Genomic DNA, 57,671 nt, shown 5'->3' with positions numbered 1-57,671 from the left:
CGTTGCTGCCCAGCCCGTTCACTCCGACCGGCGAACGCCCCGAGGGGCCGGCCTGGTACGCCACCCCGACCGTGGCGTACGCCGTCGAACTCGGGTACGACGTCGCCCCGGTCGAAGCGTGGGTGCGCCACGAGAGCGGCCGGTTCCTGGACGGCTGGTACAAGCGGCTGCGCGACGCCTACGTCGCCACCATGGCGGACCTCGGTGTCGCCGAGAAGCTGCCGCCGGCCGAGTTCCTGAGGGCGATGGAGGGCTGCCGGCAGCGTGACCCCGAGATGGCCGTCGTCCTGGACGCCGTGAAGATGACCGTCAAGGGCGGCATCGGCAAGCTGCGGGAGAAGGCGCGCGGCGGCGGCTGGAAGCCGGGGCAGCCCTGGCCGGCCCTGGCCCGGCCCACCTGGCGCCCCGACATCCGCGCCACGGTCATCTCCCGGGCCCGGATCAACATGCATCGCAAGATGCTCAACCTGGCGGCGGCCACCGGGCAGTACCCGGTCGCGGTCCTGTCCGACTGCGCCGTGTACGCCGCCGACGGACCCGGCCCGCTGGACGTCCTGCCCTACGACGCCGACGGCAAGACCGTGCCCGGATCCTTCCGGCTCGGCGTCTCGCCCGGGATGGTCAAGCACGAGGGCACCCAGAGCGTGCTGTGGGGCGCGGAGGTGCTCGAACGGCTCGGCGCCGACGGCCATGTCGCCAACCTGGCCCGCTACATCAAGACCGGTGAGGTCACCGCGAAGGACACCGGGGAATAGGGGGGCACGGCACGATGGTGGCGATCGGGGAAGAACTCGGCAAGGCGGTGCAGGGCGCGTTCACGCGTCCCGTCCCCAAGTCCGCCGGGGCGCAGATGCGCTATCTGGTCCGGGCGCACCAGCGCAGTACCCGGCGGGTGGCCGAGCTGCTCGGCATCAGTCAGCGCACCGTCGAGCGGTATGTGAAGAACCAGATCAGAACGCCCCGCCCGGAACTCGCCGGCCGGCTCGAACGCGAGGTCCGCGCGCGCTGGCAGCCGCAGGTCAGGGCCAGGGCCAAGCAGGCCGCGGTCACCACCCAGGGCATCATGATCGATGTCCGGGCGCGGTTCGGCTACACCGCCGCCCCGGGCAGTACCGACGACGCCCGGCTGCGGCACCTCACCCTCGCGCTGCCGCCCGACCAGGCCGCCCGTCTCTTCCAGGCCCAGGAGGGCGGCGCCACCGAGGAGCAGCTCCGCCGGGTCGCGGCCGGGGCCCTGGGCGAGGTCTACTTCCGCGACAGCGGCCGCCGCGCCCACGGACTCGAAGTGGAACTGACCGATCTGGAACACCTCGAGTTCGAGCTGTAGCCGGAGCGGGCGGCAGGGCGCGGGTGGCGCCGGGTCACCGTGCGGCGCCGGCGCCCGCGGCAGGCAGGTCTGCCCTGGCCACCGGAGGGTGACGGCGGATGTCCGCGCCGGGTGTGCCGGTGCGGGACGGCGTCGTCAGGAGGCGGGCCGTTCCGCCGGCCGGGGCGGGGCGGGGGCGCGCTGGGCGCGCAGGGTCCGCAGGGCGAGGGACAGGATGGTGCCGGGGTCCCTGGGGTCGAAGTCGTCGGCGAGGTCCGGCGGGGCGGGGACGCGGGCGGCGCCGGGTGCCTGCCCGCCGCGGCCGCGCAGGGCCCGCAGGAAGTCGTCGGCGTGTTCGCTCCGGGCCGTAGGCGCCGGACTGTCCGGGGTGGCGGTGCTCCACACGGTCATGCGCACTCCCTGCTCGGCCTTCCGGGCTTCTCGGGTCGTCACACGTTTCCTCGGGGCCCCCGGCCCCGGGCGTCGCCGGGCGGCGGTCCGGGGCTGCGCCGGTGACCGCCCGCGCGGGGGACGGCGCGGCGCTCACCGGTCCGGGGGCAGGTCACCGCACGGTGACCGGGTCCGCCGCGCCGTCGCGCCGCGGCGCGAGGACTCCGCCCGCGGGGCGGTCGGCGGCCAGGAACTGCGCCACGCGTTCGGGGGCGTCCAGGGCGGGGTCGGGGGCGAGGTCGAGCACACCGGCCCAGGAGCCGGGCAGCTCCCGGCCCACCGACCGGCCGAGGTCCCACAGCCGCGCCGTGACACAGTCGGCGCCGCCCGGGCGCTCGCTCCCGCCGAGGGTGACGCACCACAGCCGGGGCCGGGCGGTGCGCGGGCGGCCGGCGACGATCCGTGCCGTCTCCCGCAGCAGCCGGGTCGCGGGCCCGGCGCCCTCGTGCGTGGGCGGCAGGGCGAGCACGGTGAGTTCGGCACCGGCCGGGCGGGCGAGCCCGGTGAGGTCGTCGGGCTCCTCGATCGCGGTCCAGGGCAGGCCCGCCGCGGCGAGCGGTCCTTCGAGGCGCCAGGCGCGGTCCACGTCCCCGACGACCACGGCCCAGCCGTCATTTCTGATACGCACGGGGCATGCTCCTTTCGGACCGGACCAAAGTGAGCGCGGACCCCAACGGACCCGGTAGGAAATTCAATCAGTACGACCGCACCCGGATCAATGAACCAAAGTACATAAGTGGATCGCACTCCTGCGGGGGCACCCGGCCGGAGAGGTGACTGACCGTCAGATTCACCTGCCGAGGGACGCGTTAGAAGGGAGCACTCTACGGAGCCGCCATCACCAGTATAGTTCGACTTCGATCCACCTGTTACAATTGTATTGCACAATGAGAGGCAATGAGGTGATAATATGGCTCGCTACTTCACTCAGCCCGACGTCGATGAGATCCAGATCCTGAATGTCATGAAGGCGCTCTCGGACGAGATTCGAATGCGGCTCATTTCGGTCCTCGCAGACGGTGAATATCACGCCTGTCGCCCCGAGGAGTTCGACATCGGCGTCCAGAAGTCCACCCTGTCCCACCACTTCAAGGTCCTGCGCGAGGCCGGCCTCACCATGACCCGGCTCGAGGGACGCAACCACCAGGTGCGGCTGCGCCGCGAGGACCTCGACCAGCGTTTCCCCGGGCTGCTCGATTCCGTGCTCGCCGCCTTTCCGGACCGACCGGCCGGCGTCGCGGACTGACCGGCACCACTTCGCCCGTACCGTCGCACGCACGAGTTCGAGGGAGATCCGATGAAGCTGGGATTCCAGACGAATTACTGGTCGTCGGGCCCGCCGCAGACAGCCGAGGCGCTGATCGCCGAAGCCGAGCGGCTGGGGTTCGACTCCGTCTGGACCGCCGAGGCGTACGGCTCGGACGCCCTGACCCCGCTCGCCTGGTGGGGCAGGCAGACCTCGCGGGTACGGCTCGGCACGAACATCGTCCAGATGTCGGCCCGTACCCCGACCGCCACGGCGATGGCCGCGCTCACGCTCGACCACCTCTCCGGCGGCCGGTTCGTGCTCGGGCTCGGCGCCTCGGGCCCGCAGGTGGTGGAGGGCTGGTACGGGCAGCCGTACCCGAAGCCGCTGGCCCGGACCCGTGAGTACTTCGACATCGTGCGCCAGGTGATCGCGCGCCGCGCCCCGGTCGCCTTCGAAGGCGAGCACTACCGGCTGCCGTACCCGGCCGGCACCGGACTCGGCAAGCCGCTCAAGTCCACCGTGCACCCGCTGCGCCCCGAGGTGCCGCTGTACCTGGCCGCGGAGGGGCCCAAGAACATCGCGCTCGCCGCCGAGATCGCCGACGGCTGGCTGCCGTTCCTGTTCTCCCCGCGCGCCGACGCCTTCCACCGCGAGCAGTTGGAGGCCGGCTTCGCCCGCCGCTCCCCCGAGCGCAGCGCCCGCGCCGGCTTCGAGATCGCCGCGGGCGCCCCGCTCGTCCTCGACGACGACGTACAGCGGGCCAGGGACACGGTGCGGCCCTGGATCGCGCTGTACGTGGGCGGCATGGGGGCCAAGGGCGCCAACTTCCACAACGACGTCGTGGCCCGGCTCGGCTACGAGGCGGAGTGCGCCAGGATCCAGGAACTGTACCTGTCCGGGCAGAAGAAGGACGCCATCGCCGCCGTACCGGACGCGATGGTGGAGGACGTGTCGCTGGTCGGTCCCAAGGAGAAGCTGCGCGACGAACTGGCGCGCTGGGACGAGTCGTTGGTCACCACGCTGCTGATCCGCAACGACGACCCGAAGACGCTCGCCACCGTGGCCGAACTGAAGCCCTGAGCCGGCGGGCCGCCGCGGGACCGCCCTCCCGCGGCGGCCCGCCCTGACACACGACGGCACATGACGGCGGATGACGGCGCCGGCGGCCGGTTCCCGTGGACCGGCCGCCGGCGCCGTCCTGTCCCCCGCGGACGCCGCCGGCCGGCGTCAGGACAGATCGGCGATGACCGTCTTGGTCTCCAGGTAGTTCTCCAGCACCGCGTGGCCCATCTCGCGGCCCCAGCCGGACTGCTTGTAGCCGCCGAAGGGCAGCGCCGCGTCGAGCGTGTTCCACGTGTTGACGAAGACCGTGCCCGCCCGCATCGCGTTGGCCGTGCGGAACGCGGTGCCCACGTCCCGCGAGAAGACCCCGGCGGCCAGGCCGTAGACGTTGTCGCGCTCGACGGCGACGATGTCGGCCAGCTCGTCGAAGGGCAGCACGGTCAGGACCGGCCCGAAGATCTCCTCGGACACGACCTTCATGGACGGGGTGACGCCGCTGAAGATGGTCGGCGCGAGGAAGTGCCCGGTGTCGCCGATCCGCCGGCCGCCGGTGCGCAGCACCGCACCCTCGGCGGTGCCGGACTCCACGTACCCCATCACACGGTCGAACTGCTCCCGCGAGACCAGCGGGCCCATCTGCGTCGCCGGGTCGGTGCCCACGCCGACCTTGATCTTCTCGGCCTCGGCCACCAGTCCCTGGACGACGTCCTCCAGGACCGGCCGCTGCACATAGAGCCGGGAGCCGGCCATGCAGGACTCGCCCTGGTTGAAGAAGATCGCACCGGCCGCGCCGGCCACGGCCCGCTCCAGGTCGGCGTCGGCGTAGATGATGTCGGGTGACTTCCCGCCGAGTTCGAGGGTGAGCTTCTTCAGGTTGCCCGCGCTGGCGCGCACGATCTCCTTGCCGACCTCGGTGGAGCCCGTGAAGGCGACCTTGTCGACGTCGGGGTGGGCGGTGAGGGCGGCGCCTGCGTCACCGAAGCCGGTCACGATGTTGACGACACCGTCCGGGATGCCCGCCTCCTGGATCAGCTCGCCCAGGCGCAGCGCGCCCAGCGGGGTCTGCTCGGCCGGCTTGAGGACCACGGTGCACCCGGTGGCGAGGACCGGCGCCAGCTTCCAGGCCGCCATCATCACCGGGAAGTTCCACGGGATGATCTGGCCGACCACGCCGACCGGTTCGCGCTGCGTGTACGACAGGAAGCTGCCCGGCGCCGCCGACGAGAACGGGATGGTGTTGCCCTCGATCTTGGTGGCCCAGCCGGACATGTAGTGGAACAGGTCGGCCGTCATCGGGATGTCCGCGAACGACGCGTAGGTCAGCGGCTTGCCGTTGTCGACCGACTCGATGAGCGCCAGCTCCTCGGCGTGTTCCAGGACGAGGTCGCCGATGCGGTGGATGAGACGGCCGCGCTGCGACGGCGACATGGTGCGCCAGGGCGAGCCCGGCTCGAAGGCGGCGCGGGCCGCGCGCACGGCCCGGTCCACGTCCGCGGCGCCGGCCCGGGGCACCCGGGCGATCACCCGCTCGGTCGCCGGGTCCACCGAGTCGAAGGTGGCGCCGTCCAGGGCGTCGACCCACGCGCCGCCGATGAGCATGCGGCGCGGCTCAGGGCTGATGGCCGGGGCGAGCCGGTCCACGGCCGACTGCTCGACTGCCGTCATTTCCGTCCCTCATTCCGTTTGGTATTGCTGACCGATTTTTCGTTGCGGAAATTACGGATGACACAGATTTCACTCATACCTTGTGCATTTCAGGTGACGGCGCGTACGCTGCCCGCAGAATTCCCACCCCGAAAAGCCGGAGGAGATTCCATGACCAACGCAGTTCCCGCGCCCACCGCCCTGGTCACGGGTGCGGGCCGCGGCATCGGGCGGGCCACCGCCGTGCTGCTCGCCACGCGCGGATACCGGGTCGTCTGCCTGGACGTCGATGCCAGTGCGAAGGAGACGGCGGACCGGACCGGGGGTACGGCCGCCGTGTGCGACGTGCGGGATTCCGCCGCCGTACGGGCGGTGGCCGACGGACTCGACCGGCTCGACCTGCTGGTGAACAATGCCGGGGTCTGGACGTTCAGTACGCTTTCCGAGATCGATGTCGAGCATTACCGCAGGGTGCTCGACACGAATGTGCTGGGAAATCTGATCTGCACCCAGGCGTTCGCTCCCGTCATCGCCCGGAGCGGTGGCGGCGCCATCGTGAATGTCACCTCTTTTCTCGCGCGGACGGCCCGTGCGAACTCCGGCATCTATCCGGCCGCCAAGGCCGCGATCGTCGCCCTCACCGAACAGGCCGCCGCCGAGTACGCGGACGCGGGAATCCGGGTGAACGCGGTCGGTCCCGGTCTGATCTACACCGACGGCGCGGCGAACCTGTACGGGCCCGACGCCGCCGAGCGGGCGCGGCGCGGCGGGCACCTGCCGCTCGGCCGGCTCGGCGAGGCCGAGGACATCGCCGGCGTGATCGCCTTCCTCGGCTCGGACGAGGCCCGCTACGTCACCGGGCAGACCCTGTACGCCGACGGCGGGATATCGGTGGGCACGATGCGTTTCCTGCACCGCGCCTGGACCCCCTGACCGCGGGCCGGGCCGGCCGGGCGGGACGGTTCGCCGTCCGCCCGTCCGGCTCAACCGCTCAGGCGGGGCAGGTCGCTGAAGAACACGCCGTGGAAGTCGTTCGGGATGTGGTGGGGCACGCGGGCCCGTCCCAGCTCCTCGAAGGAGGCGGCGTCCAGGACGAGCAGGAACGACGTGCCGGTCTTGGCGTCCAAAACTCCGGAGAGCACGACGCCGTCGTCCTCCGCGGTGGCGCCGGGCCGGCCCACGAACACGGCCTCGCTGGGGAAGCTGCCCTTCTCGTACCAGGCCTTGTGGGTGCCTGCCACGACGTCCAGCTTCAGCAGCCGGTTCATCGCCCGCAGGCTGCGCGGGGAGTGGCCCAGGCCGTAGGCGTAGCGGTACGCCTTGCCGTTGTGCGCGCGGTAGTTGATGCGCGGCATCTCCACGCCGGCGTCGGTCAGGTCCACCACGTGTGCCGTCTCCGACGTGCCGCCCAGCGGCAGGGTGAACCGGCGGGCCGCGTAGCCGTAGGCCTGGAGGTCGAACTGGTCCGGCGAGGGCGCCAGGCCCAGCACGCTCTCGTACGGGGTCTCGGTGACGGCGATGTCGATGAGCAGGTCGCTGCCCGTCTCGATCGCGTTGATGTGGTGGAAGGCGAAGAACGCCGGGCCCTCGAAGGTCCGCGTCACCCGGCCCTCGCGCTTGTCGACGACGAGGAAGCGGGTGCCGCGTTCGGGCTGCCAGCTGAAGCACTCCAGGAACGGATTGCCGGGTTCCAGGAACCGCTCGCGGTCGATGACGACCGGGATCTCCACCAGCACCACGTAGTTCTCGGTGGCGGCGAAGCTGTGCATGTAGCGCGGGTCCTCGCCGGTCTCGATGGTGGCCAGGCGGGTCTGGCGCTGGGTGTCCTCGGGTGTGTAGTAGACGTTGTAGACGGTCTTCTCGCGCATCGCCGTCGTGTAGTTGAGCAGGGCCCGGCGCTCGAAGTCGTAGTGCGGGTGCGGTGTGGACAGCTCGCCGGCGATCTGGTCCTCGAAGGTCAGCTCGCCGATCGTGTCGAGGGTGCGCGGGTCGAACTCCGTGTACAGGGGCTGCTCGTTGAACGCGAAGAAGCGGTTGGCGAGCCGGGTCAGGTTCACGTTGGTGTTGTCGGAGATGTTCGGCGAGTAGGCGGCGAAGTGCCGGCCGAACAGCTCCTGGCAGGGGTCGATGCCGAACTGCTTGCCGTAGAGCTGGCCCTTGTTGACCGCCAGGTCGTAGGCCGTGGTGCGCAGGTACTTGTTGGCGTAGGAGACCTGGCCCTCGCCGAAGGAGTAGGCGTGCAGCATGCCGATGCCGTTGAACCAGTGCGTCAGCCGGTAGTCGCCCACCTCGAACTTGGCGGGGCCGTTGCGGATCAGGGTGCCGCTGAGCCACTCGGGCAGCGCGCCCTCGACCGGGAGCCGGTCGATGCGCACCTCCTTGTCCAGGGTGGTGTAGCCGGGGAAGTCGGGCAGCGGCTGTGGTGTGTCGGGGAACGGCGGCAGCGGCTGGGGGGTCTGGGGCATGATCGGGGTTCCTCTCGCGGGGGGCTAGCGCGTGAACGTCATGGGCATGGAGTGCGGGCCGCGGAACGTGGGCGTCTCCGTGCGGTGGATCCCGGAGCGGTCCACCTCCGGGTCGTGCACCCGCCGCACGAACTGCTCCACGGCCACCTCGTTGATCAGCTGGCCGAGCTGGCCGCCGAGGCAGTAGTGGGCGCCGTGGCCGAGCGCGAGGTTCTGGCTGCGGGGCCGGTCCACGTCGAGCCGGTCGGGATCGGGGAAGACCTCCGGGTCGCGGTGCGCGGCGCCCATCCACACGTAGATCTCCTCACCCGCCCGGACGGTCTGCCCGCCGAGCTCCACATCGCGCACGGGGCGGCGCTTGGTGAGCTGGACGGAACTGTCGTACCGCATGAGTTCGGGGGTGGCGTACGGCACGAGGGAGGGGTCGGCGGCGAGCCGGGCCAGCACGTCCGGGTGGTCGAGCAGGGCGAGGACGCTGTTGCCGATCTGGTGCGCGGTGGTCGTCTGGCCGGCCGTCAGCATGAAGATGAGGTTGCCGAGCAGTTCCTCCTCGCTGTCGAACTCCCCTTGCGCCCACGCGTCGGCGAGGGTCTGCATCAGGTCGTCGGTGCGCTCGCCCTCGCGGCGGCGCAACTGCTCGCGGAAGTAGTCCATGTACTTGGCGATGCTCGCCAGGTGGTAGTCGGGGTGCTCCTTGCTCAGCGGCCCCTCGTCGACGAGCAGGCCCCAGCTGAGGATCCGCTTCCAGAAGCGCTCGCGGTCCTCGACGGGTACGCCGAGGACCGAGCAGACCACGGCGGAGGGCAGCGCCATCGCGTAGTCCTGCATGAAGTCCATCTCGCCGCCCGGCAGCGCCGCGTCCAGCAGGGCGCTCGCGCCGCGCTCGATCTCGCCGCGCATGGCCTCCACGGCGCGCGGCAGGAACGGCTTCATCATCAGTTTGCGCAGCCGCTTGTGGTCCGGGGCGTCGGTGACGAACACCTGGGAGTACAGGGCGCGCAGCGGGGACGCCTGTTCGGGGGCGTGGGTGGCGGGGTCCCACTGGGGTCTGCGGGCCGAGAAGACCGAGTCGCGCAGCGCGGTGAGCGCGGGCTCGTAGCCGGTGACCATCCATGCGCCCTCGTCGCCCATCGTCGGGTCCCACAGGACGGGGCCGGCCTCCCGGACGCGCCGGTAGAGCGGGTAGGGGTCCTCGATGTAGCGGGGCGTGTAGACGCCCATCATGGACAGTTCGTTGCCGCGGTCGGTGGAATCGGTGAGCTGAACGGTCATCGTGCGTCTCCTGGGTAGCGGAGTGCGTGTACGCGCAGGACGGGCGCGCCCGACGCCTGTTCGGACACGAGCCAGTCGCCGCGCCGGGGGTCTCCTTCGACCACCAGGCGGGCGCCCGACAGCCGGGCCGTGCCGGGCGGGCGCAGCAGGGAGAGGCGCTGGATGTGCAGCTCGGCCGGGCCGTCGGGGTCGGTGGCCCGCGTGCGGTGCAGCACGTTCTCCAGCGCCGTCAGCGGCAGGCTCTGTTCGGGCCAGCGCGGCAGCATCCAGAGGTCGTTGGCCGCTGCCTCGGTGAGGTGGGCGAGGACCCGGCCGGGGCCGGCGTCCTGCCAGGGGACGACGGGCAGTACCCGGCCGCGCCAGCGCAGCCGGTGCGCGGCGCCCCCGGCCGGGCGCGGCACACCGGCCGGCTGTGCGGGCGCGGTGGTGGGCGGCGCGTGGGCCGGCCGGTGTACGACGCGCAGGCGGGCCGCCTCGCGGGGCGGTGCGGCACCGGTGCGGTAGACGATGTCGACGTGCCAGTCGCCGTCGGTGTACCGGGCGTGCGCGGTGCGCTCCAGGGGGGCCGTGCCGGCGTCGAGGCGGAGCGCCTCGGGGTGTATCCGGATGTCCTCGATGCGGTCGGGGACGAGGGGGGCGAGGTCTTCGGGCGGCAGCCAGACCGCCGACCACAGGGCGTTCTCCAGGAGCAGCGAGACGGGCAGCGCGGGGACGCCGTCGACCTCGAAGTCGGTGAGGGCGGGGGCGTAGGCGGTGGTGAGGGTGACCCCGGCGGTCAGGCCGCGGTGCGGTGCGTGGGTGCTCACCTCACCGAGGTGGAAGATGGCCGGGGCGAGGCCGCGGTAGCCGGGCAGGTCCTCGCTGGCGGGGTAGCCGACCGCCTGGAGCGGGCCGAGCGCCTTGCCGAACGGGCCGACGTAGGTGACCTCCCCCCGTGTGCCCGCGGTCAGCTCGGCCAGCCACAGGCGCAGCCCCTCGTCGACGTCGAGGGCGCTCATGTAGCGCAGCGTCGCCTCGAAGTTGGCGACCATGCCGACCCGGTCCCAGGTCGGCCAGCACAGGGTCATCACCGGGAACGGCGCCACCTGGTCGGCCCACAGGGCGAGCCGGGCGAGTCCTTCGTTGGCGGCGCCGTAGTCGAGCTGTCCGACCATGCCGCCGAGCCGGCCGGTGAGGGAGCCGACCGCGCAGAAGAACTTCAGCGGCAGCGCGCGTACCCGCTGGAACAGGTGCAGGAAGCCGTCGGTCTTGGTGGCGACGGTGCGCAGGAACTCCTCGTCGGTCTTCTTGGGGAACCGCGCGGGAGTGTCGACGCCGGCGTTGTGGATGACGGCGGTCGGCGGGCCGTCGAGCCGGGCGAGCAGCCGGCCGACCGCGTCGGGGTCGGTGAAGTCGCAGGTGGCGTAGGTGATCGGCAGTCCGTCGCGGTGCGCCGCGGCGAGGTGGGCGAGCAGATCGCGTTCGCGGCGTGCGGTGGCGATGGCCGCGCGGATCTCGGTGATCGGCCGGCCTTCGGCGCGCAGGTCCCACAGCCCGCGCTCGTGGGCGGCGAAGTCCTGGTCCGGCGCGGTCAGCCAGGGCTTGGCCGCCGGGTCGGGCAGCGGGCCGCGTCCGGTGACCACGACGCGGCAGCCGTGCATGCGGGCCAGCGCCGTGGCGATGCGCCAGCCGATGCCGCGCCCGCCGCCGGAGACCAGGACCAGGTCCTCGGGCCCGAGCGGGACCAGGGGCGGGCCGGCGTCCTGCGCCTCGGCGCGCAGGGTGAGCCGCTGCCCGTCGCGGTGGCCGACTTCGAACAGGCCCCACCGGTACAGCTCTCGGCAGATCCGGTCGGGCAGCAGGTCGCTCTCGTCGAGCGAGGTGTCCAGGACGCGGGTGTTGCAGTTGGGGATCTCCCGGTGCAGGGTCTTGGCCAGGCCCGCCCAGATGCCGCCGAGCGGCTGCGAGCCGCTGCCCCCGGTGTGGTCCTCGGGTGCGAAGCCCATGCCGCCGCCGAGGTAGGTGACGGCCAGGTAGAAGAGCCTGCGGGTGGCGGTCTCGCCCGCCCAGGGCGCGTAACAGGTGCGCAGGGCGGCGAGGGTGCGCAGCAGGGCCGGTGCGTGGGCGCCGGTGCGGGCCGGGTCGAAGGGTTCGGCGAGGGTGAGGTCGACGAGCCCGTCGGGCAGCCCGCCCGCGATCTGCCAGTCCGTGCCGTGTCCGGGGTCCACGAGGACGTGGGCGCCGTGTTCGCGCAGCCGGGCGGCGACGCGCGCGGCGAGCCCCGGCGTGCCGCCGAGCACCGCGATACGGGCGCCGGCGATGGCCGGCGCGGTGTGCTCGGGCAGCGCGGGCTGGGGGGCGAGCCGCCAGCGCATGCGGCGTACCGGGGCCACCGCGGGCCCCGTCCCGGCCGGTGTTGCGGGGTGGATGGTCGGTGCGGGGCCTGCGGTCATGCCCGGACCGCTTCCCGGCCCGTGGGCTTGATCTGCATCAGTACCTCGGGCAGGGGGCGCAGCGAGACCAGCGCGCCCGGGGTGACGGGGTGCCCTGAGACCAGGTGGAGCCGGAACCGCTGGGTGATCATGGCGACGGCGAGCTGGATCTCCAGGAGGGCGAGGTCCATGCCGATGCACTTGCGGGCGCCGCCGCCGAAGGGGAAGTAGTCGTAGCGGTCCCGGCCCGCGGCGCGGGCCCCGGTCACGGTCCCGGCCATCGTCGCCCCGGTCCCGGCCGTCGCGGCTTTCTGCTGGTGGGCGGGGCAGAACCGCTGCGGGTCGAAGGCCTCCGGGTTCTCCCAGACCGCGGCGTTGTGGTGGGCCGCGTAGACGGGGACGAGGACGGTGGTGCCGGCCGGCACGTGGTAGCCGCCGATCTCGTCGTCCTCGACGGCGTCCCGGGGGAAGAGCCAGATCGGCGGGTACATCCGCAGCGACTCGTCCACCACCTGCCGCAGATAGGGCAGGCTGGGCAGGTCGGCCGCGGTCGGGGTGCGCCCGTCGAGGACCTGCCGCAGTTCCTCGTCGAGGCGGGCCCGGACGTTCTCGTGCTGGGCGACGGCGTACAGCGTCCAGGTCAGGGCGCAGCCGGTGGTCTCGTGGCCGGCGAGGAAGAGCGTCTTGAGTTCGGCCCTGATCTGTGTCTGGGTGAACGGCTTGCCGGTGACCGCGTGGGTGGCGTTCAGGAGGGCGGTGACGACGCTGTCGGGGCTGCCGCCGCCGGCCCGGTGCAGGTCGATGATCTCGTCCATGACGCCGTTGAGGACGCTCTGGTGGTGTTTGAGCTGGCGCTGGTAGCGGGTGGGCACCCAGCGCGGCAGCATCTGCTTGACCTCACCGGTGAGGATCATCGCCTTGAGCGAGAAACGCACGGCGGGCATCAGGCGGTCGGCGTAGTCGCGCAGGTCGACGCCGTAGAGCAGGCGGCCGAGCACGCCCATCGCCAGCCACATCATGTCGTCGGTGATGTCGACGTCCTTGCCTTCGGCGGCGGCCTCGTCCCAGCGGGTGAGCAGTTCCTCGACGGTGTCGGTGATGGTGCCCGCGCCCTCGCGCAGCCGGGTCCGGTTGAAGAAGGGCTGGGTGACGGAGCGGCGGGTGCGCCATTCGGGGCCGTCGGTGGTGAGCATGCCCCGGCCGAAGAACAGGTTGAAGCCGCGGTAGAAGCGGCCGCGCACGTAGTTGCGGGCGTTGTCCTGCAAGACGTGCTTGACGTGTTCCGGCTGGGTGATCTGGTGGACCAGGTAGGGGCCCATCTTCATCCGGGCGATGCCGCCGAACTGCCGTTGCAGTTCCACCAGCAGCTTGAGGGTGTCCTTCTTGAAGCTGCTGAGGGCGCCGAACAGGACGCTGCCCTCGGGCCCGGGTGCCTGCCGGCGGCTCTGCTGCGGCGCGGCCGTGCCGGTGCCGGCCTCGGTGCTCGACAAGGGGGTCTCCTTCTTGGGTGTCATCGGCCGTTCGCTCCCACCGGGTCGCGGCGCGGGTCCGGGTCGGGCACCGGCTGTTTGTCCGGGGTGTGCAGGGCGCCGGTGACGGCGTCGACATAGCCGATGACGGTGGCGCTGACGTCCTTCATCTGCAGGACGACCCGGCCGCCGGGAGCCACCGCGACGAAGCGGTTGTCGGGGGCCGGCTGGGTCATGTCGAACGCGGGCGGCGTCGCGTAGAGGTCCAGCTCGCCGTAGCGCTCGGTCAGTTGCAGATCGTTGCCGGTCTCGTACAGGTCGATGCGGCGGATGGACAGCGGGGCGGCGATCGGGATGAGCCGGCCGTCGACGAGGTGCAGGACGCCGGTGCGGGCCAGGCCGTCCAGGAGGATCGAGGGGGCCGTGAAGCGGCTGAACGCGGGGTCGTCCGGGCGGAGGTCGAGGTGGTAGGTGGCCCGCTTGCCCAGCGGGTTGAGGCGGGTGTCGCGGGTCGAGACGAACGGTCCGGTCAGCGACACCGGTGAGGCCGGTACGTGGTAGGGGTCGGTGATCGGCTGCTCCCCTGCCGGGTCCCAGGCGTCCCAGCGCGGTGCCGGACTGTGCTCGGCGGCCAGCAGCACCCGGGCGGTGAAGTGCGGGCGGTCCTCGGCGAGCAGCACGCCGCCGGGCGAGCGCACGTCGGTGGTGATGCGGACCGTCACCGTGGTCAGCTCGGGTGTGCGGCTCTCGACCTTCGCCGCGATCCGCTTCGGGGCGGAGGGCGTCGTCTCGTACACCCGCAGGAAGTGGTGGAACACCAGGTCCTCGAAGGCGACGACCTTCAGGCCCGGCACCAGTTCCCGGGCCGCCTGGGCGGCGAGTTCGGTGACGAACGTGCCCGGCAGGGTGGGGACGCCGCGCACCTGGTGGTGGCGGAGGTAGCTGTCGGCGGTCAGGTCGAAGACGCACTCGTGGACGGCCTCGCCGGGGGCCGAGGACACCTTCTTGCGCAGGTAGGACCAGCCGTCGCCGGCGGGCGGCGCGGCGGTGAGATAGCCCGGGTAGAACCGCTCGACGGTGGCCTGTTCGGCCTCGCCGATGTGCACCACCGACGGCGCGGTACGGGCGGTCCGCAGCTCCCGCACGAAGTGGTCGACACCTTCGGCGACCGGCATGTGGCTGTAGGAGCCGGCCCGTTTGAAGTAGGCCTTCGTCAGCTCGTTCGCGCCCATGCCGACGCCGTCCCACAGGGTCCAGCCGATGGTGAACTCCCCGTCGCCGCGCGTGGCGTGGGCCCAGGTCGCGGCCGAGGCGAGGAAGTCGTTGCCGGCGGCGTAGTCGGGTTCGCCGAGCTGCCCGAAGTAGCCCAGCAGCGAGCCGAAGTTGCACCAGCTGCGCGGCGGACGTCCGGCGAAGGCCCGCCGCAGGTTGCGGTAGCTGCGCACCTTCAGGTCGCGGATGGAGGTGAATTCGGCGAACGACTTGTCCTTGATGAGCGCGGAACGCTGGCGGCCCGCCGCGTTGATCAACAGGTCGACTCCGCCGGGCTGTTCGGACAGGACGCGGTCGACGGCGGCCTGTACGGCGTCGGCGTCCTGGACGTCGCAGGCGAGATAGGTGACCCGGCCGGCGCCGCAGTGCTCCTGCATGGCGCGGATGTTGGCGCGGGCGGCGCGGGCATCGGTCATCCGGTCGAAGTCCCGGTTGATCTGCGCGACGCTGCGGCCGGCGCCGCCGACGAGCTGCTTGCGGATGTAGGTCTGCCGGGTGGCGGCGAACGCCTCGTCGTCGCCCTCGAAGACCTGGGCCGGGTAGCTGTCCAGCGGGTTGCTGCCGATCAGGTAGATCCGTGGCCGGTAGCGGGCGGCGAGGGCCTTGACGACCTCGGCGGTGATGCCGCGGGCCCCGCCGACGGCTAGGACCACGGCGTCCTGACCGGGCAGGCCCGGGCCGGCGGGCTCGGGGGCCGCCGGGGCGAGGGTGTAGCCGAGGCGCCGGTTCCCGTCCAGGAAGACGGCGGGCAGCAGACGCGTCGCGGTGGATTCCCGCTCGGCGGCCAGGGCGGCGCCGCGCACGCCGCGCGCGTCGGTGCTCAGGGCGAAGGCGAGGCAGTTCGCCAGCTCCAGGTGGGCGCACTTGACGAGGCCGGTGAACAGGCCGGTGAAGGGGTGCGGCACACCGTTGTCGAGGGCGCCGGTCAGCAGCGTGATGAAGGAGGAGCCGGCCGCGGACAGGTCGTCGTAGGCGTGCTGCAGCGTCAGGTACGCCGCGTCGTGCAGGGCGAGGAGGGAGGCGGCCCCTTCCTCCAGCGACGCGGGCACGGGCGCGGTGCGTGCGAGGTCGGTGACGACGCGCAGGTGCCGGACGGGCCCCCGGTGCTCGGCGAGCGCGGCGCGCACGGTCTCTTCGGTCACCTTCGGCAGGTGGTGCCAGCCCGGCTTGGTGAGGTCGATCGGCGCGGTGGACAGGACGGTGGCGTCCTCGGGCAGGTGGCGCAGGCTGGCGCCGAGGTCCGGCAGGTCGGTGAGGACGACGACACCCGGCGGCAGGAACGGGACACGGTCCACGGTGCCGGTGGTGTCGGCGAGCTCGGTCAGCCGCGGGACGTACCGGACGACGGTGGCCTCGGGGCCACTGTCCGGGCCGGGGGACGCGGGTTCTTCATGTGCGGTGGCCACGGCGGATACGGCGGACACTGCCGGGTGCGCGGGGGCCGCGGGTGCGGCGGTAGGCGCGGAGTTGGCGGAGGTCGCGGGTGCGGCGGAGGGCGCGGGGGCCGCAGGTTCCGCCGGGGGCGCCGGGGTGGCCGGGACCGGGGGCGCCGAGCTGGCTGCGGCCGCGGAGTTCGCGGGGCCGGCGGGGTCGGGGGCGAGTGCGCCGGTGACGGTGAGCGTGAGGTGGGTGGCCGGGAGGCCGGGATCCGGGGCGCAGGTGACGGTCACCCGGCCGGCGGGGCGGTGCAGCGCCTCCAGGACGGCGAGGGCACCCGCCGCGCCCAGGTAGTGGGCGCGCCCCGGGCCGGCGGCGTCCGGCATGACGTCGATGCGTTCGGCGCCACGCGGCGGTTCTCCGCCGACGCTCAGCTCGTCGACGTAGCCCAGGATGTCCAGGCCGGCCGCCCGCGCCGTCTCCTCCGTGGTGAGGGTGAACAGGAAGGAACCCTCGGCCAGCGGCGGCCGACCCGGGCCGCGCCCGCACACCCCGTCGAGCAGGGTGTCGTACTCGGGCAGCGAGTTGCCGTTGATGCCGCCCGCGAGCGCGAACCGCAGCTCGCCCGTGCGCAGGTAGCGGCAGGCGGTCTCGATCGCGGCGAGGGCGGAGGCCGGGCCCGCGTCGAGCGTGATGTTGGGGCCCTTGAGGTCGAAGTGGTTGGCGACGCGCGCCGAGATGATGTTCGGCATCATGCCGGGGAACGAGTCCTCGTTGGAGGCCGGGATCTGGCCCCGCACCCGTTCCCGCACGCCCGCCAGGAGCGCGTCCAGACCGGGCAGGCCGGCGGTGGCGGGGTCCGCGGTCAGCGTCTTGTCGATGTCGTCGAGGAAGCAGCGGTTGGCGAAGAGCATGGCGGCGCGGGTCGGGCCCATGTTGCCGACGAAGACCCCGGCCGACGTGGTGTTCGCGTCCCAGAAGCCGGTGAGCCGGCCGCGCAGGTCGTGGGCGCACTCCAGGATCATCAACTGGCAGCGGTCGATGGTGCGTACGGTCGCCGGGGGCATCCGCACCTTCTGGAACGGCGGCGGCGGATACGTCGCGCCGAAGCTGTCCCGGGGCCGGCCGGTGCCGCCGGTGACCCAGTCGCTGACCCCGTCCCGGTCGAGGCCGGGCACGTGCGCGGACCAGGCCACGACGGCGATGCGCTGCGCGGCGGCCGGGGCGGGCGCCTTGCGCGGGGCGGGCCGGTCCGGGCGGTCCTCCTGCACGATCAGATGGGCGTTGGTGCCGCCGAAGCCGAAGCCGGAGACCGCGGCGGTGCGCGGACGCTCGGATCCGGCGGGCCAGGGCACCGGCTCCTTCGGTATCTCCAGGCGCGTGGTGTCCAGGGCGAAGTCGGGCTGCGGCGAGGAGTAGCGGAACTGGCGCGGGATCGTCTCGTGCTCCATCGCCAGCAGCGCCTCGATCACGGAGACCACGCCGGCCGCCCAGCCGGTGTGCCCGATCAGGGACTTGTTCGAGGTGACGTACCCGGTGCGGTCCTGGCCGAAGTGGGCGCGCAGCGTGGTGAACTCGGCGAGGTCGCCGGCCGGGGTGCCGGTGGCGTGCGCGATGATCCAGTCGACGTCGCGGGCGCTGACGTCGCCGTCGAGCGCGGCCCGCACCGCCAGGTCCTGGCCCGCGGAGTTCGGGGCGTAGATCGCCTTGCCCTTGCCGTCGGAGGAGGCGCCGAACTCCTTGAGGACGCCCAGGACGCGGTCGCCGTCACGGCGGGCGTCGCGCAGCCGCTTCAGTACGACGACACCCGCGCCGTCCGCGAAGATCACGCCGTCGGCCTTGGCGTCCAGGGAGTGCACGGCGCCGCGCTTGGACAGGCCCTGCAGCTTGGAGAACAGGACGGTGCCGCGCGGGGCGAGGGCGAAGGCGCCACCGCACACGGCGATGTCGTGCTTGCCGGTCTGCAGCCCCTTGACGCCGATGTCGACGGCGTACAGGGACGACGAGCAGGCGGTGTCCACCATCTGGAGTTCGGTGTCCTTGGGCAGGATGCCGTCCATCGCCAGCTGGCCCACGCGGTGCGGGAGGAAACGGGCCGGGTCCTGGGCGCCGCGCCAGTAGCGCCGGGCGAGGGTGTCGTGCACGGTGCCGAGCAGCCGCTCGCGGTCCTGGGCGCTCAGCCCGAGCTCCTCGGCGGTCTCGCGGGCCCGGTCGTCGATGCCGGCGAGTACCCCGGCCTCCTCCAGGTGCTGGCTGCCGTCGGGGGTGTAGCCGACGAGGAAGGCGTACCGGGCGTCGCCGGACCGGTGCACACCGTCGAGCGCCTGGACGAGGCTGTGCCGCAGCCAGGTGGTGGTCAGCTCGTGGTCGCCGGCGTCGCCCATCGTGTCGACGGACCCGCGCACCGGCTCGAAGTCCGTGATGAAGACACAGGTGTCCTGGTACGACTTGTCCTCGGCGGCGGTGTCCGGGGAGTGGAACGTGGCCCGTTCCCAGCGGTCCTGCGGTACGGGGATGAAGAGCTCGGCGCCCTGGGTGCGCAGTTCCCAGAACTCGCTGGGGCTGTTGGCACCGGCGACGGCCAGGCCCATGCCGACGACGGCGATGTCGTCGGGCTCGATGTCCGCCACGAGGGCGGACGCGCTGTCCGGCACGGCGACGGGCGTGACATCGGGCGCGGGGACCGGGTCCGGTGCAGGCGCGGATGCCTGGACGGCCGCGGGGCTGGGTGCCGGAACGGGCGCGGACCCGGATGCCGGGGCGGGTGCCGGAACGTGGGCGAGCGCAGGCGCCGGAACGGCCGCAAGGCCGGATGCCGCGGCGGGCGTGGAGCCGGATGCGGGGCTGGGCGCCGGAACGGGCGCCGGGGTGTCGGCCGGCGGTTCGGCGGCTGCCGCGGTGGGGGCCGGCTCGCCGGTGGCGGGGCCGTCGGCCGCGGTGTCCTGCCCGTGCGGCGCCGGCTGTCCGGCCGGGGGCCGCGGTGACATCAGGGCCGCGCCAAGGCTCAGTCCGCCGTCCGCGAGCACCACCTGGCCCGTGATCCAGCTCGCGTCGTCGGAGGCGAGGAAGGCCACCACGGCGGCGAACTCCTCCGGGCGGCCGAGCCGGCCGAACGGAGTGGCCTCGCGTATGGTGCGCTGCATCTCGGCGGCGTGCGGGAACTGGTCCGCGACCTCGCTGGTGAGCATCGCCGCCGACGCCGTGTTCACGCGGATGCCGAGGGGCGCGAACTCCACCGCGAGATAACGGGTGGTGGCCTCCGCGGCGGCCTTGGCGGGGGCGCACGCGAGGTAGTTGGCCATGACCATCTGGGAACTGCCCAGCGCGGAAAGCTGGATGATGGACCCGCCGCCGCGCCGTGCCATCAGCGGGGCGGCGGCGCGGGCGCAGCGCAGGGACCCCTTGTAGTTGGTGTCGATCGCCTTGTCGAGGTGGGCGTCGGTGATCTCGTCGAGCGGAACCAGCGCTCCGTTGGCCGCGTTGTTGACCAGGATGTCCAGGTACCCGAACTGTTCGTCGATCTGCGCGAACATCCGGTCCACCTGGTCCTGGCGGGCCACCGAACCCCGTATGAGGTCCACCTCGGCGCCCAGTGCGCGCAGTTCGTCGCGCAGGGCGCCGGCCTCCTCGTGGGAGTGGAAGTAGTTCACCAGGACGTGGGCGCCCCGCAGGGCGAGTTCCCGGGCCACGGCGCGTCCGACGTTCCTGGCCCCTCCGGTGACCAGCGCCAGCTTGCCCTTGAGCTGTTGCATGGATCGCTCACTCCTTATGGCTGTTGCCTGTCCGCTGGTCACAGCGCGCACCGGTCCGGGGATTCAGCCGGCGAGGGCGGTCTCGCCCCTGAGGTTGGCGTGGACGAGGGAGACGACCTTGCCGAACGTGTCGTACGAGGCGAGCCGGAATCCGGCCTCGCGCGGCGGCAGCCCGTAGTGCTTGGTGACGCGGGCGAGCAGTTCGACCTGCTTGACGGAGTCGACGCCGAGCTCGGCCTCCAGGAGCACGTCCTCGGTGAAGACCTCCTCCGGGTACTCCAGGGCCTCGGCGTAGGTGGTGCGCACCACGGAGGCGACCTCGTCGTAGGGCGGGATAGCCGAGGCGACGGGCGCGGCGGGCGCGGCGGACGCGACGGCCTGCTCGGCGGCCGGTGCGGGACTCGACACGGGGCCGGGCGCGGACGGCTCGCCGGTCAGCTCGGCGCGGACCAGTTCGACCAGGCGGGACCCGAAAGCCTCCCAGAATTCTTCCACGGTGGGCACGGTGATGCCTTCCAATCCGGTGAGGAGCGCGTCCAGGGCCAGTTCGCCCTTCGCATCGAGGGCGAATGATGACCGGACGGTCGCTTCGGAACGGGGAACATTGCGCAGAACGAGCTTTCCGAGGGCGCCGAGGGCACCGGACTCGATGAATACGCGGAACTCTTCGGCGTGCAGTTGCCGTATGGCTCCGGCGAAGTTGACCGGCAGCACGAAATGACGGGAAAGGCATTCCGTGAGCACATCGGAATCCGTGTAGAGACGCTGGAGGATCGGCGAGTACACGGGCACGTCGAGGGGGCGCTGGACGAGAGGGGCGATGCGCTGTGCGAAGAGCGGCACGAGCGGTTCGAGGACGGGGTTGTGGAACGGGAACGGCGAGTTGAGTTCGACCGCGCCGGCGTCGATGTGCCCGGCGATGCCGACGACGCGTTCCAGGGCGCGGGCGGGTCCGCTGATCACGGTCTGGGCCGGGTGGTTCTCGCTGGCCACGGCGAGCAGTTCGTCTCCGACCAGGTCGATGATCTTGCGTACCTGGTCGGCGGGCAGGGCGAGCGCCGCCATGCGGCCCGCGCCGAGTCCGGCCTCCATGATGACGCGGGCCCGCTCGGCGGTGATCCGCGCGCCGTCGGCGACGCTGAACGCGCCGGCGGCCACCAGGGCGGCGATCTCGCCGAGGCTGTGGCCGACGTGCGCGTCGGCCCGTACGCCGTGGGCGTCGAGCACGCTGAACGCGGCCATGTCGCTCGCGTAGATGGCGAGCTGGGAGACCCAGGCGGGGTGGCGCAGGATCGTCGCCGCGTCGAGGATCTCTCCTTCGAGCAGCAGCTCGGATATGCGCTGGCCGAAGAGTTCCTCGGCGACGGTGTCCACTTCTTTGAGGACGTGTTCCACCTGGGGGTGCCGGGCGTGAGCGAGCCGCAATGCGGCGCCGTCGAAAGCACCTTGCCCGGGGAAGAGAAAAACTGTTTTCTCTTTCGGCTTCATTGCTCGCAACCTTCCTTAGACGCCTCGGTCGAGTGAACCATCTCGTCGGCGCCCAGGAAATTGGACCTAAGTACACGCACCTGTTCGACGGTCGTCGGCACGTGCGGAGGCCCGTCCGCCGGTTCGGCGGACGGGCCTCGGGATGTTGCGGTGTGCGGGCCGTGTCAGTGCAGAAGGCCGTCCAGCATCCGGGCGGTCTGCTCGAGCTGGTCCCGTACCTGCTGAGTGGGGCCGGCGGTGACGGGGATCAGGATGCGGGTGACGCCGGCCGCCGCGTAGTCGGGGATCTCCTCGGGGGTGCGCAGTCCGCCGTACAGGGTGATGGGCAGCGGGCCGCGGCCGGCCGCGCGGGCGAGCGCGCGCAGTTCCTCGGCCTGGCGGGTGAGCTGGCCGAGGTGGGTGGCGAGCGGGAACCAGCCGTCGCCGTACTCCACCACGCGGCGCAGCACATGCCGGCCGTTGCCGCCGACGAGGACCGGCGGGTGGGGCCGGCGGGCGGGCTTGGGCCAGGACCAGATGCGGTCGAAGGAGACGTGGGTGCCGTGGAAGGTCGCCTCGTCCTGGGTCCAGATCGCTTTGACCGCGCGGACGTGCTCGCCCATCCGCTCGAACCGGGTGGCGGGGTCGACGCCGTGGTTGCGCATCTCCTCGGCGTTCCAGCCCGCTCCGACACCGAGGACCAGGCGGCCGCGCGCGAGCTGGTCCAGGCTCGCGGTCTCCTTGGCCAGGATGATCGGGTCGCGCTGGTTGACCAGGCAGATGCCGGTGCCCAGCAGGATCCGTTCGGTGACCGAGGCGGCCGCGGTCAGCGCGATGAACGGGTCCAGGTTGCGGTAGTAGCGGGAGGGCAGTTCGCCACCGGTCGGGGAGGGCGACTCGCGTGACGCGGGGATGTGGGTGTGTTCGGTGAAGAACAGCGACTCGAACCCCAGGTCCTCCGTCATGCGGGCCAGTTCCGTGACCGCGATCCCGTCGTAGACGGGGAAGGTCACCACTCCGAATTCCACGCTCATGTCCTTTGCTCAGTTCTGCCGTGCCGGCTGCCCGGTGCGCCGGGGGGAAAGCCCGGCCAGCTCACGGCGCAGCACCTTCCCCGCGGCGGAGCGCGGGATCGCCTCCACGATCCGCACGGTGCGGACCTTCTTGTACGGCGCCACGCGCGCGGCGACGTACTGGATCAACTCCTCCTCCACCTCCCCGGGCGCGTGCTGTGCCGCGTCCGGAGCGAGGACGACGTAGGCCGCCGGGTACTCCTCGCCGTACTCGTCCACGGCTCCGGCCACGCCCGCGTCGGCGACCAGCGGATGGCCGAGGAGGCAGCCCTCCAGCTCGCCGGGGGCTATCTGGTAGCCCTTGTACTTGATGAGGTCCTTGACCCGGTCGCGTAGCTGGATCCAGCCGTCCGCGTCGATCAGGCCCACGTCCCCGGTGCGCAGCCATCCCTCGGCGTCCACGGCCCTCGACTGCTCCTGCGGACCGCCGGCGCCGGGCGCGTAGCCCTTCATCAGCTGGGGGCCGCGCACCCACAGCTCGCCTTCCTCGCCCGCGGGCAGGAGCCGCCCGTCGGTCACGGAGACCACCCGCAGCTCGGTCATCGGCAGCAGCCGGCCCACGGAGCCGGGCGGCGGGGTCTCGCCGTCGGGCGGCACGGTGATGCCCGGTGACATCTCCGTCATGCCGTAGGCCTGCACCACCGGGACACCGGTGCGCCGCTGCACCTCGGCGGCCACCTCGCTCTTCAACGGGGCCGCCGAGCTGAGAAACTGACGTACCGTCGGGAACGCGGCGGGTCCGGCCGACGGGTGCTTGAGCAGCGCGACGGCGATGGGCGGGGCGATCAGGGCGTGTGTGACGCGGTGCTCGGCGAGCGTGTCCAGGAACGTCTCGAAGCGGAAGCGGGGGACGATGACCAGCGTGGCACCGCCGCGCAGGCTGAGGCCGATCAGGGTGGTGAAGCCGTAGGCGTGGAAGAACGGCAGCACCGCCAGGACCCGGTGGTCGGGACCGACGCGCATCGCGTGGTTCATCTGGGCGATGTTCGCGGTCAGGTTGGCGTGGGTGAGCAGCACGCCCTTGGGTGCGGCGGAGGTGCCGCTGGAGTAGGGCAGCAGGGCCACGTCGGCGGCCGGGTCCACGGCGCACGGCGGCGGCCGGACACCGTGAGCGGCGGTGCTCAAGTCGGCGATGTCCCGCAGCCCCGAGGTGTCCCCCGCTTCCTTCTCCACGACGAAGACCTCGTCGACGGCGCCGGCCGCACGCGCGGCGAGGGCGAGCGGCACCAGCGCGGCGGCGCTGACCACGGCGCGCGCCCCGCTGCCGGCGAGGTGGGCGGTCAGCTCGGCGCCGGTGGCGAGCGCGTTGACGGGGGTGACCACGGCGCCCGCGCGCAGCGCGGCGAGGCAGATCACCGGGTACAGCAGACAGTTGGGCGCGTGCACGGCCACCACGTCACCGGGCCGGATCCCGCTGTGCAGCAGACCGGCCGCCACCGACTCGACCAGATCGGCGAGTTCGCCGTAGCTCAGCGTGCTCCCGGTCACGGAGTCGACGAGCGCCGGACGGCCGCCGTGCGCACGCGCGTGCTCCAGGACGTAGGACACCACGTCGACGTCCGGCAGGTCGATGGCCGGGAACCGACTGGGATGGATCATGTTTCCTCCCGAGAAGAGGGCCCCGCGGCGGCACCACAGAGAGCATGGCGGCGGCGTGGGGACCGCGGCGGTACCGCGCGGGCCGTGGCGGTGACGCAGGGACCGTGACGACGGCACGGGGGCCGTGGCGATGACGTAGGGCCGTGACGGTACCGCAGGGGCCGTGGCGATACCGGCGGTTGTGGTGACGCGAGGGGCGTGGCGGTGTCACCGGGACCGCGGCGGCACCACGGACACCGCGGCGGCGCCGCGCGGACCGTGACGGCGCGGAGACCGGCAGCGGTGTGCTGGGGACCGTAGCAGTGCCGCGGTGACCCTAGCGATAGCCCCGCGGGACCGGAGTGGCGTCGCGCGGGCCGGCGCTGCGGCAGGAACCGCCGCGGCGCCGCGGCCGCGGGGGTGCCGCGCGGACCGTGGCGCCGTGCGGACCGTGACGGGCCGCAGGGGCCGCGGCGGTGCCGCGGCCCCGGGAGTCGTCTCAACTGCGTGGTGGTGCGGGTGTGGTGGTGGGTGCGGGTGTGGCGGTGGGTGTGGGGGTGTTGTTGTGGCGGGTGATGAGGGTGCGGGCGGTTTCGGCGGTGATGAGGCCGAGGGCGATGAAGAGGGCGCCTACGAGGCCGAGGTTGTGTGCGCCGAAGAGGCTGATGCCTGCTGCGCCGGTGCCGCCGGAGGCGGAGACGCCGAGGTAGAGGGCGGCGGCGTTGAGGGCGATGCTCAGGGGTGCGCCGGCGGGGTTGATCTGGATGAGGCGGTGTTGCTGGGGGACGAGGACGCCCCAGCCGCACAGGCCCCAGATGATGAGGGCGATGGCTGCGGTGACGGGGTGGCGGCTGGTGAGGGGGAGGAGGACGAAGTCGGCTGCGGCGATGATGATGGCGCTGTTGATGACGATGCGGCCGCCGAGTTTGTCGGTGAGTGAGCCGCCGCCGAGGTTGCCGAGGGTGGCGGCGATGCCCCAGATGAAGAGCAGGATCGCGAGGGTGGTGCCGTTGCCGTCGGTGGCGCGGTCGAAGGAGACGGCGATGTAGGTGTAGACGGTGTAGAGGCCCATGAGGACGAGGACGGTGGTGAGGAGGGTGAACAGGATGCGGCTGTCGCGCAGGGGGCGCAGTCGCTGGCTGAGTTTGACGGGGGGCAGGGAGGGGACGGCGGGGAGCATGGCGGCGACGCCGATGGCGGCGAGTACGGCGAGGGCGGCGACGAACCACATGGTGGTGCGCCAGTCGGACTGGCTGCCGATGACGGTGCCGATGGGGGCGCCGAGGGCGGTGGCGCCGCTGAGGCCGGCCATGACGATGGCGAGGGCTTTGCCGCGTTTTTCCGGTGGGGCGAGGGTGGAGGCGGTGACGCTGGCGGTGGGGGTGAACATGGCGGCGCCGAGTCCGGCGATGACGCGGGAGAGGACGACGAGGGTGAAGGTGGGCAGGAGGGCGGTGAGGATGTTGCCGAGGGCGAGGACGAGGAGGCCGGTGAGGAGGAGGCGTTTGCGGGGCCAGTGGGCGGTGGTGGCCGCCATGACGGGGGAGAGTAGTGCGTAGGAGAGTGCGAAGACGGTGACGAGTTGTCCGGCGGCGCTCGTGCTGACATGGAGGTCGCTGGCGACATTGGGCAGGATTCCTGCCACGACGAAGCTGTCGGTTCCGATGGCGAATGTTCCGAGAGCTAATACCAGGAGGCGGCTGTACATGCCTTGACTCCACTTCGAATACCAACAGTTCGATGACTTTCATACTATGGCGGGTGGGGTTGGGGGGTGTCAAGGCAGGGCTGTGGCCTGGGGGGATGCCGGGAGCCCCGCCTCCGGTGGCCGGGTGGGGCCGGGGCGGGGCTCAGCACGAGGGTGGGGTGTGAGGGGGGTGGGAGCGGGACAGACTTGTTCCGCTAGCCGGCGGCGAGTCCCCCGTCCGACTGGCGGTGGGAAAGCGATACCAGGCCGACCTGGAGCCGGGATTCCAGTCCGAGTTTTTCCATGATCCGGGCGACGTGGGCCTTGACGGTCCGTTCGGTCACCCGCATACAGGAGGAGATGGCCCGGTTGGAAAGACCGGAGCCGAGGAGATAGAACACCTCGGACTCGCGGGAGGAAAGAAGGCTCACCCTCTCAAGGGAATCCGACCAGTCGGGATCGATGTCCCGGCCGGTGGGGAAACGATAGGAGACACCCCGTGCCACAGGCCGGTCCGCGGTTTCACGGGAGGCAATTCCCGGACGTCGATTTCGGAGATTCACAGAGTCCATCAACGGATCCTTAAACCAACCTCGATGACCGTTCAGCCGTGATACTACTCCGGTGACTCGCGGCGTACTCAAGATCGGAATTCGTTCCGCCGACCGGAACCCTCCCGTCTATTTGCAGGAACAAATCAGACATTTAACATCTACACCAATGAAGCATCGACGCGTTTCGAACCGTCGGCCCCGACAATACGGACCCCCATTCACACCCGCGCGGGATCAGGGGCGATTTCCGGGCACCCCTGGCCGAGAGCCGACCGCAGTGACGTCCGTCACATCTGCGCAGTAGCGGAATATTTCCTTCACGTGGCATCCCGCACCACTGGCGCCAACGACATCACCCAGCACAGGAGTGGTGGCGTGCCTCAGGTGACGCCCGCCCCGGTGAGGCCGTCGCCCTCGGCCTGCGCGTGCTCGGCACGGTTCGGCGGGGCGGTGAGGTGGTCGAGCGTGTGGGTGAGTTCGAGCAGGCGCTGGAGGAAGTCCGGCCGGTTGTCGAGGTGCAGGGTCGCGCCGAGCGCACCGGCGTGACGGTGGATCATCAGCAGGGCGGAGAGCCCGGAGGAGTCGATCCACCTCAGCTTCCCGAAGTCGAGATGGACATCTCGGGGCGGCGGCTGCCGGGCGTCGAGCTGGGCGGCCACGGTCTCGGCCAGGCCGTCGCTGGTGTGGTAGTCGAGTTCGCCGGCCATGTGCACGGTCAGCGTGGCGTGCTCGCGGTAGCTGTGGGCGCTGAATTCGGTGGCCGGGTTGGTCATGCGCAGAGGGGGGATCCGGGGACGGGGCGGATGGGGTGCCGGCGCAGGGCCGTGGCGCCCTCGCGGAGCAGGTGGACGGCGCGCGGGTACTCACGCAGCTGCCCGGCCAGGATGTCCAGCCCCGCCAGGAGGGAGCGGGCGGGGACGTGCCGGGCGGTGAGGATGTCGGCGGTCCACGTCAGGAACCCGGTGAACAAGTCGGCGTCGTCGATGTAGAGCGAGGCGGCCAGGAAGTCGACGATGTGGGCGAGGTCCTCCACGGTGCGTTCGCGCTGGGCTTCGCTGTAGCCGCGCAGCGGAGGGAAGCGGTCCTCCAGGACGCTCAGCGTCTGTTTGACGAGCTGGTGCCGGGACTGGACGACGAGGGTGTATTCCTGGTCGGCCAGGTGCGGCAGGTCGTCCACGGTCTGCCGGATCGCCGAGAGGTCCGGCCGCTTCAGCCCTTCGGCCAGGACGGCGAGGGCGCCGCGCGCGTCGGGCGCCCACCGGTCGGCGCCCAGGGCGTCGGCGTAGCGGCCGTCGGGGCCGAAGGCGCGGCCGCCGGTCAGCACGGGGATGCCGACGGCCTGGCAGGCGGTGATGGCGATGTGGGCGGCCGGCAGGTGCGTGGGGATCGAGCCGGACAGCAGGACGGCCTCTGGGTTGGTGCGGTGCAGGTGGGCGACCAGGTGCGGGGTGGGCGTCCGGGCGCCGAGGTAGTCGACCCGCCAGCCGTGCAGGGACAGCATCTCGGCGACGAGCCTGGCGGGGAAGGCGTGCCATTCGCCGTCGACGCAGCTGACGGTGACCCGGCCCCGGTACGGTGCGCCGCGCCCGTCGCGCCGGTGGGCGAGGGCGGCGATGATCCGCTCGTTGATGGCGGTGGCGGCGTGCTCCTGGGCCACGGTGATGCGGTCGGCGGCCCATTCGGCGCCGACCCTCTCCTGCACCGGTGCGATCACGTCGAGGAGCAGCCGCTCCTCGTCCACCCCGTCGGTCAGCGCCGCGTGGACGATCTGCATGGCCGCGTGTTCGTCCCCGTCGGCCACGGCCAGCCACAAGCGCTCGGCGCAATCGGCCGTCGCGCCGGCATGACTCACTGCTTCCTCCTGGTGTCCGGGCCGTCGGCACGGCCGTTGACGAGGGTCAGCGGGCCGTACTTGGGGGCGCCGATGGCGACCGTGGCCATGTCGTCGTGCCGTTTGCCCGCCAGCCACTGGGCGGCCAGCATCTGCACCCGCTCCACGACGGCCTCCGCCGGCAGACCCGCGCATTCGGCGAGGACGCGCTTGAGGCGGAGTTCACCGAAGAGTTCGTCGCCCAGCGGGCCGCCGCGGGCCTCGGTGATGCCGTCGGTGTACAGCAGGCACGTGTCGCCCGGGGCCAGCACCGCCGTCACCGTGTGCGCGGTGACGCTCGGCAGAGCGCCCACCAGGGTGCCGCGGGTGGCGGCTTCCTCGACCGTGCCGTCGGCGCGGACGATCAGCGGCGGCAGGTGTCCGGCACTGGTCAGCCGCAGCAGTGCCCGGCCGCCCCGTCGGCGGACGGAGGCGAGCACCAGGGTGGCGAACCGCGTGTGGCGGGACGACAGCAGCGCGCCGTTGAGCAGGTTGAGGACGTGCTGGTGGTCCCCGGCCAGCGGTTGCAGGGCGTGCAGCGTGTTGCGGATCTTGCCGGTGAGAACGGCCGCGTCCAGGCCCTTGCCGGCGACGTCGCCGAGTACGACCAGCGTCTCCGCGGACGGATCGGCGCCGGGGTGGACGTCGTAGAAGTCGCCGCCGACCCGTTCGTGGTCTTCCGCGGACCGGTAGCCGCCGGCGTAGTCCACGCCGTGCACGGTGGTCAGCGTCGGCGGGAGCAGGTCGTTCATCAGGGTGGCGGTGATGGTCGCCTGCTCGGCGTACAGGCGGGCCGCGGACAGGGCGGCGCCGGCCCGGGCGGCGAACAGGCGGGCGAAGACCTCCTCGCCCTCGCTGAAGGCGCAGTCGGTGCTGGAGCGCAGCAGGATCAGCGCGCCGGCCGGTACGCCGTGTCCGGGCAGCGGGGTGACGATCACCGAGCCGACCGGCCCGGCGAAGCCGTCCGGGATCACCCAGTCCGGAAGGGCGGCGGGGTCTATCCACCGGGCCGGTACCGGCGGGAAGCCCTGCAACGCCTCGCTCAGTCCCGGCACGTCCCGGACATCGATCTTCCGGGTGGTCTGGTCGACCGGACCGCCCGGGCGGGCGTAGGTCACCAGATGGCGGCTGCCCCGGGGCGGGGCGACGAGCACCGCCGCTTCGGCGAGGTGACGTGCGGCCATGGAGGCGGCCACTTCCATGCATCGCGGCACGTTCAGCGTGGACAGCAGCGCGTCGGAGACCTCCGCGAGGACGGCGGAGCGGATCTGCGTGTCGCTCAGCGCGGTCTCGGCCAGCCGGCGGTCGGTGTCGTCGATGAGCCACCACACCACCTCCCCGTCCCCCGCCGAGGTGGGGTGCGCCTCGAAGAACCGGCCGTTGATGCGTCCGGTGAGGGGACCGGCCCCGGCGGTGCGCGGCAGGTCGTCGGACATCTGCCGGTGGGCGTCCGAGAGCCAGGAGGGCGCCCGCTCGTCCAGCCGGTCACCGCACTCGGCATCGTGCAGAAGCAGTCGGGCGGCCTCGTTGATCCGTACCAGGCCGCCGTGCCGGTCGACGACCAGCACCGGATAGGGGGCGTCGGCCCAGGTCGCGCCGATCGTCACGGCGGCGTCGGGGGGCCGGGCGGCAGAGCCGCGGGAAGCAGTCACAATTGGAAGGCACGCGTCGTGCGCACCTCACCACCTTCCTGACGCAGGAAAAAGATGTCGTCCGGCAACCGTCCCCCATCGGGCCCCCAGTTGCAACCCACCCGGGAAAGCCATACGTAAACGCCATATTCGGCACGCCGACGCGGGGTACCCTGGCCACCCGGCCCAGTGAAATGCCGCCGAGGTGTTCGCACCAGCGCGGTGAGTGGCCGGTGATACGAAAGGGACAGCGGTGCTACCCATCATCCGACGCACCGGCAACCGCGTCACCGTCGTCCTCCCCGAAGACTTCGACCTGCACTTCGCTCCCGCGCTGCGCGCCGTGGTGGACCGCATCATCGACGAAGGCTGCCGGGATCTGACGCTGGACGCTTCACAGACAGTTCATCTGGACTCCACCGGCCTGACCGCGCTCATCATCTGGTACCGGCGCCTCACCGCGCTGGGTGGCGCCTCCGCCCTCACCGGCGTCAGCAGTGACATTCACCACCTGCTGACCCGCATGGGACTGGACACCGCCCTGACCGTCACCCCGCGCCCGGACAGCGACAGCCCGCTGTGACGTGCCCCCGGGCGGGGCGGCGGGCCGGGCGCATCAGGCGATTTCGGTACGCGTCCCGGGAGGCGCGGCGGGCCGGCCGGCGGGGTGGGCACGGAGCCGACGCGCCTGGACGACGGCTTCTTCGAGCGTCGGCGTGATGTTGAAGACGGTGTCCAGGCCGAGGAGGGTCAGGCGCCGGAGCAGGTGTGCGTCGGGCACGGCCAGCACCAGCGCGCCGCCCGTGCCGGCGAGGCGTTGCCAGAAGGCCAGGAAGACCGTGATGCCGGTCGAATCGAGGCAGGTGACGGCGGAGGTGTCCAGGACGAGGTAGCGGCAGCCGCTGTCCAGCAGCGCCTCGCCCGCGGCCCGGACGCCGGCGCCGGTGTAGAGATCGACGGCATCGGGCAGGGCCACCACCGACAGGTTCGCGTCGTGTTCGATGAGCTGGAACGTCATCCGCCCTCCTTTCTCTTGCGACGCAACACCCTAGCGACGATGTCGGCGCCTTGGCCGAGGAGTGTCCTCGGCCCTGCGCATACCCGCTGTGCGGCGGCAGGCACCGGAAGCGGTGAGCGCGTTTCCGGCAGCCGGTCCGCCCCGGTCGCCGAGGCCGGAAAACACCGGGCTGCGACTTGACGGCTTCGTGCGGCCGGTCAGTCCCGGTCCGGCGTCGGCTCGCCGGCGGTGATGATCAGTGCCGCCTGGTCGTCCTCCACGTCTCTGCCGTCCACGAAGCCGCGGACGTCCTCGGCGACCGCCCGGACGATGTCCGCCGCGGCCGACCGGAGCGGCGCGGAGGCCAGGGCCTTGGCCAGGCGCGCGTCGCCGTACTGTCCGGCGGTGTCGGTCCGGCATTCGGTGATCCCGTCCGTGTAGAGGAACAGGCTCTCGCCGGGACGCAGGGCGAGGCGGCGGCAGGCGAGCCGCGGCGGGATGCCGATGCCGAGCAGACCGCCGGGCGCCTCGACCGTCTCCACGGCGTGGTCGGCGTCCAGCAGCAGGGGCGGGGTGTGGCCGGCCCGGACGAGGTGCACCGCCAGTGCGTCGGCCGCGGGCGTGAGGTGGCCGTAGACGAGGGTCACGAAACCGTTGTTCTGGTGTGCGTTGCGGTCGTTCAGCGCCTTGTCCACGGCCTTGACGACGTCGACGGGGTCGTCGAGCAGCGGGGCGACGGCGCGGGCGGTGTGCCGGACCAGCGCGGTCGTGGTCGCGGCCTTGGCACCACGGCCGCACACGTCCCCGAGGATGAACGCCCAGCTTCCGTCACCGCGCGGGAAGACGTCGTAGAAGTCGCCGCCGATCTCCAGTCCCTCGCCGGCCGGGTGGTAGAACGCGGCGAGCCGGGCGCCGGGGATGTCGGGCAGTTCGGGCAGGAGCAGGCCGGTCTGGAGGTCGCGGGCCAGGGACGCGCGCTGCTCGTACTGGCGCGCGCTGCGGGCGGCCGAGGAGGCCCGCCGGGCGAGTTCCTCCGCCAGGGCGATGCGGTGGCCGTCGAAGGAGTGCCCGTCCGTGGACAGCAGGGTCAGGGTGCCGAAGGGCCGCCCGCGGTCCAGGAGGGGGACGCAGGCGTAACCGGTGACGCCGAGGTCCTGCCAGGGCCCGGGACCGGTCGGGGTGCGGCGGGCCACCTCGGTCAAGCCGTAGGCCAGGACGCGGGCGACGGGGTCGGCCTCGCCGTCGCGGGCGGGGACGTGGGCGGCGAGCAGCCGGTGGGCTTCCTCGGTCGGGGCGGCGGCCGCGATGCGCCGCACGCCTCCGGCGTCCAGGATGTCGACCGCGGCCAGGGGCGCCAGCGCCGGGCAGGACAGCCCGACGAGACGCTGGTACGTCTCCGTCTCGTCCAGCCGGCCGGCCAGGGCGGTGCTGGCGGTCAGCAGGAAGGCGAGGTCGTCGCGGGCCGCCTTCTCCCGCGCGTCGGCGGCCAGCCGGGCCTGCTCCGCCTGATGCCGTTCGATGGCGAGGGCGGCCGTGTCGGCGAAGACGCGGGCCAGGGCCAGGTCGGTGTCCTGCGGGGCGCGCGGCGCGCGGTGGTACATCGCGAACGTGCCCAGCAGGCGGCCGTCGCGGGCGAGGATCGGTGTGGACCAGCAGGCGGCGAGCCGCGCCTGACCGGCCAGGTCGCGGAAGTCGTCCCACAGCGGATCGGCGGCGATGTCGCTGACGATCACGGTGCGGCGCCGGTGGGCGGCGGTGCCGCAGGAGCCGACGCCCTCCCCCGTGGCGATGCCGTCGATGGCCCGGTTGTAGAAGCCGGGCAGGCTGGGAGCCGCGCCGTGGCGCAGGTGCCGGCCGTCCTCGTCGGCCAGCAGGACGGAGACGATGACGTCGGGGGACAGTTCCTCGATCGCCCGGCACATGCCGTCCAGCACGTCCGGCAGCGCCGCCTGTCGGGCGATCTGCTCCAGCAGCGCGCGCTGCTCGGCGGCCAGCCGCCGGGCCTGCTTGACCTGCGTGGTCTCCACGCCGATCATCCGTACGCCGATGACGTTGCCGTCGGTGTCGCGCCGGGCCTCGTAGGTGAAGTCGAAGTACGCCTCACGGGCTTCCTCGCCGACGCCGATGACGACCCGGGCGTCGCGGCCCACGTGGCGCTCCCCCGACCGGTACACCTGGTCCAGCAGCCCGATGAAGCCCTGGCCCGCCAGCTCGGGCATCAGTTCGCCCAGAGGCAGACCGGTGCGCTCCCGGCGTCCGCCGCCGATGGCGGCGAAGAAGGCCGGGTTCGCCGCCTCCAGTACGTGCGCGGGTCCCGCCATGGACGCGAACAGCGCGGGTGAGGTCCCGAACAGCAGCGCCAGGTTCTCGTCCTCCTCGCGCCCGGCCCGGGACCGGTGGATCCGGCTCGTCGGCCGCTGCTCGCGCTCGGCCGTCATCTCGCCCCCTCACCGGAGGGCGCCTCGCGCAGGGCGGCCGTCCCGCCGGGCCCTCCGCTCATACCAGCGTCACCTGCAAGCGCACGATCAGGCCGGACGACGGTGTGCGGACCTCCACCAGGTCGCAGAGCTGGTGCATCATCCATACGCCCCGGCCGCCGGCCGGGGACAGCGGATCGGGACGGCGCCGGCCCACGAGCGGATCCGTGAGCCGCCCGCGGTCGCGAATCTCGGCCACGACGGCGTCGGCCGTGCGCCACAGCCGCAGGGTGCCGTGTCCGCCGCCGTGGCGCACCGAGTTGCCGGTGGCCTCGTTGACGGCGAGCAGCCAGTCCGTGTGGCGGCGCGGTGACAGGCCCGCGTCCTGGGCCCACTTCCCGGCGGTGTCGCGCACGGCTCCGAGGTCCCGCTCCTGGAAGTGCAGGACGAGGGGGTCGGCGGGTTCGGGCAGGGGCGCGTCGCAGTCCTGGCAGACGGCGTGCGGGTCCGTGTAGCCCGGGCTGGGCCGGACGTCGCCGGGACGGGTGATCACGGGGTGCGTACGGTGGGCCAGTCCCAGCACCTGTTCGGGCAGGGCGGTGTCGTAGGGACACACGAGCGTGGCGGGCCGGTCGGCGAAAGCCAGGTTGGTCAGCGCCTCGTGGCGGGTGGCCTCGCGCGCCTCGGCGGGTGTGCGTCCCACCCAGATCGTCTCCCCGACGATGACCGCGAACCGGTCCGCGTGCCGGTCGGCGAACTCGTGGAGCAGCGACAGCACGCGCCCCGGGTTGCGTCCGGCCTGCCGCATGTCGGTCCAGGTGCAGTCCCCGGCCTCCGCTCCGAGGGTCTCCCTGAGGGACGTCAGGCGGTCACCGGGCACGGCCACCAGCACGGGGCGCCCGCGGGCCGCCTCGGTACGGATGAGGCCCCCGACCTCCCTCAGATAGTCCTCTTGCGTGGTGTAGAAGAGCGCGGGGTGGTGGAAGGCCCTGCCCTCTTCGGCGGCTCCGGGGACAGGACGGGTGTACGTGGTCACCGGCCGGCCACCTCCAGGCCCTCGCCCAGTTCGGGGAAGAGTTCCAGCATGCGGTGGAGAGCGGGCGGAGCTCCCTGGAGCCGCACGGGTGAGGCCGGCGGCCGCCGGCGCGACGCGGCGGTGATGCCGGCCAGCGCCGCGATGCCGAGGTGGTCGAGGACCGACAGGTCGAGGGTGACGGACCCGGCCGGCGACGCGGCGAGCGCGTCCGCCGCCGAGGCCGCGACCCGCCGGGACTCGTAGCCCGCCGATCCGGTCACCCGGAAGCCGGGACGGTCCTTCAGGGGCGTGACCGTCAGCCCCGGTGTGCCGTCGTACGCGGCCGTACCGGAGCGGGACAGGTGTGCTCCCGCCAGCACGCGCAGGTCGTCGCGGGGCAGCAGGCGCCGGTCGTAGAAGCACCAGGCCGTCAGCGGGAGCCGTGCGAACACCTCGTGGTGGATGCGCAGTTCGTACTCCAGCAGGCGTTCGGCACCCGGTATGTCCCGGGCTCCCCAGGACATCTCGCCGATCGCCCGCAGACCGCGGAACCCCTGTGCGGCGGCGGTGTCCACGGCCTCCTGCCACAGTCCCATCATCGCGTCGGGATCGAACCGGGCCCCGGCCAGATACGTCTCGTCCGCCGTGGCCACGACGAGCTGTCCGCGCCGGCCGGCGTCCTCGGCGTCCAGGCCGTGGTCGGCGAGCGTGCGCGCCACCAGGCCGGGGTCGGTGGCGTCGGCGAAGTACCGCACCTGCTCGCCGCGGTCGAAGCCCGCCCGGACGAAGGCGACGAGATGCTCCGCCCACTCGTCGTGGCTGGAGTACTCCACGGCCACATGCCGGTCCGCCGCGGCTGCGCCGGTCGCGGCGGGGGATGTGCCGTGCATCGGGTCTCTTTCCTCGTGCGGCCGGACCGAACGATCATGCAAAGTCAGAACATGTTATCGAATGTCGGGGTCGATGCGGAGAGGCCCCCGCCCACAGACACGTTCCCCTCCGGCCCCGCTACAACCCGTGGACCGTCGTGAGGCCGGTCAGCCCCGAGATCTCCAGTACGGGGGCGAGCAGCGGCGTGGCCACGAGCTCGACCCGGTCGGCGCGGGCGAACAGGACGTTGAGGCCGGCGCTGTCCAGGTAGCCGACGCCGGTGAGGTCGAGGACGACCGGGCCGTGCGTGGTGTCCAGGGCCTCGCAGAGGGCGTCGGTGTTGGTCATGTCGATCTCGCCGACGGCGGTCAGCAGCGCGGTACCGTCGGCCCGTCGGCCCGGGGTCAGGGTGAGCGGGGTGGTCATCACGCGATCCTCGTGTGCATCTGGACAGTGGTGCCGGCGGCGCCGGAGGTGACGGTGACGTGCTGCATCATGGCTTTCATCAAGGTCATGCCGCGGCCGCGGTGGGCGTTGGCCTCGGGTTGCGGGGTCTTCCACTGTCCGGTGTCGGCGATGACCAGGCGCAGGTCGTCCACGGACGCCTCGGCCCGCAGCCGTACGGGCTCCCCCGGGGCGTGGCGATGGCCGTGCTCGATGGCGTTGGCGCAGGCCTCGCCGACCGCGACCAGGACGTTCTGCGCGGTCTGCGGGGGAAGCTGGCACCGTTCGAGCCAGTTGCGCAGGGCCTGGCGGACCGGTGCGAGCTGCGAGGACTCGGCGGGGAAGGTCATCTCCAGCGGCGCGGGGTGCCGGTACAGGAGCAGGGCGACGTCGTCGTCGTAGCCGTTCTCCGGGGCCAGCCGCGTCATGACCTGGGTGGCGAGATCGTCGACGGCCGCGTCCCGGCCGTCCTGGACGGCTTCGCCGGCCTGGTGGATGCCCGCGCTCAGCGGGCGCCGGCGGCGCTCGACGAGACCGTCGGTGTACAGCAGCAGCGTGGCACGCGCCGGGATCGTGCACTCCCCCTCGGGACGCGTCCTGCCGGGCCGCACGGCCAGCGGCAGGGACCGTCCGTCCTCCAGCAGGCGGGTGGTGCCGTCGTGCTGGGCGAGGATGCCCGGCGGGTGTCCGGCGCTGGAGTAGCTCAGCCGGCCGGTCTCCGGGTCGAGGACGCCGCAGAAGACGGTGGTGCACAGCGCGCCGGGGATGCCGGCGGCGAAGCGGTCCAGGGCCATGAGGGCCTGGGCGGGGCTGGCGTCCTGGAGCAGCAGGGCGCGGCAGGCGCTGCGCAACTGCCCCATGACGGTGGCCGCTTCCAGTCCCCGGCCGACGCAGTCGCCGACGACGATGCCGATCCGTCCGTCGGGCAGCGCCACGGTGTCGTACCAGTCGCCGCCTACTTCCAGCGGCTGGGTGGCCGGTTCATAGCGGACGGCGAAGCCCTCGGGGAGGTGGGAGGGGCCGAGGATGGCGCGTTGCAGGGCGATGGCCGTCTCGCGCTGCTGGTCGATCTGGTGCACGCGGACCAGGCCCTGGGCCAGGTGTCCGGCCAGCAGCGACAGCAGGAGCTGGTCCTCGTCCGTGAAGGGCCGGCTGGAGCCCAGGTCCACCCACAGCGCCATGGGACCGTCGGGGTGCTCCACGGTGATGCCGGCACTGGTGTGGTCGGTGACCGGGGTCATGAGCGGGCACTCGCGCAGGGCACCGAGCGCCTCGCGGCGGTCGGCGGGCAGCTGCCGCCAGTCCAGCGCGGGCTCCGTGGCGGTCAGGGCCGGCTCCTCGTGGTGGCCGAAGACCACGGCGAGCACGCGCCGGGCCCGCCACAGGTCCTTCAGTTCGGCCAGGGCGCCGGTCAGTGCCTCGGGCAGGCTGGTGGCCTGCGAGACACGCAGGCTGAGCGCCGCCAGCGCGCTGTCGCGCTGGATGGCGTAGTGCTCGGCGGTGACGTCCCGGAAGGTTCCGACGACCACGCGGCGCCCGGTGTCGGGGTCCTGGGCCTGGTTGAAGGCGACGTCGACCCACAGCCGGTGCCCGTCGCGATGGGTGACGGGGATCGTGTAGCGGCCGTGTCCGTTCTCCACCAGTTCGCCGAAGGCGCGGGCGACCTGCTCGTGGCCCTCGGGATCGCTCTCCGCGGTCGGCCACCAGGGATGGATCGGTGTGTACGGCAACGCGTCGGGGCCGTAGCCGAGGATGTCGGTGAAGGCCGCGTTGATCTCGACGACGGCGCCGTCCTCGTCGCAGACGAAGAACGCCTCCTGGAGCGAGTCGACCAGCGCGGTGCGCCAGCGGGCGTGATGGGTGCGCAGGCGGGACAGTTCCACGTTGGCCCGGACCCGGGCCAGCAGTTCGGCTGCCGCGAAGGGCTTGACGAGGTAGTCGTCCGCACCGGCCTGGAGGCCCTCGATGGAGGCTTCCTGCCCGGCCCGCGCCGACAGCAGCAGCACGGGCACCGCGGCGGTGCGCGGGTCGGCGCGCAACTCCCTGACCAGGGACAGTCCGTCCAGCCGGGGCATCATGACGTCGCTGACGATCAGGTCGGGAGCGTCCGCGCGGACGGCCCACAGGGCTTCGTGCCCGTCGGTGACCGCCTCCACGTGGTAGCCGGCGCCGCGCAGGATGCGGGTGAGGTACTCCCGCATGTCGGCGTTGTCGTCCGCGATCAGCACCCGCGCCGGCACCGCGGGACCCGAGGTGTAGGCGGCGTCGCTGGTCACCGGCGCCACGGACGTCTCCGCGGTCGGCTCGTCCCCGGGGAGCCAGCGCAGTGCCTCCGCGACGTACGGCTCGGCAGTGGCCGAGGGGGCGGCGGTGGAGGCGGCCGGTGCCAGGGCGTCGTCCGGCAGGTGCTCCGTGCCGAAGGGCAGGCGGATGGTGAACCGGGTGCCCTGGCCCAGCGCGCTGTCCGCGGTGATCGTGCCGCCGTGGAGACCGACGAGTTCCCTGACCAGCGCGAGGCCGATGCCGCTGCCCTCGTTGGAGCGCGAGCGGGCGGTCTCGATGCGGTGGAAACGCTCGAAGAGCCTGGGCATCTCCTCGGCCGGCACGCCGATGCCGGTGTCGGCGACCGTGACCACGGCCCGGCCGTCCTCGGCCCGGACCGACACGCGGATGGAGCCCTCGAAGGTGAACTTCAGCGCGTTGCTGAGCAGGTTGAGGACCACCTTCTCCCACATGCCCCGGTCGATGTGCACCGGCTCGTCCAGCGCGGGGCAGTCGACCTCGAAGGCGAGGCCGGCCTTGTCCACCGCCGAGCGGAAGACGCTGGCCAGTTCGGCGGTGACCGCCGCGAGGTCGACGGGCTCGTACCTGGCCCGCATCCGTCCCGCCTCGATGCGGGAGAAGTCCAGCAGGCTGTTGACGAGTTTGCCCAGCCGCAGGCTGTTGCGGTGGATGGCCTCCAGTTCGTCGCGCACCCGGGGATCGCCCCCGTCGAACTGCGCCCTCAGCTCCTCCACCGGCCCCATGATCAGCGTGAGCGGGGTGCGGAACTCGTGGCTGATGTTGGAGAAGAAGGTGGTCTTCGCCCGGTCCAGCTCCGCCAGCTCCTCGGCCCGCCGCTGCTGGGCCTGGTAGCTGCGCGCGCTGGAGACACCGGCCGCGATGTGTCCGGCGACCAGTTCGACGAAGCCGCGGTAGCCCGCGTCCAGCGGGCGGTAGCGGTTGAGTCCGGCCACCAGGAACCCGTAGGGGGCGCTGCCCTGTTGCAGCAGGGGCACGGCCAGCGCCCGGGCGGGCGGCTCGGGCCACGGCCCGGCGGGCAGCCCGGTGAAGGGGGCCCCGTCGAGGTCGATCACGACGGACTCCCCGCCGACCAGGGCTGCGGCCGGCCACAGGGCGTCCTCGGTGCCGGCCGGCAGGAGGGCCGGGGCCGCGGGGTGCCCCGCGGTCAGCCCGGTGGCTTCCGCCAGTCGCGCGGTGCCGTCGGGCTGGAAGAGGTACGTCAGCGTGAACGGCAGGTCACGCGGGTTGTGGCGGAGCTGCTGCCCGGTGAAGGCCAGCATCTCCTCTTCGGTCCGCACGACGCTCGGATCGGAACCCAGGTCCCGCAGCGTCGCCATCCGCCGTTCGCCGATGATCCGCTCGGTCTCCTCGCTCACCACGCAGAGCATCCCGACCACCGTGCCGGAATCGTCCCGCAGCGGGCTGTACGAGAACGTGTGGTACGACTCCTCGGGGTAACCCGAGCGCTCCACGAACAGCAGCAGCGCCTCGTCCCAGGTGGCCTCGCCCGTGGTCAGCACGGCGTCGATACGCGGGCCGATGTCGTCCCAGATCTCCGCCCACACCTCGTTCGCCGGGCGGCCCAGCGCCCAGGGGTACTTCTGGCCCAGGGTGTCCCGGCGGTAGGCGGCGTTGCAGAAGAACGTAAGATCGGGGCCCCAGGCCATCCACATGGGGAACCGCGACGACAGCAGGATGCTGACCGCCGTCTGCAGGCTCTGCGGCCAGGTTTCGGGCGGCCCGAGCGGGGTCACGGCCCAGTCCACCGCGGCAAGATCCTTGCCGACCTCCGCGTCGGCGGCGAACACGTCGGCCGCCACGGGCGACGGCCGCTGTCCGGCAGCTACGGAATCCGCCACAGCACACCCTTTCATAGACGTCATTCAGCCTAGCCGCCGTGCCGGCCACACCATCGACCGACCCCGTCCCCCGCCTCCAGCACCAGGCAGGGTTCCCGCGCAGGTCGTCGGCACGGGAGACACCCACGGAAACGATCTTCCGCTTGGTAGGGTGACCGTCCTGTCCCCGCGAAGCGGATCACTTCGTAGGATAGGCCCACCATTCGGGGTGCCCGGCACTCGGCATGGTGACGACGACCACTCACGCGGGAGGCCGCAGGCCATGACTTCGAGTGCGCCGGCACGCGTCCTCGCCCCGGCACCGGACGAGGACGGACACACCACGGCCGGCAGGCACCTCGCCCCTGACATCCCGTCCGGCCGCGCTCTCGGCCGGATCGCCTCCCTCGCGGCCCGGATCTTCGACGCCCCGATGACCGGCGTCGTCATCATCGACGGCGACCGGCCCAGACTCATCGCGTCCCACGGCCTGGCCGAGGACACCGAGGTGATCGGTCTGCCGGGGCTGCCGGCCTCCGCCGCCGTCCCGCAGGGCGAACCGTACGTGGTCACCGACGCCGCCACCGATCCGCGTACGGCGGATCACCCCCTGGTCCGCGGCGGCCTCGCCGTCCGGTTCTACGTCGCCGCGCCGATCACCACCGCCGACGGGAAGCACCTGGGCACGGTCAGCGTGCTGGACACCCGCCCTCGTCAGCCCGCCGGCGGCCAGCTCGACGCCCTGCGGGACCTGGCGGTGCTGGTCAGGGAAGAGCTCGACCTACGGCTGTCCGCCCTGCGCACGGTCGCCGCCGAACGCGCGCGGCGTGCGGACGCCGAGCGGCTGGCGCGCACCCTGCAGCGAACCCTCCTGCCCCCGGCCCTGCCCACGGTGCCGGGCCTGCGCGCGGCCGCCGCCTACCACACCGCCTCCCCGGACGAGGTCGGCGGCGATTTCTACGACCTGTTCCCGCTGAACGACGGCCGCTGGGGGCTGTTCATCGGCGATGTGTGCGGCAAGGGCGCCGCCGCCGCGGCCCTCACCTCGCTCACCCGCTACACCCTGCGCGCCGCCGCCATCTACGACCCCAGCCCGTGCGCGGTGCTGAGCAACCTGGACACGGTGCTCAAAGGAGAGCAGCAGGGCGGCACTCCGCGACACTGCACCGCTCTCTTCGGGATCCTGGAACCGGTCGCCGGCGGTTCCTTCGCCGTCACGCTGGCCGGCGGCGGCCATCCCCCGGCCCTCGCCCTCCGTGCGGACGGGACCGTGGAGCCGGTCGCCACGACCGGCGGACAGCTCATCGGCCTGTTGCACGAGCCGCGTTTCGTCCAGACCACCACCCGTCTCGATCCGGGCGAGTCCCTGCTGCTGTACACCGACGGCCTCGTCGAGGCGCGCACACCCGAGGGTGACATGCTCGGGCAGGAGCGGCTCGCCCGGCATCTCGCGACCGCCGGCGCGCCGTCGGCCGACCACGTGCTGCACACTGTGGACGGTCTCCTCGGCAGTCTGGGCCCGGGAGTCGGCGACGACACGGCCCTGCTCGCCCTGTCCGTACCCGTACCACCTGCACCACCCCTTCAGGAGAACCGGTGACCGAGCCCACCCTGACCGTCGTACAGCAGCTCCACGAGGCCGGCCCCGTCCTGCTCCGGGTGGCCGGCGAACTCGACCACCACACCGCGCCCCGGCTCACCCGGGCGCTGGAGAGCGCTCCCCTCGCCCCGGGCACGCCTCTGGTGATCGATCTTTCCGGGGTCGCCTACTGCGACTCCACGGGCATCACCGTGCTCGTGACCGCGTACCACCGCTGCCAGGCCGCCGGCTGTCCCTTCAGTCTGACCGGGCTCAGCGACGACCTCGCCCGTGTCTTCCGCACCGTGGGCCTCGACCAGGTGTTCACCTTCCATCCCACTGTCGACGACGCCCTAGCGGCGTGGGATCACTGAGCGCGGCCCGCTTCCGGTCCGGCCCGTCGGCTTCCGGACCGCTGACGACCGCCGGGGCCCCGCCCCGGGAGCCGCGCCCGCGTCCCGGGGAATCAGGTGACGCGGGCGACGCATACGACGCCTGGGATGAGGGGAACCTCTCAGGACGCGCGCTCACCCGGATCCCCCGACCCGGAACAGCACCGCGTCCCGGCCGCTGCGGATCCGCCGACGTGAAGGGTTCCACCTCATGGCCCATGTGCTGCGCAAGCTGTTGATACCCGGCCTTCTCGCGCTGACGTCCTCCGCCCTGCCGGCGGTCGCCGTGGCGGCCCCCGCGCCTCCCGGCACGCTCCCGGCCGTCGGCAAGATGTGTCTGGAGTCCAACTACCCGAGCACCTACATCGTGTCCGTGAAGGGCTGCAACTCCGGCGTCGCCGGCCAGCACTGGGCCTTCAACGGCGAAGCGCTCTACCAGACGCAGTACCCCAACATGTGCCTGGAATCGAACTACCCCAGCACCTACATCGTGTCCGTCAAGGGCTGCAACTCCTCCGTCGCCGGCCAGCACTGGGCCCTCAGCGGCGAAGCGCTCTACCAGACCCGGTACCCCAACATGTGCCTGGAGTCCAACTACCCCAGCACCTACATCGTGTCCGTCAAGGGCTGCAACTCCTCCGTCGCCGGCCAGCACTGGACCGTTCAGGGACAGCAGATCAGCGAGACCCTCTTCTGAGCCACGGCTCGGTTCCCACGAGCACCGCGAGCGAAGGGGTCCCGGCCGCGCGTGCCGGGGCTGCCCCCGGCCGGCCGGGGGCACGGGATGCCCGTCCGGCCGGCCGGCGGCGCGGGACGCTCGTTCGGCTCAGCCGTGCTGGCAGAGCCGGCGGGGCTCGGTGAGGCTGGGGTGTACTCGGCATCCTTGCCGACCGGCCCCGTTCCCCGTCCTGATGGAGTTCCGCCATGCCCGAACGCAACACTCTCATCCGCAGCCTGCACGACGTGGGCCTGGCCGCCTGGTTCGGCGGTTCCCTGATGGGCGCCGTCGGCCTCAACGGCGCCGCCCGGGACGAAGGCGGACCGGAAACGGCCAGGGACCGGATCTCCGCGTCCGGCTGGGCGAAATGGACGCCGGTCAACGCGGTCGCGATCGGCGCGCACCTGTTCGGCGGCGGCGGGCTGCTCGCCGTGAACGCGCACCGTGTCGCCACCCAGCAGGGCGTGGCCGCGTCCACCGCGGCCAAGGCCGCCGTCACCGGCGCGGCCCTGGCCGCCACCGCCTACGCCCGCGTCCTGGGCAAGAAGGTGGAACTGGCCTCCTCCCCCGACCCCGCCGACGCGGAGGAGGCGCGGCAGCATCCCGTCGACCTGGACAAGGCACGGCGGCAGTTGGCCTGCGTGCAGTGGGCGGTCCCGGCACTGACCGGCTGCCTGGTGGTCCTCAACGCCCTGCACGGCGAACAGCAGCGCCCGGTCGAGCAGGTTCCCGGCATGTGGGAGCGGGCCCGCTCCGCCACCCACCTGTGGTCGTAGGCGTTCACTGATACCCGTCGACGCCACGGCCGGTGAAGCCGGAACCGGCCCGTCGCGTACGAGGCGCTGCCACGGCCGGAGTTGACGACCTCGGTGGCGCCGTCGACGGCCCGCGGGCGCGAGGCGCTGCCAGGTGCCAGGGCCCTCCGGGCCCGGTCGGCTTCAACGGCCCGCGCGCACGAGGCGGTGCCGGCCGGACCGGCGGTGTCCGATCCGCCGGTCACGGCCCCGCGCCGCGGTGGTCCCGGGCGTGGGGCCGTGGCCGGACGGACGGCCGGTGGGTCAGCCGCCGATGCCGGAGTCCCGCGCGGCCGCGACGATCGCCGTCGCGTCCTCCGGCAGCAGGTATCCGGCGTCGACGGACGCCTGCGCGGCCGTGCGCACCTTGCCCACGTAGTCGGCGTGGGTGGGGTAGAGCCGGCTGAGCACCGGTTCGGCGGTGGCCGGGAAGGACGGGTCGGACGGGTCGCCGTCGTGGTGCCGGTCCCAGGCGTCGGCGTCGCCGTTCCACGGGTCACGGGCGCCGTACAGGCCGCAGAAGACACCGCTGCCGGTGGTGTCGCGCAGACCGGTGAGCGTCCGGGTGGGCACCGTGACGTCCGGCAGGCGGACCCCGCCGGTGGCCAGCCCGGTGGCCGGGTCGCGCAGCACGGTGCTCAGTGGCTGGCCGCTCGGCGGCCGGGCACCGCCCCGCGCCCAGCCGGCCAGGTGGCGCAGCGCCGCGTTCATCGCCCAGTGGCCGGGCCCGTCGTTGAAGGGCGCCGAACCGGCGGCGCAGTCCGGTGACGGCGCGGCCTGGCCCGCCGACTTCCGCACGGTCGACTCGCCGAGGTCGAAGGCCCACTGGTCGCCGTGCGCGGTGCCGGCCAGCTCCCAGTGCACGACGCTGTCGGTGTCCGGCTGCCGCGCGGTCGCGGCACCCGGCACGTCGGTCTCGGTGAGCACGACGAACGTCGGCACCGGCAGATCGGTCCGGATCCGGGACGGGTTCGGCATCAGCAGGGTGTCGCCGAGCACGCCGCTGATCGGCGCCGCGACCGCGCTGTTGCTGTGCACCATGAAGCCGTCGTAGACCCGGGACACCGGCTGGACGGCGTTGACGTACGTCGTCATGAAGCCCGCCGACTGCGACTCGCCGTCGGCCAGCAGCGTCCGGACCGGGAGCCCGCCGAGCGGGTCGGGCCCGTCCGGGGTGCGCAGCGCCTGGCCGGCCTGGGAGAAGATGTCGTAGGCGAAGGCGTCACCGGGGTGGACCAGGCTGCCGTACCGTGCCGGGTCCCAGCCTTTCAGGCCCTTGATCTCGCCCAGCCCGCCGTGGACGCCGACGGCCTGTGCCGAGACGCCGACCCAGGCATAGCCCTGGCGCAGCAGTTCGTCCCGCTCGAACCAGTAGTCCGGGGAGAGGTCGAGCTGGCCGCTGACGTTGAGCCACTCCACGACCACCGTGCCGTTGAACTTCGCCGGGTCGGCGGGGCGGCGCACCAGCAGGCGGCTCTTGTAGGCGGCGGTGCCGGACGCGCGGACGTTCCACCGGCCGTCCGGGGTCCACAGGCCGGACTTGGCGTACGACGTGGCGGTGCCCGAGAAGAAGTACTCGCTCTCGGTGTAGCCGAAGGAACCGAGGTCCTCCGCCGCGGCGAGGAAGGGGAAGCCGTGACTGCCGGCGGGCGGGACGGTGACCGCGGGGCTCGCGGCCACGCCGGGCGAGGCCGCGGCCGGGGTGGCCTGCGGGGTGCCGAGGAGGCCGCAGAACAGCACTCCCAGCGCGGTGGCGGTGAGGAACCGCCGTAATGGTCGGGCAAGCATGCGCACGGGTTGCCTCCGTGAATGCGCGTCCCAATGGGTCGACCGCAGTCTCGGTGAACCGTGGCGGGCGGCCATCGGTGGATCCACCGGTGTCCCGCTCGTGGTGGCCGTGACTGCCCGGCGGTCTCCCGCGTCGCTGGTGCCCGGCCGGGCCGGGCGTCGGTCCTGGGCATCTCGCCCCGTCCGGCCCGGCGGCGGTTCCCCTGCGGGGTGTCGGACATCCGTCGGCGGTGGGCGTGATCTGTCGGCCGTCTGTCGGCGCGGGTTGCGACCTTGGACGGGTTGGTGCTCGTCACGAGCACGCTGCCCAGAGCAAGGAGCCCGTCATCGTGTCTTCCGCATCCCCGAACCGGCCGTGGGACGTGCACCGGCTGCCGTCTGCCGAGGGCAGCACCTTCCTGGTCACCGGGGGCAACGCCGGGATCGGCTACTTCGCCGCGGAGCAGCTCGCCGCCACCGGCGCCGTCGTCGTACTCGGCAGCCGGGACCGTGCGAGGGCCGACGCCGCCCTGGCCTCGATCCGCGCGCGGGTCCCCGGCGCACGGGTGCGGCACCTTCGCCTGGACCTCGCCGACCTGTCGTCCCTGAAGACCGCCGTGGACAGCCTGGACCTCGGTCGTCTCGACGCGGTGGTCCACAACGCGGGGGTCGCGCTCGACGACCCGCCGCGCCGGGAGACCGGGGACGGCCACGAGCTGATGTTCGGCACCAACCACCTCGGCCACTTCGCGCTGACCCGGTGGCTGGCCCCGCTGCTGTCCGCGGCACCGGCGGGCCGCGTCGTGACGGTGGGGAGTTTCGCGGCCCGGTCCGAGCGACTCGACTTCGGCGATCTGCAGTCGGCCCGGGACTACCGGCCCAAGCGCGCCTACGGCCGGTCGAAGCTGGCGCAGATGAGCTTCGGCTTCGAACTCGACCGCCGCCTGCGTGCCGCGGGCAGCACGGTGCTCAGTGTGGTGGCCCACCCCGGCGGCGCGCTGGACTCCCTCACCCCGTCCCGCCCGCCGGTAGCCGTGACCGCCCCCGGCGAACGGCTGCGCGCCCTGCCCGCCGCGCTGGTGGTGCAGGGCAAGGACGCCGGGGCATGGCCGATCGTCCGCGCCGTCCTCGACCCCGGGGTGCGCGGCGGCCAGCTATGGGGGCCGCGGGCCTTCGGTCTGCGGGGCAGGCCGCGGTGTGAGCCCGTCCCCGCGCACATGGCCGACCCGGCCGTCGCCGCTCGTCTGTGGGACGCCAGCCGGGAACTGGCCGGTACCGACCCGCACCTCGGCTTCCGGTAGGCGCGGCACCGCGCCCCGGGCGGCCGTCCGAGGCGCGGCACCGCACCCGGGCGGCCGCCCGGTGGCGGCCGGTGGTCTGGCCCACGGCCGGGCCGGGAGATACAGCGGACGGTGCCGGCCGGGCGGTCGTCCGCGGCGCGCGTGCAAGGCGGAGCTGCCCCAGGGGAGCGCCCCGGCCCGGCAGTCGTCCGCCGCGCGCGAGACTGAGCGGCCCCACGGAAAGCGCCCCGGCCCGGGGTCGTCCGCGGCGCTCGCTGGTCGGAGCTGCCCCAGGGAAGCCGCCCTCGGCCTCACCGGGCGCCCGGCATCAGCTCCACCCGGATGTCGTCGCCGATGTCGATCACGTACGTCGTACCGGTGGCCGGTGTCCAGCCCAGCGGCAGCAGGTAGTACCGGCCGTCCCGTTCGATGAGCCGCCGCAGACCGGTGTAGCGGTAGCGGAAGTGAGTGCCCTTGCCGAGGTCTTCGACGTGTATGCCCGGGCCCGCGAGGCTCAGGCGTTCGGTGGTGAGCAGGACGACGGCGGTCCGGCGCACGACGTCGCGGCCCGTCAGGTCCGCTTCGGCCACCCCCAGGTCGTTGGCGGCCAGCGTCACCGCCCACATGACCAGCAGACCGGTCACCGACGTGGCCGCCGTCCTGCCCGGGGCACGGGGGGCACGGCCGTCCGGACCGCCGGTGGTGCGCCGGTGCGCGAGGGCGAGGCCCAGCGCCAGGGCGAGCGCCGCCGCCCAGCCGTAGGGGTGGGTCCACCGCCACAGGGCGAGGGTGGCCAGGCCGGCGGGCATCAGCAGCAGGTCGGCGTGGCGGGCCCGGGCTCCGGTGCGGCGCAGGAGCCGGGCGACGGGCGCGGGCCAGGGCAGACCGGTCACGAGGCCGGGGCGGAGGACCGCGTAGGCCGTGACGGTGACGGCCATGAGGAGGGGTCTGCGCACCAAGTTCAGTGCCTGGACGGCCAGTTCGGGAAAGCCGATGCCGAGGGCGAAGAGGTCGAGCCGGAAGTAGTGGTAGAAGGCGGTCAGGTAGACCGCGCCGAGGTAGAACATGACGGCGGTGATGAGGGACGCCTGCGCGGCCACCGTGGCGAGGAGCGCGGTCGCGGAGCGCTCGGCCGGTGCGGAGGCCTCCGCAGCGGGGCGGGACCCGGCGGGGCGGAGGCCGGTCCGGCGGGCCGCGGCGGCACGGGCGCGCCGGGTCGGCCGGAGGCGGACGGGAGAGGGACGGCGGGCACCGGCGCGCAGGTGACGCCTCGTCGGACGACGGGTCATCGGCCCTGCGTGCCGTCCCTTCCGTCCGTGCCCGGGGTCTCGCCGGAGCCGGGGCAGGGCGGATTCGACAGGCCCGGTGCCGGTGAGCCCGGTGAGCTGCCGGAAGGCGCGGGGGCGGGGCTGCCCGGCCCGGACGGCCCGGGGGACGCGCCGGTCGCGGAAGGGCAGCCGGGTGACGGCGTGCCGGTTCCGCCGTCGGCGGACCCGCCTCCGGTGTCACCGCCGCCGCCGTCGCCGCCACCGGTGGGATCCAGGGCGCCTCCGCCGGAGTCGGCCTCCTGCCCGCCGGCGCTCGGGGGCGGCGGGACGGGAGGCACGGGGTCGCCGCCGTACGACGGGGCGGCCGTCGCGCCGCCCGCCGAGGAGTCACCGGGCCGGTCACCCGTCCGTCCGCCGGAGCCGTGGCCGGCCCCTCCGCCGGGAGAGCCGGACTGCCCCGTACCACGGTGGTCGCTCCTGCCGGAAGGCTCACCCGTCCGGCTGTGGGCGCCCGCGTCCGGGCCGTCGCTCGACGGCGGCGCGGAGCGCGGGGTGCCGGCGGGCCCTGGGACGGGGTGCGAGGTACTGCTGTCCGTGTGACCGCAGGCCACGAGTACCAGCAGGGCCGCGCACACCGCCGCCCCGCGCCCGGCATGCCGTCCCGTCGATCCCGCCATGGGCCATCCCCCCGACTTGTGAGGATAGAGCCGGGCGCCGCCGGCGTCCCGTGCGAGACCGGCCATCTTCCGGGCGCCGCGGCACCGCAGCGGCGGTGCTCCGGTGTCCGTCCGGCACCACGCCGGCCAGGGGTCCGACCGCGACCGGCTGAAACGGCGTCCGGGTTCCCGCCGCCCGCGGTGGCCGGTCCGTCAGTCCGGGTCGGGGTGGTTGCCGGGCTCGCCGCCCGGTCCGGCCAGCGGTGTCGGTGACAGGGTCGTGGGCTCCTCGCCCGGTTCGAGCAGGGTCTCGGCCGCACCGACGATCAGCGGGTCGGGGGTGCCGACCGCCTCGTGGTCCTTGGCCGGATAGTCGAAGCGGCCGAGGAGACTGCGCATCGCCTCCAGCCGGCCCCGCCGCTTGTCGTTGTTCTTCACGACCGTCCAGGGGGCGTGCGGGGTGTCGGTGGCCCGGAACATGTCGACCTTGGCCCTGGTGTAGTCGTCCCAGCGGTCGAGCGAGGCCAGATCGGTGGGCGAGAGCTTCCACCGGCGCACCGGATCGACCTGGCGGATCGCGAACCGGGTGCGCTGCTCGGCCCGGGACACAGAGAACCAGAACTTCACCAGCAGGATGCCGTCGTCGGTGAGCAGGTGCTCGAAGCTCGGCGCCTGCCGGAGGAACTGCCGGTACTCGTCCTCCGTGCAGAACCCCATGACCCGTTCGACGCCCGCGCGGTTGTACCAGGAACGGTCGAAGAAGACGATCTCGCCGCGCGCCGGCAGGTGGGTCACATACCGCTGGAAGTACCACTGGCCCGCCTCGCGCTCGGTCGGCTTCGCCAGCGCCACCACGCGGGCCCCGCGGGGGTTGAGCCGCTCGGTGAAACGCTTGATGGTGCCGCCCTTGCCGGCCGCGTCCCGCCCCTCGCAGACCACGACGACCCGCTGCCCGGTCTCCTTCACCCAGCGCTGGAACTTCAGCAGTTCTATCTGCAGGATCCGCTTCGTCCGGTCGTACTCGCGCCGCCCGATCCTGCGGTCGTAGGGGTGGTTCTCCCGCCAGGTCTCGATCGGCCGGCCGCCGGAGTCCAGGAGCACCGGCCGCTCCGGCTGCCGGTCGTCCACCTCCAGCCCCCGCAGCAGATCGTCCTCCCGCACCGTGTCCCGGGTCTCCCGTGTGGTGGTCGCCTGCTCGTGCTCGGCCACGACACCGCCTTTCCGCCTCGCCGTTCGCCGGGGCCGCCCCCCGGTCCCCTCCCACGTGCCCACACGGGGGTCACCCGAACGCCTGTACCGTCGCTACGGTCGTTTCTTTCCGTACCGTGCGAGACAGGAAGGCGGTCACGTGGCCGAACTGCGCCTGGGACCACTGCTGAGGTACACCGACGGTTCGTGCGCGACCGTGTGGGTCGAGACGGACGCGCCCTGCACGGCGCGGGTGCGCTGCTCGGACGGCGCGGGCGGCGCGGCCCCCACCTTCCGGGTGGCCGGGCACCACTACGCGCTCGTCACGGTCACCGGGCTGCGACCGGGCACCTCGCCGTCGTACGAGGTGTTCCTGGACGACGCGCCCGTGTGGCCGCTGCCCGACTCCCGTTTCCCGCCCTCCGTCATACGGTCCCCCGGCGCCGGGGACGCCGTCCGGGTCACCTTCGGATCGTGCCGCTGGGCCGCTCCCCCGGCCGACGGCAAGGACCCGGTCGGCCCCGACGCCCTCGACACCCTCGCCAAGCGGCTGGCGGCCGACCCCGACGGGCACCGCCCCGACGTGCTGCTGCTCCTGGGAGACCAGGTCTACGCCGACGAGGTCTCCGAGGACACCCGGCGCCGGCTGGCCCGCCGCCGTGACCTCGACAAGCCGCCCGGCAGTCAGGTCACCGACTACGAGGAGTACTGCCACCTCTACCACGAGTCCTGGCTCGACCCGGAGATCCGCTGGCTGCTGTCGACCGTGCCCAGCTTCATGATCTTCGACGACCACGACATCGTGGACGACTGGAACACCTCCGCCGCCTGGCTCGCCGACATGCGCTCCACCGACTGGTGGCAGAAGCGGCTGATCAGCGGCCTGATGTCCTACTGGGTCCACCAGCACCTGGGCAACCTCTCCCCCGCCGAACTCGCCGCCGACCCGGCCTGGGCCGCCGTGCGCGCCACGCCGGACGGTACGGACGCCCTGCGGGCCCTGGCCGAACAGGCCGACGCCGAGCCCGCCTCGGTCCGCTTCAGCTACCGGCGTGACTTCGGCCGGGTCCGGGTGGTGATGGTCGACTCCCGGGCCGCGCGCGTCCTGGACGAGGACCACCGCGCCATGCTCGACCCGGGAGAGGCCGGCTGGCTGCGCGAGCAGGTCCTCGCCGACGAGGGGGCGTACGACCACCTGCTGATCGGCACCTCCCTGCCCTGGCTGCTGCCGCACCTGGTGCACGACGCCGAGAGCTGGGACGCGGCCCTGTGCGCCGGGGAACGCGGCGAGCGCTGGGCCCGTTTCGGGGAGTGGCTGCGCCGCGGCGCCGACCTGGAGCACTGGGCGGCCTTCCCCCGCTCCTTCGCCGGCCTCGCCCGCCTCATCGGCGAAGCCGCGGCCGCGCCGGGCGCCCCGGCGAGCGTGTGCGTGCTGTCCGGAGACGTGCACCACGGCTACATCGCGCGGGCCTCCTGGTCGTCCGGCGGCCCGGACATCCCGGTCGTCCAGCTCACCTGCTCCCCCGTGCACAACTCCGTGCCCCTGACGATGCGGATCGGCTTCCGCTTCGGCTGGAGCGCGCCGGCCCGCCTCCTGGGGCGGCTCCTGGCCCGCCACGGCCGCTGCCCCCGGCCGCCGGTGAGGTGGCGCAAAGAGGGCGGGCCGTGGTTCGGCAACCAGCTCATGACCCTCACCCTGCACGGCCGTTCGGCCCGCCTGCGGCTGGAGCGCAGCAGGACCGACGAGACGCTGCGGACCGTGCACGAGACCGTCCTGACCGCCGGGTAGCACGGCAGGCAGCGGGCGGCCTACGGCACGAGGGCCGCGCCTCCACGCGCGCCGCGGGCGGAGTCCTCGTCTCCCGTCCGCGGCCCGCACGGGCGGCCGGCTACCCGCCCTCTCCGTGCTCCGGGACGCGGCCGACTGCCCGTCAGCGCCGTGGTGCCGAGCGGCGGCCGGCTGCTCGTCGGGCCGTGGTGCCGGGCGGCGGCTACGCTCCCGGGTCCGAGGATGCCGTGCAGGCGGAGTCCGCCGGGGCCGCGGCCCGGGCAGACCGGCCGCGCGCGACGTGCAGGGTGAGCAGGGCCTCGGTCAGGGCGGCGGCGGAGGGCTCGTCCAGCGGGGCGAGGAAGTCGCGTTCCACGCGTTCCCGGGCCTCTTCCGCCTCCTCCAGGCAGGTCCGGCCGGCCGGTGTGAGCGTCACCACGTTCCGGCGCCGGTCGCGGTCGCTGCGGTGGCGCTCCACGTAGCCCTTGGCCTCCAGCGAGTCGACGACGGCGACCATCGTGGTGCGGTCGACCCCGATCAGGGCGGCGATCTCCAGTTGGGACGGCTGCTCCGGCGAGGCGGCGATCACCGCCAGGACGCCCAGTTCCCGCGGGATGAGACGGAAAGGCGCGAGCGCCGCGTCCAGTTCCGCGGCCAGCGCCACATAGGCGTGCTTCAGGAGGAATCCCAGCCGGCGGGAGAGCGCGTCCGGGAGGGCCTCGTCGTTCATGCGGACAGCGTACACTTCCCTGATCGTCAGCCCTACGGACGATCCGCGTCAATGACCGACCATTGCTCCGTTCGGGCTACCGCTGACGGGACACCCGGTACGGCGAGCCCGCGGAACCACGCACGCCACCAGCACGAGCAAGGAAGTGACGTTCACGTCATGAGTGACTCGCCCCCGGCCGAGACCATACGCACGGCTTCGGCCCCCGCCGCGCACGGCGGCGCCGACGCTCCCGACCCCCGCCGCTGGTGGGGCCTGGTCGTCATCGCGCTGGCGCAGTTGATGGTGGTCCTCGACGCGACCATCGTGAACATCGCGCTGCCGTCCGCCCAGAAGGCCCTCGGCATGTCCGACGGCAACCGCCAGTGGGTCATCACGGCCTACACCCTGGCCTTCGGCGGCCTGCTGCTGCTCGGCGGCCGCGTCGCCGACCTGGTCGGCCGCAAGCGCACCTTCGTCATCGGTCTGGTCGGCTTCGCGGTCGCCTCCGCGATCGGCGGCGCGGCCGGGAGCCCCGGCATGCTCTTCGGGGCGCGCGCCCTCCAGGGCGTGTTCGGCGCCGTCCTCGCGCCGTCCGCGCTCTCCCTGATGACCACCACGTTCACCGACCCCCGCGAGCGCGGGAAGGCGTTCGGCATCTACGGCGCCATCGCCGGCGCGGGTGCCGCGATCGGCCTGCTGCTGGGCGGCGTCCTCACGTCGTACGCGAACTGGCGCTGGTGCCTGTACGTGAACATCCCGATCGCGGCCGTCGCGGTGATCGGCGCCCTGGTGCTGCTGCACGACCGGCCGGGCCACCGCGAGGCCAGGCTGGACATCCCCGGCGTGGTCCTGGGCTGCGGCGGACTGGTCGCCGTCGTCTACGGCTTCTCGGAGGCCGAGCCGCGCGGGTGGAGCGACGGTCTGGTGGTCGGTCTGCTGATCGGCGGCGCGGTCCTGCTGGCGGCGTTCGTCTTCTGGCAGAGCAAGGCCAAGCACCCGCTGCTGCCGCTGCGCATCCTCGCCGACCGCAACCGCGCGGGCTGCTTCCTGACCATGGGGCTCGCCACGATCGGCATGTTCGGTCTGTTCCTGTTCATGACCTACTACTTCCAGGGCATTCTCGGATACAGCCCGGTCAGGAGCGGTCTGGCGTTCCTGCCGATGTCCGCGATGATCATCCTGGGCTCCACGCAGATCTCCGCCCGGCTGCTGCCCCGTACGCCCCCGCGCCTGCTGATGGTGCCGGGCATGCTGCTCGCCGCGTCGGGCCTGCTGGTGCTCACCCAGCTCGGCGTGGACTCCGCCTACACCACCCATGTGCTGCCCGCCGAGCTGCTGCTCGGTCTCGGCATGGGCCTGACGTTCATGCCGGTCTTCTCCACCGCGACTCACGGGGTACGGCCGCAGGACGCCGGTGTGACCTCCGCGATGGTCAACACCTCGCAGCAGGTGGGCGGTTCGCTCGGTACGGCGCTGCTGAACACCATCGCCACCTCGGCGACGAGCACCTACGTCGGCGGGCACCTGACCAACCCGGCGCAGAAGGCCCAGGTGCTGCGCGAGGGCATCGTGCACGGCTACACCCAGGCGATCTGGTGGGGCGTGGCCGCGATGCTGCTTGCCGCGGTGGCCTCCGGCATCCTGGTCGTCGCCCGGCCTTCCGGCCACGGCCGGGGCGGCGCGCCGGCGGGTGCGGCCGCCGCGCACTGAGGCCCGGCCGCCGTTCCCCGCGCCACCGTCCCGGCACCGCCGGGGCGGGGGCGCGGGCGTGTGGCGGTCCGTCCCCGTGACCGTGCCGGAACGCGGCGCGCGGCGGTCGGCGTGCCCGGCCGGCACCGGTGGTTGGCTATGCGGTCGAGCAGACCAGGAGCCGTCCGTCGGTGGTGCCGACGAGCAGCCGGCCGGGTCCGGCGACGGTCAGCGCGGTTCCCACGACGGGTACGCCGGCGACGGCCAGGTGCCGGCGCCAGCGGACGGTGCCGTCGCCCAGGGCGAGCCCGACGATCTCGCCGTCGTCGTACGTGACGTAGACGGTCTCGGTGTCGCTGTCGAGGTCCGTGGCCTTCCGGTCCGTCCGGAAGACCCAGGCCGGCTCTCCACCGGTCACCGCGCGCCGTACGACGAAGGACCCGCCGGGCTGGAGCCCGTGCCCGTGGTAGACGGTGCCGGCATGGATCAGGTCGCCGTCGGCGGTCTCGACACCGGGTCCGGCGAAGTGTGATTCGCCCGGCTTCCAGGAGTAGGGAATCAGCAGGGCGGCTTCCGCCTCCTTCGGCTCACGCGGGCGTTCGGCAACCGGTACGGTCCCCAGTTCCGCTGCCGCGAGCCAGGCCGTACTCGCCCCGGGCTTCCGATCGCCTTCCGTGGCGACGGGCTGCCGGAAGTAGAGGCGGCTGCCGTGCCGGATGCGCAGCCTGCCGCGCTCCCCGTGCCGTCCGGCGGGCGCGAGGGCGGGCAGGCCGTCGGCACAGCGCACCAGGGACACCGGGCCGGCGGGGGTGAGGTGGTCGAGCTGCGCGCCGTCGCGGAGGGCGAGCCGCACCACGGCCGGAGCGCGCTGCTCCCACGGCGGCCGCACCAGACTGACCCAGGCCGACCGCTCGTCCTCGGCGATGACGAGGTCCCGGCCGCCACCGCCGTCGTCCCCGACGGCCCACTGCCGGTGCCCCGAGGGCAGCCAGGACTCCAGCCGTATCCCGTCGAGCGTCGCCAGGATCCTGCCGTCGGACAGTTCCTGCACCGCGCGGACGTTGCGGCGCGGGTCCCAGTCGGCACGCAGAGCGGAGACCGTCCGGCGGGCCTCCTCCCGGCGGTCGGTGCGGGGGGCCGCCACGCGTGGTCCGGCCAGGTCGTGGCCGGTGACCGACCGGGGCGGTACGGCCCGCCAGTCGGGCCGGCGCACCACCGCGACGTGTCCTTCGCGCCACGCGTCGTCGTCCTCCCAGTCGCCGAGCGGTGCGGCCAGCACGCGCAGTTCCTGTTCGCTGAGCCATTCCAGGCCCAGGACCTGGCGGCCGAGGGTGTCTTCGACGAGCGACGTGGCGCGGCCCGTCTCCAGGTCCAGCAGGAGCAGTTCCCCTTCGAAGAAGCGGCCACCGTCGTGACGGCCCGTGCCGACCGCGAGGAGCGGGAGCCTGGGGTGGAAAGCCATCGCGTGCACGGGGTGGCGGGCGTGGAGGACGGCGCGGCAGGCCGGATCACCGGTGCCGTAGACACCGACCGGCGCGATGCTGCCGAACTCCTGCGCGCCCGCCACCGGGACGAGCGTGCCCGCCACCGCCAGCAGGCCGCGGGCCTCGTCCTCGACGGCGAGGACGGGATCACCCGCCTCGGCGAAGGGACGGTCACCGAGAACGCGGTCGATGCGGAACGTCGTGGTCACACCGGTGATCTTCTCAACACCCGGAACGGGGGAAGCGGTCGCACGGGCAGGGTGGCGCTGTCGCCGGGGACGGAGGCGGTACGGTCTGCGGTCATCTCTGCCGGAAGCGGTGCCGGCTCTTCTCTTGTCACCGGGTACGCCCCTCCTTACGTTTGTGCAGCGAGTCGTCGGACCGGCGGGTACAGCGGCCGGCGCCGGCTCCTGCCCGCTCCTCAGCGCACGACCGACCATGGAGGCGTCATATGCCCACAGCCGTGCCGGATCTGCTGGAAACCGAAGGATTCCGCGACGCGGGTCCGCTGGAGATCGACGACGAGACGATCGTGTTCGAGGACGACGACCGAGGCGACCGCGAGCCCACGGCGTGCCTCTCGGACCCCTGGGTGACCGCCACCACCCGCTTCTCCTGTGATCTGAACTCGTAGCGGTGGCCGTTTCCATCGCCGGCCGCAGCGGCTGGTCCGACGACACCTGGTCGTACCTGAACGATCCGCGGATGCCGGCGATGGAACACGGCTGGAAACTGCACGTCTCCACGCGTCCCGGCGACCTCGACGCCGTGACCCGGCTCGTCCTGCCGGTGCTGTCCCGGCACGTCTGCCACGCGAAGTTCGCCCGTGACCCGGAGACGCTGCGCCGGCTCAACTCCGGGGAGGCGGGCGCCGGAGCCGTCGGCAAGGCGATCACCGTCTACCCTCTGCCCGGCACCGTGGCCGAGGTCGCCCGGGAACTCGCCGCCGTGCTGCGCGACCGGGAGGGACCGCGGGTCGTCAGCGACCGGCGGGTCGACCCGAGGGCCCCGGTCTACTACCGCTACGGCCCCTTCACGGGCGACTACCGGACCGGCCGGAGCGGGCGCCTCGAATCCGTCATGACCGGGCCGGACGGCCGGGTCTTCGACGGGCTGGCCGTCGGCCGCTACCGGTGTCCGCCCTGGGCCGAGGACCCCTTCGCGACCGGCTCCGGAGCCGAGGCCGGGCCGTCCGCGCCCGGCCTCGGCGGCGGACGCTACACGGTCAGCGCCGGCATCGCGCGCACACCGCGGGGCAACGTCTACCGCGCCGTCGACCAGACGCTCGGACGGCCGGTGGTGGTCAAACAGGCGAGGGCCTTCGTGGGCGAGGACGCCTCCGGTACGGACGCCCGCCACCGGCTGCGCAACGAGCGCGCCGTCCTCACCGCGCTCGACGGCGTCACGGGCGTGCCCCGCGTACTGGACTACTTCGCCCACCAGTCGGACGAGTACCTGGTGATGAGCAGTTGCGGCGACCGGGACCTGCGCAAGGAGGTCCTGCGCAACGGCCCCTTCCGGGACGACGACCCCCGGCCGGCGCGCGGCCTGTCCGTCCTCGCCGTACGGCTCCTGCGCGTCCTGGACGCCATCCACGACCGGAACGTGGTCGTCCGCGACCTCAAGCCGGACAACGTCGTGCTCGACGGCTCCGGCCCCGGCCACTGCCACGTGATCGACTTCGGGATCAGCGAGCGGGACGGCACCGGACCGGGAGGGGCGACCCCCGGCTACAGCGAGCCGGTCCTGCGCGCGACCGGACCGGCCACCCCCGCCGACGACCACTACGCCCTCGGCGCGACCCTCTTCTTCGCCGCCACCGGCCTGGACCCGGTGATCGTCGACACCGACCACGAGGTCAACCGGGACCGGACCCTGGCCTGCCTGGCGTGGGCGCTGCCCGGCCGCGCCCACCGGGAGATCCGGGCGGCGGTCGCCGGCCTGCTGAGCTTCGACCCGGCCGTACGGACCGCCGCCGCCGGCCGGCTGCGCACCGGCACGGCCGGCACCGCGCGCCGGCCCGCGCGCCCCCGGATCGACGGCGACCTGCTGGCCGGGATCATCGAGCACACGACCGCGTTCTGCGTCGGTGAGGCGCAGGCGATCGTGGACCCGGTACGGGCCGCACGACTGCACGTGCCCACCTCGGTCGACGTCTACGTCGGCAGTGCGGGACTCGGACTGGAACTCCTCCACCACACGCACCAACCCCATGTGCGTCCGGCCGTCGACGCGTTGGCCCGGTGGACGGCGGAACAGTCCCGGAACCTCCCGGCCGGCTTCTACACGGGGCGCACCGGTGTCGCGCTCTTCCTCGCGGAGGCGGGGTACGCGGCGGGGCCGGAGGCGTACCCGGTGCTGCCGGAGAGCGCCCCGGACGGCGGGCCGCCGGAGGCGGACCTGATCGCGGGCGTCGCCGGCATCGGTATCGGCCGGCTGCTGCTCGCCCGGCACGCCCTCCGGTCCGGTGACCGGGGCGCCGCGGACCGGCACCTCGCCGTAGCCGCCGACTGCGACCGGATGCTGGCCTCGGGCACCGCCCGGCCGGCCCCGGCCGGTCCGGACACGGCCGGCAGCGCCGCGCTCCGCGAGGGCCTCGCGCACGGCGAGGCGGGCATCGTCCGCTTCCTGCTCGCCTACGGCGGCGAGACCGGGGACCCGGAGGTGATCAGCCGCTCCGAGAAGGCCGCCGCGCGCCTGGCCGCCGTGACACCCGGCATCATCGCGGCGGCCGCCGAGCCGGGGGCGACCCGCCGCTACGGCTCGTGGTGCCGGGGCCTGGCCGGCATCGGAACGGTGTTGGTCGAGGCCGCCGAACGCCTGGAGGAGCCCGGGTACCTCGGCCTCGCCCAGCGGGCCGCGCGTGCCTGCGCCGCACTGGCGCCGCGGATGCCGCTGGTCACGCAGTGCTGCGGACTGGCCG

General features: G+C 73.0%; 42 protein-coding genes (2 of these 42 running past the window's edge). 15 read left to right on the top strand and 27 right to left on the bottom strand.

Annotation, left to right across the window (positions count from 1 at the left end; genetic code table 11):
* On the top strand, nucleotides 1–755 hold the final stretch of the coding sequence (gene tap / locus ACZ4SV_RS15040) for a telomere-associated protein Tap (RefSeq protein ID WP_468004517.1). 1,513 nt of this gene lie to the left of the window's left edge; the window shows 755 of its 2,268 coding nt (coding positions 1,514–2,268); its start codon lies off the left edge, out of view; it ends in the stop codon at nucleotides 753–755.
* A 14-nt stretch (nucleotides 756–769) separates the two neighbouring features.
* Complete coding sequence (gene tpg / locus ACZ4SV_RS15035; RefSeq protein ID WP_468004515.1) at nucleotides 770–1,327, top strand: telomere-protecting terminal protein Tpg; 558 nt, start codon at nucleotides 770–772, stop codon at nucleotides 1,325–1,327.
* Between the two features lie 135 nt (nucleotides 1,328–1,462).
* On the opposite strand, the gene ACZ4SV_RS15030 is transcribed toward tpg, so the two are convergent.
* Both ACZ4SV_RS15030 and ACZ4SV_RS15025 read right to left on the bottom strand, forming a co-directional pair.
* Nucleotides 1,463–1,717, bottom strand: coding sequence for a hypothetical protein (locus ACZ4SV_RS15030; protein ID WP_468004513.1), 255 nt, complete (start codon nucleotides 1,715–1,717; stop codon nucleotides 1,463–1,465).
* A 151-nt stretch (nucleotides 1,718–1,868) separates the two neighbouring features.
* Nucleotides 1,869–2,384: a Rossmann-fold NAD(P)-binding domain-containing protein gene (locus ACZ4SV_RS15025; protein ID WP_397940118.1), complete on the bottom strand. Its 516-nt coding sequence runs from the start codon at nucleotides 2,382–2,384 to the stop codon at nucleotides 1,869–1,871.
* A 282-nt stretch (nucleotides 2,385–2,666) separates the two neighbouring features.
* Between ACZ4SV_RS15025 and ACZ4SV_RS15020 the strand changes: the two genes are divergently transcribed.
* Nucleotides 2,667–3,002 (top strand): ArsR/SmtB family transcription factor, encoded by a 336-nt coding sequence (locus ACZ4SV_RS15020; RefSeq protein ID WP_365884134.1) that lies wholly within the window; start codon nucleotides 2,667–2,669, stop codon nucleotides 3,000–3,002.
* A 51-nt stretch (nucleotides 3,003–3,053) separates the two neighbouring features.
* The gene (locus ACZ4SV_RS15015) at nucleotides 3,054–4,085 is read left to right on the top strand and encodes an LLM class F420-dependent oxidoreductase (protein WP_397940120.1); all 1,032 of its coding nucleotides are present in this window, start codon (nucleotides 3,054–3,056) and stop codon (nucleotides 4,083–4,085) included.
* 147 nt (nucleotides 4,086–4,232) lie between these two features.
* On the opposite strand, the gene ACZ4SV_RS15010 is transcribed toward ACZ4SV_RS15015, so the two are convergent.
* Complete coding sequence (locus tag ACZ4SV_RS15010) at nucleotides 4,233–5,732, bottom strand: aldehyde dehydrogenase family protein (protein ID WP_365880854.1); 1,500 nt, start codon at nucleotides 5,730–5,732, stop codon at nucleotides 4,233–4,235.
* Between the two features lie 150 nt (nucleotides 5,733–5,882).
* Between ACZ4SV_RS15010 and ACZ4SV_RS15005 the strand changes: the two genes are divergently transcribed.
* Nucleotides 5,883–6,644, top strand: coding sequence for an SDR family NAD(P)-dependent oxidoreductase (locus ACZ4SV_RS15005; protein WP_365880856.1), 762 nt, complete (start codon nucleotides 5,883–5,885; stop codon nucleotides 6,642–6,644).
* Between the two features lie 50 nt (nucleotides 6,645–6,694).
* Here the strand turns inward: ACZ4SV_RS15005 and ACZ4SV_RS15000 are convergent, their stop codons facing one another.
* The 13 genes from ACZ4SV_RS15000 to ACZ4SV_RS14940 form a co-directional block, all read right to left on the bottom strand.
* Nucleotides 6,695–8,176 (bottom strand): carotenoid oxygenase family protein, encoded by a 1,482-nt coding sequence (locus ACZ4SV_RS15000; RefSeq protein ID WP_468004509.1) that lies wholly within the window; start codon nucleotides 8,174–8,176, stop codon nucleotides 6,695–6,697.
* 24 nt (nucleotides 8,177–8,200) lie between these two features.
* Nucleotides 8,201–9,448: a cytochrome P450 gene (locus tag ACZ4SV_RS14995; RefSeq protein WP_468004507.1), complete on the bottom strand. Its 1,248-nt coding sequence runs from the start codon at nucleotides 9,446–9,448 to the stop codon at nucleotides 8,201–8,203.
* On the bottom strand, nucleotides 9,445–11,880 hold the full coding sequence (locus tag ACZ4SV_RS14990; RefSeq protein WP_468004505.1) for a KR domain-containing protein: 2,436 nt from the start codon (nucleotides 11,878–11,880) through the stop codon (nucleotides 9,445–9,447). The genes ACZ4SV_RS14995 and ACZ4SV_RS14990 overlap by 4 nt, the downstream gene beginning before the upstream one ends.
* A complete protein-coding gene (locus ACZ4SV_RS14985; protein ID WP_468004503.1) occupies nucleotides 11,877–13,349 on the bottom strand; it encodes a cytochrome P450 in 1,473 nt (490 codons plus the stop codon). The genes ACZ4SV_RS14990 and ACZ4SV_RS14985 overlap by 4 nt, the downstream gene beginning before the upstream one ends.
* Nucleotides 13,350–13,369: 20 nt before the next feature.
* A complete protein-coding gene (locus tag ACZ4SV_RS14980; RefSeq protein WP_468004501.1) occupies nucleotides 13,370–19,729 on the bottom strand; it encodes an SDR family oxidoreductase in 6,360 nt (2,119 codons plus the stop codon).
* A gap of 63 nt (nucleotides 19,730–19,792) precedes the next feature.
* A complete protein-coding gene (locus ACZ4SV_RS14975; RefSeq protein WP_468004499.1) occupies nucleotides 19,793–21,217 on the bottom strand; it encodes an acyltransferase domain-containing protein in 1,425 nt (474 codons plus the stop codon).
* A gap of 164 nt (nucleotides 21,218–21,381) precedes the next feature.
* Nucleotides 21,382–22,230, bottom strand: a complete 849-nt coding sequence (locus tag ACZ4SV_RS14970; RefSeq protein ID WP_397940132.1) for an LLM class F420-dependent oxidoreductase — start codon at nucleotides 22,228–22,230, stop codon at nucleotides 21,382–21,384.
* A 9-nt stretch (nucleotides 22,231–22,239) separates the two neighbouring features.
* Nucleotides 22,240–23,868 carry an AMP-binding protein gene (locus tag ACZ4SV_RS14965; protein ID WP_468004497.1) on the bottom strand — a complete coding sequence of 543 codons (1,629 nt, stop codon included), beginning with the start codon at nucleotides 23,866–23,868 and terminating at the stop codon, nucleotides 22,240–22,242.
* A gap of 478 nt (nucleotides 23,869–24,346) precedes the next feature.
* On the bottom strand, nucleotides 24,347–25,555 hold the full coding sequence (locus tag ACZ4SV_RS14960) for an MFS transporter (protein WP_468004495.1): 1,209 nt from the start codon (nucleotides 25,553–25,555) through the stop codon (nucleotides 24,347–24,349).
* Between the two features lie 194 nt (nucleotides 25,556–25,749).
* Nucleotides 25,750–25,965, bottom strand: coding sequence for a response regulator transcription factor (locus ACZ4SV_RS14955; protein ID WP_365877984.1), 216 nt, complete (start codon nucleotides 25,963–25,965; stop codon nucleotides 25,750–25,752).
* A 503-nt stretch (nucleotides 25,966–26,468) separates the two neighbouring features.
* Nucleotides 26,469–26,861 (bottom strand): STAS domain-containing protein, encoded by a 393-nt coding sequence (locus ACZ4SV_RS14950; RefSeq protein ID WP_468004493.1) that lies wholly within the window; start codon nucleotides 26,859–26,861, stop codon nucleotides 26,469–26,471.
* The gene (locus ACZ4SV_RS14945) at nucleotides 26,858–27,940 is read right to left on the bottom strand and encodes a cobalamin B12-binding domain-containing protein (RefSeq protein WP_468004491.1); all 1,083 of its coding nucleotides are present in this window, start codon (nucleotides 27,938–27,940) and stop codon (nucleotides 26,858–26,860) included. The genes ACZ4SV_RS14950 and ACZ4SV_RS14945 overlap by 4 nt, the downstream gene beginning before the upstream one ends.
* Entirely contained in the window at nucleotides 27,937–29,610 is a 1,674-nt protein-coding gene (locus ACZ4SV_RS14940) for a PP2C family protein-serine/threonine phosphatase (protein WP_468004489.1), read from the bottom strand. The genes ACZ4SV_RS14945 and ACZ4SV_RS14940 overlap by 4 nt, the downstream gene beginning before the upstream one ends.
* A 232-nt stretch (nucleotides 29,611–29,842) precedes the next feature.
* Here ACZ4SV_RS14940 and ACZ4SV_RS14935 point away from each other — a divergent pair, with 232 nt between their 5' ends.
* Nucleotides 29,843–30,172, top strand: a complete 330-nt coding sequence (locus tag ACZ4SV_RS14935; protein ID WP_365877978.1) for an STAS domain-containing protein — start codon at nucleotides 29,843–29,845, stop codon at nucleotides 30,170–30,172.
* Between the two features lie 33 nt (nucleotides 30,173–30,205).
* Here ACZ4SV_RS14935 and ACZ4SV_RS14930 read toward each other — a convergent pair whose 3' ends face one another.
* The 6 genes from ACZ4SV_RS14930 to ACZ4SV_RS14905 all read right to left on the bottom strand — a co-directional run bounded on the left by ACZ4SV_RS14930 (nucleotide 30,206) and on the right by ACZ4SV_RS14905 (nucleotide 39,423).
* Nucleotides 30,206–30,607, bottom strand: a complete 402-nt coding sequence (locus ACZ4SV_RS14930; RefSeq protein ID WP_468004486.1) for an STAS domain-containing protein — start codon at nucleotides 30,605–30,607, stop codon at nucleotides 30,206–30,208.
* A 197-nt stretch (nucleotides 30,608–30,804) separates the two neighbouring features.
* Nucleotides 30,805–33,024, bottom strand: a complete 2,220-nt coding sequence (locus tag ACZ4SV_RS14925; protein ID WP_468004484.1) for a SpoIIE family protein phosphatase — start codon at nucleotides 33,022–33,024, stop codon at nucleotides 30,805–30,807.
* Between the two features lie 58 nt (nucleotides 33,025–33,082).
* Nucleotides 33,083–34,039, bottom strand: a complete 957-nt coding sequence (locus ACZ4SV_RS14920) for an anti-sigma factor RsbA family regulatory protein (RefSeq protein WP_468004482.1) — start codon at nucleotides 34,037–34,039, stop codon at nucleotides 33,083–33,085.
* Nucleotides 34,036–34,908, bottom strand: a complete 873-nt coding sequence (locus ACZ4SV_RS14915) for an MEDS domain-containing protein (RefSeq protein WP_468004480.1) — start codon at nucleotides 34,906–34,908, stop codon at nucleotides 34,036–34,038. The genes ACZ4SV_RS14920 and ACZ4SV_RS14915 overlap by 4 nt, the downstream gene beginning before the upstream one ends.
* 118 nt (nucleotides 34,909–35,026) lie before the next feature.
* Nucleotides 35,027–35,314, bottom strand: coding sequence for an STAS domain-containing protein (locus ACZ4SV_RS14910; RefSeq protein WP_365877968.1), 288 nt, complete (start codon nucleotides 35,312–35,314; stop codon nucleotides 35,027–35,029).
* On the bottom strand, nucleotides 35,314–39,423 hold the full coding sequence (locus ACZ4SV_RS14905; RefSeq protein ID WP_468004798.1) for a SpoIIE family protein phosphatase: 4,110 nt from the start codon (nucleotides 39,421–39,423) through the stop codon (nucleotides 35,314–35,316). Before ACZ4SV_RS14905 ends, ACZ4SV_RS14910 begins: the two co-directional genes overlap by 1 nt.
* A gap of 313 nt (nucleotides 39,424–39,736) precedes the next feature.
* On the opposite strand from ACZ4SV_RS14905, the gene ACZ4SV_RS14900 reads away from it, so the two are divergent.
* From ACZ4SV_RS14900 to ACZ4SV_RS14885, 4 genes are all read left to right on the top strand, one after another.
* Entirely contained in the window at nucleotides 39,737–41,053 is a 1,317-nt protein-coding gene (locus tag ACZ4SV_RS14900) for a PP2C family protein-serine/threonine phosphatase (protein ID WP_468004477.1), read from the top strand.
* Nucleotides 41,050–41,406 (top strand): STAS domain-containing protein, encoded by a 357-nt coding sequence (locus ACZ4SV_RS14895; protein ID WP_468004475.1) that lies wholly within the window; start codon nucleotides 41,050–41,052, stop codon nucleotides 41,404–41,406. The genes ACZ4SV_RS14900 and ACZ4SV_RS14895 overlap by 4 nt, the downstream gene beginning before the upstream one ends.
* Before the next feature lie 229 nt (nucleotides 41,407–41,635).
* On the top strand, nucleotides 41,636–42,121 hold the full coding sequence (locus ACZ4SV_RS14890; RefSeq protein ID WP_468004473.1) for a ricin-type beta-trefoil lectin domain protein: 486 nt from the start codon (nucleotides 41,636–41,638) through the stop codon (nucleotides 42,119–42,121).
* Nucleotides 42,122–42,348: 227 nt separating this feature from the next.
* A complete protein-coding gene (locus ACZ4SV_RS14885) occupies nucleotides 42,349–42,918 on the top strand; it encodes a hypothetical protein (RefSeq protein ID WP_468004471.1) in 570 nt (189 codons plus the stop codon).
* 282 nt (nucleotides 42,919–43,200) lie between these two features.
* On the opposite strand, the gene ACZ4SV_RS14880 is transcribed toward ACZ4SV_RS14885, so the two are convergent.
* Nucleotides 43,201–44,724, bottom strand: a complete 1,524-nt coding sequence (locus tag ACZ4SV_RS14880; protein WP_468004796.1) for an alpha/beta hydrolase domain-containing protein — start codon at nucleotides 44,722–44,724, stop codon at nucleotides 43,201–43,203.
* A gap of 329 nt (nucleotides 44,725–45,053) precedes the next feature.
* Here ACZ4SV_RS14880 and ACZ4SV_RS14875 point away from each other — a divergent pair, with 329 nt between their 5' ends.
* Nucleotides 45,054–46,004, top strand: coding sequence for an SDR family NAD(P)-dependent oxidoreductase (locus tag ACZ4SV_RS14875; protein WP_468004469.1), 951 nt, complete (start codon nucleotides 45,054–45,056; stop codon nucleotides 46,002–46,004).
* A 290-nt stretch (nucleotides 46,005–46,294) separates the two neighbouring features.
* Here the strand turns inward: ACZ4SV_RS14875 and ACZ4SV_RS14870 are convergent, their stop codons facing one another.
* Together ACZ4SV_RS14870 and ppk2 are read right to left on the bottom strand one after the other, a co-directional pair.
* Complete coding sequence (locus ACZ4SV_RS14870) at nucleotides 46,295–47,272, bottom strand: hypothetical protein (protein ID WP_468004467.1); 978 nt, start codon at nucleotides 47,270–47,272, stop codon at nucleotides 46,295–46,297.
* A gap of 848 nt (nucleotides 47,273–48,120) precedes the next feature.
* Nucleotides 48,121–49,116 carry a polyphosphate kinase 2 gene (gene ppk2, locus ACZ4SV_RS14865; protein WP_365881903.1) on the bottom strand — a complete coding sequence of 332 codons (996 nt, stop codon included), beginning with the start codon at nucleotides 49,114–49,116 and terminating at the stop codon, nucleotides 48,121–48,123.
* A 139-nt stretch (nucleotides 49,117–49,255) separates the two neighbouring features.
* On the opposite strand from ppk2, the gene ACZ4SV_RS14860 reads away from it, so the two are divergent.
* Nucleotides 49,256–50,884: an alkaline phosphatase D family protein gene (locus ACZ4SV_RS14860; RefSeq protein WP_468004465.1), complete on the top strand. Its 1,629-nt coding sequence runs from the start codon at nucleotides 49,256–49,258 to the stop codon at nucleotides 50,882–50,884.
* A 202-nt stretch (nucleotides 50,885–51,086) separates the two neighbouring features.
* On the opposite strand, the gene ACZ4SV_RS14855 is transcribed toward ACZ4SV_RS14860, so the two are convergent.
* A complete protein-coding gene (locus tag ACZ4SV_RS14855) occupies nucleotides 51,087–51,593 on the bottom strand; it encodes a MarR family winged helix-turn-helix transcriptional regulator (RefSeq protein WP_468004463.1) in 507 nt (168 codons plus the stop codon).
* A gap of 159 nt (nucleotides 51,594–51,752) precedes the next feature.
* Between ACZ4SV_RS14855 and ACZ4SV_RS14850 the strand changes: the two genes are divergently transcribed.
* Nucleotides 51,753–53,285 (top strand): MFS transporter, encoded by a 1,533-nt coding sequence (locus ACZ4SV_RS14850; RefSeq protein ID WP_365942115.1) that lies wholly within the window; start codon nucleotides 51,753–51,755, stop codon nucleotides 53,283–53,285.
* 136 nt (nucleotides 53,286–53,421) lie between these two features.
* On the opposite strand, the gene ACZ4SV_RS14845 is transcribed toward ACZ4SV_RS14850, so the two are convergent.
* Nucleotides 53,422–54,957, bottom strand: coding sequence for a PQQ-binding-like beta-propeller repeat protein (locus tag ACZ4SV_RS14845; protein WP_468004460.1), 1,536 nt, complete (start codon nucleotides 54,955–54,957; stop codon nucleotides 53,422–53,424).
* Nucleotides 54,958–55,199: 242 nt separating this feature from the next.
* Between ACZ4SV_RS14845 and ACZ4SV_RS14840 the strand changes: the two genes are divergently transcribed.
* Nucleotides 55,200–55,382 (top strand): SflA family class IV lanthipeptide, encoded by a 183-nt coding sequence (locus ACZ4SV_RS14840; protein WP_365880122.1) that lies wholly within the window; start codon nucleotides 55,200–55,202, stop codon nucleotides 55,380–55,382.
* 2 nt (nucleotides 55,383–55,384) lie between these two features.
* Nucleotides 55,385–57,671 carry the 5' portion of a class IV lanthionine synthetase LanL gene (gene lanL / locus ACZ4SV_RS14835; RefSeq protein WP_468004458.1) on the top strand. It continues 242 nt past the right edge of the window, so 2,287 of the gene's 2,529 nt are visible here — the first part of the coding sequence; it begins with the start codon at nucleotides 55,385–55,387; the stop codon falls past the right edge of the window.

This window comes from Streptomyces sp. NPDC027672 (assembly GCF_055566335.1).
The sequence above is the reverse complement of the archived record's forward strand: the minus strand, read 5'-3'. Positions and strand labels throughout refer to the sequence as shown.

Bases quoted from the DNA above. Each gene is read 5' to 3' on its own strand.
- ACZ4SV_RS15030 (WP_468004513.1), bottom strand. From the start codon at position 1,717: ATGACCGTGTGGAGCACCGCCACCCCGGACAGTCCGGCGCCTACGGCC.
- ACZ4SV_RS14855 (WP_468004463.1), bottom strand. From the start codon at position 51,593: ATGAACGACGAGGCCCTCCCGGACGCGCTCTCCCGCCGGCTGGGATTC.
- ACZ4SV_RS14890 (WP_468004473.1), top strand. From the start codon at position 41,636: ATGGCCCATGTGCTGCGCAAGCTGTTGATACCCGGCCTTCTCGCGCTG.
- ACZ4SV_RS14995 (WP_468004507.1), bottom strand. From the start codon at position 9,448: ATGACCGTTCAGCTCACCGATTCCACCGACCGCGGCAACGAACTGTCC.
- ACZ4SV_RS14870 (WP_468004467.1), bottom strand. From the start codon at position 47,272: ATGACCCGTCGTCCGACGAGGCGTCACCTGCGCGCCGGTGCCCGCCGT.
- ACZ4SV_RS14880 (WP_468004796.1), bottom strand. From the start codon at position 44,724: ATGCTTGCCCGACCATTACGGCGGTTCCTCACCGCCACCGCGCTGGGA.
- ACZ4SV_RS14915 (WP_468004480.1), bottom strand. From the start codon at position 34,908: ATGCACGGCACATCCCCCGCCGCGACCGGCGCAGCCGCGGCGGACCGG.
- ACZ4SV_RS14850 (WP_365942115.1), top strand. From the start codon at position 51,753: ATGAGTGACTCGCCCCCGGCCGAGACCATACGCACGGCTTCGGCCCCC.
- ACZ4SV_RS14900 (WP_468004477.1), top strand. From the start codon at position 39,737: ATGACTTCGAGTGCGCCGGCACGCGTCCTCGCCCCGGCACCGGACGAG.
- ACZ4SV_RS14960 (WP_468004495.1), bottom strand. From the start codon at position 25,555: ATGTACAGCCGCCTCCTGGTATTAGCTCTCGGAACATTCGCCATCGGA.
- ACZ4SV_RS15020 (WP_365884134.1), top strand. From the start codon at position 2,667: ATGGCTCGCTACTTCACTCAGCCCGACGTCGATGAGATCCAGATCCTG.
- ACZ4SV_RS14975 (WP_468004499.1), bottom strand. From the start codon at position 21,217: ATGAAGCCGAAAGAGAAAACAGTTTTTCTCTTCCCCGGGCAAGGTGCT.
- ACZ4SV_RS14925 (WP_468004484.1), bottom strand. From the start codon at position 33,024: ATGACGGCCGAGCGCGAGCAGCGGCCGACGAGCCGGATCCACCGGTCC.
- ACZ4SV_RS14930 (WP_468004486.1), bottom strand. From the start codon at position 30,607: ATGACGTTCCAGCTCATCGAACACGACGCGAACCTGTCGGTGGTGGCC.
- ACZ4SV_RS14910 (WP_365877968.1), bottom strand. From the start codon at position 35,314: ATGACCACCCCGCTCACCCTGACCCCGGGCCGACGGGCCGACGGTACC.
- ACZ4SV_RS14840 (WP_365880122.1), top strand. From the start codon at position 55,200: ATGCCCACAGCCGTGCCGGATCTGCTGGAAACCGAAGGATTCCGCGAC.
- ACZ4SV_RS15005 (WP_365880856.1), top strand. From the start codon at position 5,883: ATGACCAACGCAGTTCCCGCGCCCACCGCCCTGGTCACGGGTGCGGGC.
- ACZ4SV_RS15015 (WP_397940120.1), top strand. From the start codon at position 3,054: ATGAAGCTGGGATTCCAGACGAATTACTGGTCGTCGGGCCCGCCGCAG.
- tpg (WP_468004515.1), top strand. From the start codon at position 770: ATGGTGGCGATCGGGGAAGAACTCGGCAAGGCGGTGCAGGGCGCGTTC.
- ACZ4SV_RS15010 (WP_365880854.1), bottom strand. From the start codon at position 5,732: ATGACGGCAGTCGAGCAGTCGGCCGTGGACCGGCTCGCCCCGGCCATC.
- ACZ4SV_RS14990 (WP_468004505.1), bottom strand. From the start codon at position 11,880: ATGACCGCAGGCCCCGCACCGACCATCCACCCCGCAACACCGGCCGGG.
- ACZ4SV_RS14965 (WP_468004497.1), bottom strand. From the start codon at position 23,868: ATGATCCATCCCAGTCGGTTCCCGGCCATCGACCTGCCGGACGTCGAC.
- ACZ4SV_RS15000 (WP_468004509.1), bottom strand. From the start codon at position 8,176: ATGCCCCAGACCCCCCAGCCGCTGCCGCCGTTCCCCGACACACCACAG.
- ACZ4SV_RS14885 (WP_468004471.1), top strand. From the start codon at position 42,349: ATGCCCGAACGCAACACTCTCATCCGCAGCCTGCACGACGTGGGCCTG.
- ACZ4SV_RS14980 (WP_468004501.1), bottom strand. From the start codon at position 19,729: ATGCAACAGCTCAAGGGCAAGCTGGCGCTGGTCACCGGAGGGGCCAGG.
- ACZ4SV_RS14970 (WP_397940132.1), bottom strand. From the start codon at position 22,230: ATGAGCGTGGAATTCGGAGTGGTGACCTTCCCCGTCTACGACGGGATC.
- ACZ4SV_RS14950 (WP_468004493.1), bottom strand. From the start codon at position 26,861: ATGACCAACCCGGCCACCGAATTCAGCGCCCACAGCTACCGCGAGCAC.